44 protein-coding genes and 1 tRNA gene (2 of these 45 only partly in view) are annotated in these 57671 nt (G+C 71.6%); 23 read left to right on the plus strand and 22 right to left on the minus strand.

The window, feature by feature from the left end:
• The 4 genes from ACERZO_RS21300 to ACERZO_RS21315 all read right to left on the minus strand — a co-directional run.
• Positions 1–1363, minus strand: partial view of an outer membrane protein assembly factor BamB family protein gene (locus ACERZO_RS21300; protein WP_372666482.1) — the 5' portion only. Its footprint begins 224 nt before the window's first position; the window shows 1363 of its 1587 coding nt (coding positions 1–1363); it begins with the start codon at positions 1361–1363; the stop codon falls past the left edge of the window.
• Positions 1364–1433: 70 nt separating this feature from the next.
• Positions 1434–2207, minus strand: coding sequence for an SDR family oxidoreductase (locus tag ACERZO_RS21305; protein WP_372666483.1), 774 nt, complete (start codon positions 2205–2207; stop codon positions 1434–1436).
• 16 nt (positions 2208–2223) lie between these two features.
• Positions 2224–3798 (minus strand): 4-hydroxyphenylacetate 3-hydroxylase family protein, encoded by a 1575-nt coding sequence (locus tag ACERZO_RS21310; RefSeq protein ID WP_372666484.1) that lies wholly within the window; start codon positions 3796–3798, stop codon positions 2224–2226.
• A 65-nt stretch (positions 3799–3863) separates the two neighbouring features.
• A complete protein-coding gene (locus ACERZO_RS21315) occupies positions 3864–5375 on the minus strand; it encodes a multicopper oxidase family protein (protein WP_372666485.1) in 1512 nt (503 codons plus the stop codon).
• Positions 5376–5613: 238 nt separating this feature from the next.
• On the opposite strand from ACERZO_RS21315, the gene ACERZO_RS21320 reads away from it, so the two are divergent.
• Together ACERZO_RS21320 and ACERZO_RS21325 are read left to right on the plus strand one after the other, a co-directional pair.
• Complete coding sequence (locus ACERZO_RS21320; protein WP_372666486.1) at positions 5614–6345, plus strand: DUF2306 domain-containing protein; 732 nt, start codon at positions 5614–5616, stop codon at positions 6343–6345.
• A gap of 29 nt (positions 6346–6374) precedes the next feature.
• Positions 6375–7895 (plus strand): methyltransferase domain-containing protein, encoded by a 1521-nt coding sequence (locus ACERZO_RS21325; RefSeq protein WP_372666487.1) that lies wholly within the window; start codon positions 6375–6377, stop codon positions 7893–7895.
• 412 nt (positions 7896–8307) lie between these two features.
• On the opposite strand, the gene ACERZO_RS21330 is transcribed toward ACERZO_RS21325, so the two are convergent.
• The 4 genes from ACERZO_RS21330 to ACERZO_RS21345 all read right to left on the minus strand — a co-directional run bounded on the left by ACERZO_RS21330 (position 8308) and on the right by ACERZO_RS21345 (position 14263).
• Positions 8308–9492 (minus strand): epoxide hydrolase family protein, encoded by a 1185-nt coding sequence (locus ACERZO_RS21330; RefSeq protein ID WP_372666488.1) that lies wholly within the window; start codon positions 9490–9492, stop codon positions 8308–8310.
• Between the two features lie 6 nt (positions 9493–9498).
• A complete protein-coding gene (locus tag ACERZO_RS21335) occupies positions 9499–10893 on the minus strand; it encodes an FAD-dependent oxidoreductase (protein WP_372666489.1) in 1395 nt (464 codons plus the stop codon).
• Positions 10894–10967: 74 nt separating this feature from the next.
• Entirely contained in the window at positions 10968–12482 is a 1515-nt protein-coding gene (locus ACERZO_RS21340; RefSeq protein ID WP_372666490.1) for an FAD-binding oxidoreductase, read from the minus strand.
• 179 nt (positions 12483–12661) lie between these two features.
• Positions 12662–14263 (minus strand): MFS transporter, encoded by a 1602-nt coding sequence (locus ACERZO_RS21345; protein ID WP_372666491.1) that lies wholly within the window; start codon positions 14261–14263, stop codon positions 12662–12664.
• A gap of 482 nt (positions 14264–14745) precedes the next feature.
• Between ACERZO_RS21345 and ACERZO_RS21350 the strand changes: the two genes are divergently transcribed.
• Entirely contained in the window at positions 14746–15108 is a 363-nt protein-coding gene (locus ACERZO_RS21350) for a YciI family protein (protein ID WP_372666492.1), read from the plus strand.
• A 54-nt stretch (positions 15109–15162) separates the two neighbouring features.
• Here ACERZO_RS21350 and ACERZO_RS21355 read toward each other — a convergent pair whose 3' ends face one another.
• Both ACERZO_RS21355 and ACERZO_RS21360 read right to left on the minus strand, forming a co-directional pair.
• On the minus strand, positions 15163–16524 hold the full coding sequence (locus ACERZO_RS21355) for an FAD-binding protein (RefSeq protein ID WP_372666493.1): 1362 nt from the start codon (positions 16522–16524) through the stop codon (positions 15163–15165).
• Between the two features lie 16 nt (positions 16525–16540).
• A complete protein-coding gene (locus ACERZO_RS21360) occupies positions 16541–17782 on the minus strand; it encodes an acyl-CoA dehydrogenase family protein (RefSeq protein ID WP_372666494.1) in 1242 nt (413 codons plus the stop codon).
• Positions 17783–17958: 176 nt separating this feature from the next.
• Between ACERZO_RS21360 and ACERZO_RS21365 the strand changes: the two genes are divergently transcribed.
• Positions 17959–19305, plus strand: coding sequence for a condensation domain-containing protein (locus tag ACERZO_RS21365; protein WP_372666495.1), 1347 nt, complete (start codon positions 17959–17961; stop codon positions 19303–19305).
• A gap of 66 nt (positions 19306–19371) precedes the next feature.
• On the opposite strand, the gene ACERZO_RS21370 is transcribed toward ACERZO_RS21365, so the two are convergent.
• The 4 genes from ACERZO_RS21370 to ACERZO_RS21385 form a co-directional block, all read right to left on the minus strand.
• Positions 19372–20697, minus strand: coding sequence for an extracellular solute-binding protein (locus ACERZO_RS21370; RefSeq protein ID WP_372666496.1), 1326 nt, complete (start codon positions 20695–20697; stop codon positions 19372–19374).
• A gap of 13 nt (positions 20698–20710) precedes the next feature.
• Complete coding sequence (locus tag ACERZO_RS21375; protein ID WP_372666497.1) at positions 20711–21727, minus strand: alcohol dehydrogenase catalytic domain-containing protein; 1017 nt, start codon at positions 21725–21727, stop codon at positions 20711–20713.
• A 14-nt stretch (positions 21728–21741) separates the two neighbouring features.
• Positions 21742–22977 (minus strand): cytochrome P450 family protein, encoded by a 1236-nt coding sequence (locus ACERZO_RS21380; protein ID WP_372666498.1) that lies wholly within the window; start codon positions 22975–22977, stop codon positions 21742–21744.
• A 93-nt stretch (positions 22978–23070) separates the two neighbouring features.
• Positions 23071–24252 carry an acyl-CoA dehydrogenase family protein gene (locus tag ACERZO_RS21385; RefSeq protein WP_372666499.1) on the minus strand — a complete coding sequence of 394 codons (1182 nt, stop codon included), beginning with the start codon at positions 24250–24252 and terminating at the stop codon, positions 23071–23073.
• A 245-nt stretch (positions 24253–24497) separates the two neighbouring features.
• On the opposite strand from ACERZO_RS21385, the gene ACERZO_RS21390 reads away from it, so the two are divergent.
• From ACERZO_RS21390 to ACERZO_RS21445, 12 genes are all read left to right on the plus strand, one after another.
• Complete coding sequence (locus ACERZO_RS21390; RefSeq protein ID WP_372666500.1) at positions 24498–26252, plus strand: amino acid adenylation domain-containing protein; 1755 nt, start codon at positions 24498–24500, stop codon at positions 26250–26252.
• A gap of 25 nt (positions 26253–26277) precedes the next feature.
• Positions 26278–26490, plus strand: a complete 213-nt coding sequence (locus tag ACERZO_RS21395) for an MbtH family protein (RefSeq protein WP_372666501.1) — start codon at positions 26278–26280, stop codon at positions 26488–26490.
• 27 nt (positions 26491–26517) lie between these two features.
• Entirely contained in the window at positions 26518–27594 is a 1077-nt protein-coding gene (gene hppD, locus ACERZO_RS21400; protein WP_372666502.1) for a 4-hydroxyphenylpyruvate dioxygenase, read from the plus strand.
• Entirely contained in the window at positions 27591–28433 is an 843-nt protein-coding gene (locus ACERZO_RS21405) for a hypothetical protein (protein WP_372666503.1), read from the plus strand. The genes hppD and ACERZO_RS21405 overlap by 4 nt, the downstream gene beginning before the upstream one ends.
• A gap of 94 nt (positions 28434–28527) precedes the next feature.
• On the plus strand, positions 28528–29832 hold the full coding sequence (locus tag ACERZO_RS21410; RefSeq protein WP_372666504.1) for a PQQ-dependent sugar dehydrogenase: 1305 nt from the start codon (positions 28528–28530) through the stop codon (positions 29830–29832).
• Positions 29833–29999: 167 nt separating this feature from the next.
• Entirely contained in the window at positions 30000–31508 is a 1509-nt protein-coding gene (locus ACERZO_RS21415) for an AMP-binding protein (RefSeq protein WP_372666505.1), read from the plus strand.
• 1 nt (position 31509) lies between these two features.
• Positions 31510–31794, plus strand: coding sequence for an acyl carrier protein (locus ACERZO_RS21420; RefSeq protein WP_372666506.1), 285 nt, complete (start codon positions 31510–31512; stop codon positions 31792–31794).
• Between the two features lie 4 nt (positions 31795–31798).
• Positions 31799–32170 carry an ectoine synthase gene (locus ACERZO_RS21425; RefSeq protein WP_086671488.1) on the plus strand — a complete coding sequence of 124 codons (372 nt, stop codon included), beginning with the start codon at positions 31799–31801 and terminating at the stop codon, positions 32168–32170.
• A 15-nt stretch (positions 32171–32185) separates the two neighbouring features.
• Positions 32186–33331: an acyl-CoA dehydrogenase family protein gene (locus ACERZO_RS21430; RefSeq protein ID WP_372666507.1), complete on the plus strand. Its 1146-nt coding sequence runs from the start codon at positions 32186–32188 to the stop codon at positions 33329–33331.
• Positions 33332–33359: 28 nt separating this feature from the next.
• On the plus strand, positions 33360–34067 hold the full coding sequence (locus ACERZO_RS21435) for a transglutaminase-like domain-containing protein (protein WP_372666508.1): 708 nt from the start codon (positions 33360–33362) through the stop codon (positions 34065–34067).
• 86 nt (positions 34068–34153) lie between these two features.
• On the plus strand, positions 34154–35458 hold the full coding sequence (locus ACERZO_RS21440; RefSeq protein WP_372666509.1) for an MFS transporter: 1305 nt from the start codon (positions 34154–34156) through the stop codon (positions 35456–35458).
• Positions 35459–35466: 8 nt separating this feature from the next.
• Complete coding sequence (locus ACERZO_RS21445; RefSeq protein ID WP_372666510.1) at positions 35467–36714, plus strand: ATP-grasp domain-containing protein; 1248 nt, start codon at positions 35467–35469, stop codon at positions 36712–36714.
• Between the two features lie 204 nt (positions 36715–36918).
• On the opposite strand, the gene ACERZO_RS21450 is transcribed toward ACERZO_RS21445, so the two are convergent.
• The 3 genes from ACERZO_RS21450 to ACERZO_RS21460 are packed head-to-tail and all read right to left on the minus strand — an operon-like array spanning position 36919 to position 40027.
• A complete protein-coding gene (locus ACERZO_RS21450) occupies positions 36919–37428 on the minus strand; it encodes a hypothetical protein (protein ID WP_372666511.1) in 510 nt (169 codons plus the stop codon).
• The gene (locus ACERZO_RS21455; RefSeq protein WP_372666512.1) at positions 37425–38657 is read right to left on the minus strand and encodes an ATP-binding protein; all 1233 of its coding nucleotides are present in this window, start codon (positions 38655–38657) and stop codon (positions 37425–37427) included. The genes ACERZO_RS21450 and ACERZO_RS21455 overlap by 4 nt, the downstream gene beginning before the upstream one ends.
• Positions 38654–40027 carry a TrpB-like pyridoxal phosphate-dependent enzyme gene (locus tag ACERZO_RS21460; protein ID WP_372666513.1) on the minus strand — a complete coding sequence of 458 codons (1374 nt, stop codon included), beginning with the start codon at positions 40025–40027 and terminating at the stop codon, positions 38654–38656. The genes ACERZO_RS21455 and ACERZO_RS21460 overlap by 4 nt, the downstream gene beginning before the upstream one ends.
• Before the next feature lie 180 nt (positions 40028–40207).
• Between ACERZO_RS21460 and ACERZO_RS21465 the strand changes: the two genes are divergently transcribed.
• Positions 40208–40999, plus strand: coding sequence for an alpha/beta fold hydrolase (locus ACERZO_RS21465; RefSeq protein ID WP_372666514.1), 792 nt, complete (start codon positions 40208–40210; stop codon positions 40997–40999).
• A gap of 100 nt (positions 41000–41099) precedes the next feature.
• Here ACERZO_RS21465 and ACERZO_RS21470 read toward each other — a convergent pair whose 3' ends face one another.
• From ACERZO_RS21470 to ACERZO_RS21485, 4 genes are all read right to left on the minus strand, one after another.
• Complete coding sequence (locus ACERZO_RS21470; RefSeq protein ID WP_372666515.1) at positions 41100–41294, minus strand: hypothetical protein; 195 nt, start codon at positions 41292–41294, stop codon at positions 41100–41102.
• Between the two features lie 309 nt (positions 41295–41603).
• Positions 41604–41680, minus strand: a tRNA-Arg gene (locus ACERZO_RS21475).
• Between the two features lie 989 nt (positions 41681–42669).
• Positions 42670–43044, minus strand: a complete 375-nt coding sequence (locus ACERZO_RS21480; RefSeq protein ID WP_372666516.1) for a peptidase inhibitor family I36 protein — start codon at positions 43042–43044, stop codon at positions 42670–42672.
• Positions 43045–43217: 173 nt separating this feature from the next.
• Positions 43218–44267: a LacI family DNA-binding transcriptional regulator gene (locus ACERZO_RS21485; protein ID WP_372666517.1), complete on the minus strand. Its 1050-nt coding sequence runs from the start codon at positions 44265–44267 to the stop codon at positions 43218–43220.
• 52 nt (positions 44268–44319) lie between these two features.
• On the opposite strand from ACERZO_RS21485, the gene ACERZO_RS21490 reads away from it, so the two are divergent.
• A complete protein-coding gene (locus tag ACERZO_RS21490; RefSeq protein WP_372666518.1) occupies positions 44320–45486 on the plus strand; it encodes an MFS transporter in 1167 nt (388 codons plus the stop codon).
• Positions 45487–45682: 196 nt separating this feature from the next.
• The gene (locus tag ACERZO_RS21495; RefSeq protein WP_372667199.1) at positions 45683–46834 is read left to right on the plus strand and encodes a sensor histidine kinase; all 1152 of its coding nucleotides are present in this window, start codon (positions 45683–45685) and stop codon (positions 46832–46834) included.
• On the opposite strand, the gene ACERZO_RS21500 is transcribed toward ACERZO_RS21495, so the two are convergent.
• Entirely contained in the window at positions 46808–47446 is a 639-nt protein-coding gene (locus ACERZO_RS21500; protein WP_372666519.1) for a phosphoglycerate mutase family protein, read from the minus strand. The two genes, ACERZO_RS21495 and ACERZO_RS21500, sit on opposite strands and share 27 nt — an antisense overlap.
• A gap of 56 nt (positions 47447–47502) precedes the next feature.
• On the opposite strand from ACERZO_RS21500, the gene ACERZO_RS21505 reads away from it, so the two are divergent.
• The 4 genes from ACERZO_RS21505 to ACERZO_RS21520 form a co-directional block, all read left to right on the plus strand.
• The gene (locus tag ACERZO_RS21505) at positions 47503–49521 is read left to right on the plus strand and encodes a cytochrome c oxidase assembly protein (RefSeq protein ID WP_372666520.1); all 2019 of its coding nucleotides are present in this window, start codon (positions 47503–47505) and stop codon (positions 49519–49521) included.
• Positions 49522–49638: 117 nt separating this feature from the next.
• Positions 49639–51315 carry an energy-dependent translational throttle protein EttA gene (ettA, locus tag ACERZO_RS21510; protein ID WP_372666521.1) on the plus strand — a complete coding sequence of 559 codons (1677 nt, stop codon included), beginning with the start codon at positions 49639–49641 and terminating at the stop codon, positions 51313–51315.
• A 16-nt stretch (positions 51316–51331) separates the two neighbouring features.
• Positions 51332–53827 carry a hypothetical protein gene (locus ACERZO_RS21515; protein WP_372666522.1) on the plus strand — a complete coding sequence of 832 codons (2496 nt, stop codon included), beginning with the start codon at positions 51332–51334 and terminating at the stop codon, positions 53825–53827.
• A gap of 479 nt (positions 53828–54306) precedes the next feature.
• A protein-coding gene (locus ACERZO_RS21520; protein ID WP_372666523.1) for an NAD-glutamate dehydrogenase crosses the window boundary here: on the plus strand, positions 54307–57671 show its 5' portion. The gene runs 1621 nt beyond the window's last position; the window shows 3365 of its 4986 coding nt (coding positions 1–3365); its start codon is at positions 54307–54309; the stop codon falls past the right edge of the window.

Here is a 57671-nt window from a genome sequence, read left to right on the forward strand (position 1 = left end):
ACGCCATCTGCGGCAGCGGCTGGGTCCACTTGACCCGGCCGGTCGCGACGTCGACCGCCAGCAGGCCGCCCTTGCCCGAAGCCAGGTCCGGCCACGCCTGCAGCGGCTCGATCGCGCTCAGGTGCGTCGCCAAGTCGACCCAGGGGACGAACAGCGTGCCGTCGGACACCGCCATCGGCGTCTCCACCCCGCCGAACGTGCCGGGGTAGACCTCGGTGACCTCGACCGGCAGCGGACCGGTGTCGTTGAGGTGCTTGCCGACCGGCAGCGACCACAGCGGCTTGCCGTCCGACGCCCGGTAAGCGTGCACCGAACCCATCTTGCCCGCGGCGATGACCACCTCGGTCAGCTTGCCCTGCAGCCGCACCTTCGTGATCACCGGCGAGTCCTGCAGGTCGTAGTCGCGCACGTCGTGCGGCAGGACCTGCTGGTACCACAGGAGCTTCCCGGTGTGGGCGTCCAAAGTGACCAGTGAGTTGGTGTACAGGTTCGGGCCCGGCCGGCTGCTGCCGTTGGGGTACTCGGGCGTGCCCGGGTACGGCGCCGGGTTGCCGACGGTCAGGAAGATCCGGCCCTCGTCGTCGATCGCGGGCGGGTACCAGAGGCCGCCGCCGCTGTTGATCTCCGGGTGGCCCCAGAGGTCGCCGTCCTTGACCGTGTTGAACTCCCACTGCACCGCGCCGGTGCGGACGTTCAGCGCGTACACGATGCCCATCGAGCCGGGCACGTACTCGGTCCAGGTCGACGGCGCCGTGCTGACCACGACCGTGTCGCCGTAGACCTGCGGGGCGACGTCGACGCCGCCTTTGCCGGCCTCGATCAGCTCGCGCGTCCAGACCGTCTTGCCGGTGCGGGCGTCGAGGGCGAAGACGCCGGTGAACGTCGTCGCGACGATCAGGCCCTTGCCGTAGGCGACGCCGTTGGGGCCGACGTTCGGGTCGTTGAACGCCCGCTTCCACAGCTCGCGCCCGGTCTTCGAGTCCAGCGCGTAGACGTTGGAGTTGAGGTCGGCGAAGTAGGTCACCCCGTCGACGACGATCGGGTTGCTCGCCATCAGCCCGGCGAAGGTCGGCGTGCCCGAAAGCGGGTAGCGCCACTTGACCTTCAGGTCGCCCACGTTGCGCGAGTTGATCGCGGTGCGCGTAGTCGCCCGGGTGTTGGCCAGGTCGTAGTTGTGCCCCAGCCACGGCTGGCTCGGCCGGCCTCCCCAGGCGGCCAGGCTTTCCGAGGAGAGCCGGTCCGCGGCCGCCGTCGGCTCGGTGCCGGCGATCCCGGACACCACCGCGAGCGCGACGAGGGCGAGCCCGGTGCGCAGGCGTCTGCGCCGGATCTTGCGGACCGGCCGGATGTCGGTGTCGGACACCGTTGCCTCCTTACGTCCGCGCCCGGCCGCTTTCGGCGGACCGGGCGCGGTTCGTGCGTTGTTCGGGAACTCAGTGGTGGAACTCGCCGCCGTTGACGTCGAGGTTCTGGCCGGTGATGGCGCTCGCGAGGTCGGACAGCAGGAACAGCACGGCGTTCGCGACCTCGTCGGGCAGCGCGAGCCGGCGCAGGTCGAGGTTGGCGGCGACCTCGTCGTAGACCTGCTGCGCGGGGACCCCGCGCTGCTCGGCCAGGTACGCGAAGCCGCCCTTCAGCGCGTCCGCCCAGATGTAGCCGGGCGTGACGGTGTTGACCCGGACACCCTGCGGGCCCAGCTCGGAGGACAGGCTCTGCGCCAGGGAAACCAGCGCGGCCTTGGCCATCTTGTAGACGCCGAACGGCGGCTTCGAGTGCCGGATGACGACCGAGCTGATCATCACGATGGCGCCCTTGTTCTCCGCCAGCGACGGCGCGAACAGCCGGCTCAGCCGCAGCGCCGCGAAGACGTTGGTCTCGAAGCCGGGCCGGATGTCGGCGACGTCTACGCTGGTCAGCGGCGTCATCGGCGGCACCGCGAACGCGTTGTTGACCAGCGCGTCGACCCGGCCGAACGTCTCGAGCGCGGTGTCGGCCAGGTGCTGCGCCGAGGCTTCGTCGGTGATGTCGGTCGGCACGACGAGCGCCTTGCGGCCCAGGCCTTCGACCTCGCGGGCGACCTCGGCGAGCCGCTCTTCGTTGCGCGCGGCCAGGACGACGTCCGCGCCGTTGGCCGCGCTGCGGACCGCGAGCGACCGGCCGAGACCGGGACCCACGCCGGACACGACGACGACTTTGTTCTCCAGCACCTGGGGCTCCTTTAAGTCAGGCGGCGAACGGCTTCGGCCGGCGCAGCTCGTCGAAGGACGACAGGTCCGGGACCGTCCAGCCGTCCAGGTCGTACTCGTTCATGCACTCGTCCACAAAGGACTTGTAGTCGTCGACCTCGCCGCCGGCGAGCTGCGAGAACAGCAGCTCCACGCGGGTGTTCTCGTGGTTGCCGGCGTAGTTGCGCTCGTAGAGCTCGTGCCGGCCGCCGAACTCGGTGCCGACCGCGTCCCACAGCAGCTTCATCAGCTTGGTCCGGTCGACCGCCTCGACGCCGTCCGAGCCGCGCAGGTACTTGTCGAGGTAGGGCCGGACGTCGGGGTTGGCGAAGTCGTCCGCGCCGGAGTTGACGTAGATCAGCCCGCTCGCCACGTCCTGCAGGATGATCTCCCGGATGCGCGGGTAGCCCAGCTGCATGAACCAGCGGTAGGCCAGCCCGTACTGCGGGTTCGGCATGACCGCGCCGTTCTTCCACGCCACCGGGTTGCGCGCGGACGCGTCCGACAGCGCCCAGAACAGGTTGCGCCAGGCCAGCACCTCGCCGGCCCGCGCCTGCACCCCGCGGAAGTCCTTGGTGCCGGTGATCTCCAGCGCCTTGAGCAGCAGCCCGGCGATGAACTCGAGCTTGACCGCCAGCCGCGTGCAGCCGTGGAAGGTGAACCGCTCGATGAACCCCGACTGCCCGGCGAACAGCCGGACCTTCCCGATGTCGCCGTAGACGAAGATGTTCTCCCAGGGGATCAGCACCTTGTCCAGCACCAGGATCGTGTCGTTCTCGTCCAGCCGCGAGGACAGCGGGTAGTCGAACGGGCGGCCCATCGTGGCCGCCGTCTGCGTGTAGGACGGGCGGCAGATGAGCTTCATGCCCGGCGCGTCCATCGGCACGGTCGCGACGAGCGCGAACTCCTTGCGCTTGATCGGCAGGCCGTAGTGGGCGATGAAGTTGTAGTGCGTCAGCGCCGAACCGGTCGCGACGACCTTCGCGCCGCTGACGATCACGCCCGAGTCGGTCTCGCGCTCGACGTGCACGAAGACGTCGGACACCTCGTCCGGCGGCCGGCTCCGGTCGACCGGCGGGTGCACGATCGCGTGGTTCCAGAAGAGCACCTTCTCCTGCGACTCCCGGTACCAGCGGCGGGCGTTGGGCGCGAACTCCCCGTAGAAGTCCGCGTTCGCGCCCAGCGTGCCGAGGAAGGACGCCTTGTAGTCCGGGCTGCGGCCCATCCAGCCGTAGCTCATCCGAGCCCACGCGGCGATCGCCTTCTGGTCCCCGACGAGGTCCTCGGCCGTCTTCGGGGTGGTGAAGAACCGGTGCGTGTACCCGGTTCCGCCGCCGTCGACCGGCTTGGTGAGGACGTCCTGGTGCTTCGGGTCGTGCAGCGCGTCGTACAGCCGCGCGGTCATCCGGATCGGGTTGTGGAACGCCGGGTGTGCCACCGGATCCTTGATCCGTTCGCCGTAGAGGTAGATCTCCCGGCCGTCGCGCAGGCTCTCCACGTACTCGGCACCGGTCAGCGGACGGGTGGCGGCCTGGTTCGCGGAACCCGTCTCGGTGCCCTGCTGATCGACCATCGCGGCTGGACCCTCTTCTCGTGGCGGAGTCGGAATGCGTTGCGCGACGGGGACTTCCGGGACCGTCAGGCGACGATCTCGAACTGCCCCATCATCCCGCTGGTGGAGTGCTCGAGGAAATGGCAGTGGTACAGGTACTTCCCGAGGAAGTCGGTGAAGGTGGCCTGGACGGTGACCGACTTGCCCGACCCGAGGAACACGGTGTCCTTGCGGCCGGCGTCCTGCGGCAGCAGCGGCGCGCCCTCGCGTTCGAGGACCCGGAACTGCACCAGGTGGCAGTGGAAGGTGTGGTCGATCGGGTGCGCGGTGTCGCCGTTGACGATCTTCCAGATCTCGGTGCTGCCCCGCTTCACCTGGAAGTCGATCCGGTTCGGGTCGAACGGCTTGCCGTTGATCAGGCCCAGCGGGACGCCGGTGAGGTCGAAGCTCATCACCATTTCGCGGGTGACGCTCGCCTTCGTCAACGCCGGCAGCGCGCGCAGCTTGTCGGGCACGCGGCTGAAGTCGGGGGCGGTGCGCACGACGTCGAAGCGCAGCACCGGGCCCGCGGTCGCGTCCGAGAGCACCAGCTGCGTGCCGACCTTGTAGCGCGAGAAGTCCACGACGAACTCGGTGCGCTCGGCCGAAGCCAGCGACAGCTCGGTTTCCGCCACCGGCGCCGGCAGCAGCCCGCCGTCCGAGGCGATCCGGAGCAGCTGCGCGCCGCCGAGGTTGAGCTGCAGCATCCGCTCGTTGGCGCCGTTCAGCAGCCGGAAGCGGTACTTGCGCGCGGCCACCTGGAAGTACGGCTGGACCTTGCCGTTGGCCAGGATCGTGCTGCGCGGGATGTCGAAGACGAACGCGCCCTTTTCGTCGAAGTGCGCGTCGCGCAGCATGATCGGCACGTCGAACTCGCCCGAGGGCAGCCCGAGCGACGCCTCGGCGGGGTCGTCGATGAGGTAGAACCCGTGCAGGCCGCGGTAGACGTGGTCGGACTCGAGGCCCATCACGTGGTCGTGGTACCAGAGCGTCGCGCCCTGCTGGTCGTTCGGGTACTCGTAGGTGTAGGCCTGCCCGGGCGCGATGACGTCCATCGGGTAGCCGTCGCTCGCGACCGGCGTGTGCCCGCCGTGCAGGTGCACGTTGGTGTCGTCGGCGAGCCGGTTGGTGACGGTGACCCTGGTCGTCCGGCCGGTGCGCGCGCGGATCGTCGGGCCGAGGAAGGTGCCGCCGTAGGTGAGCGCCGGCGTGCGCAGGCCCGGGAAGATCTCGACGTCCGAAGGCTGGACGCTGAGGCGGTAGTAGTCGGCGGCGCCGTCGCGCAGGTACGGGCGCAGCTGCGACGGCACCGGCATCGGTACCGAGAACGGCGTGACCGGCGGCGCGACCGCGGCCAGCGACTCGGCCGACGGGCCGCTGACGTCCAGCCCGCCCATCGGCATGCCGTCCATCTTGTGCTGGGTGAGCGGGCGCACCGCGTCGGTCACCGCCGGTGCCGCGGCGGTGCCGCCCGGGGTTCCCTTGGGCAGCAACAGCCCGCCGACCGCGCCACCGACGGTCAGGCCGCCCAGCGCGAGCATGCGTCTTCTGTTCAGCATTCGTGTTTCTCCCCAGTGGCGTGCGGACGTCGAGGTCTCGGCCTGCCCGATCCTCGCACCGGTGCGCCCGGGGTACTTCTCGCGCCGTGCGCAGTGGAATCCCCTGGCACGGCGGAACATCGCACGGCGGGAGGTGCCCGCCGCGGCGCGCCGGTGTGACGCTCCTCGGGTACTTCGCGCCCGGCGGTCGCTCCGCCGATCCACAGTGGATCTTCAAGTAGGAAGGCAGGAATCCGTCGTGACGCAGAACCTGGCCGGCGATTCCGTCCGGAAACTCCCGACCCGCGGCAAGTCCGCGCTCTCGTGGCGCCGGACCGTGCTCAACCCGTGGGTCCTCGCGACGCTGGCCCTGGTCGTGTTCAACGCGCTCTACGCGTTGCCGCGCTACCTCAGCTTCGACCCGGCGCAGTCGCGGATCCCGCCGGACCCGGGCTTCGCGCTGCACTTCCCGACCGTCGCGCTGCACGCGATCTTCGGCAACATCGCGATGATCACGTTGCTGCTGCAGGTGATGCCGGCGCTGCGCGGGCGCAACCGCAAGGTGCACAAGATCAGCGGCTACGTCTACCTCTACGGTGGCGTGCTGCCGAGCGCCCTGCTCGGCCTGGTGCTGCTGCCGTTCTCGGCCGCCCCGACCGGCGCCGTCGGCCTGTTCGCCATGTCCGTCGGCTGGATCGCGGTGACGCTCGTCGGGTTCCGCAAGCAGAGCAAGCACCGCTACGCCGAACACCGCCGCTGGATGTACTACAGCTTCGCGCTCGCGCTCGGCACGTCGTGGGGCCGGGTGCTGGGGCTGGTGCTGCCGCTGTTCGGCGTCCAGATCGGGGTGCAGATCGACATCATGGTGTTCCTCGAGCTGTCGTCGTGGCTGTGGGTGCTCAACGTGCTCGTCGCGCAGTGGGCGTGGGAGCGCGGTTCGCGCAAGAAGGCGCGGCGCGGGCAGCCGGAGACGCTGCGCGCCGCGGCCTGACCTTCCCGCCCCTCGGTGAAAGGACGCACATGACCAACCCCGACGTCCCGGCGGCGCTCGCCGGGTTCGCGGCCGCGGCCCCGGACCGGCTCGACGCCGAGTTCGCGGACCTGACCGCGCGCGTGTGGCACGACGGTGCCCTCGCCGCCGACCTCGTGCCGGAGTTCGTCGACCTGCTCGCCGTGGCCGACGACGCCCGCGCGGGCCGGCTCGCGGTGCTGCTCGGGCTGCTGGCCGAGGAGCACGGGCTCGGCACCGAGGTCTTCACGCAGGTCGCGAAGGGCCTGGACACCTACCTGGACGTCCTGGACCGCCACGCCGACGGCGAGCCGGTGGCACTCGGCCTGCTGTACCTGGTGGCGCACTTCCCGGCCGACTCGGAGCGGATCCTCGCGGCCGTCGCGCACCGGAACCTGACGGCCGAGGACCGCAGCCGGCTCGAGCGCTGCCTCCAGGCGTACGACCGCGAAAACCTGGTGCTGGGCCGGGTCTGGCCGTCGCCGGCCGAGTGGGCGCTGACCGACGCCGAGCGCGAGTTCGACCGCCGCTGGGTCGCCGAACTGCCCGACGCGCAGGCGAAGGCGACCTGGGACGGCGACACGAAGATGGTGCTGGGCTACGCCGGCGCGCACGCGTACTGGGCGCAGCTGGCCGGCACACCGGTGGTCGCGGCGGACACGAACCCGCTGCGCGCCGCCGTCCCGGTCGAGGCGTCGGACGACGGCTTGGCGGGGATCACGCGGCACGCGCCGGTGCTGCGCTGCCCGGTGTGCCACGGACCGTTGTCGGCGCAGCCGGCGGGCGCGCACTGCCCGGTGTGCCCGGGAACGTACCCGCTGGCGCGGGGCGCGCTGGACTTCACGGCGGACCCGACCCGCCCGGTCGCGGCCGACGACCCGGACGACGTCCTGAGCAACGCGGCGGCGATGAACAGCATCGGCCTCTACTACGAAGAGGTGCTGCGGCCGGGCTTCCTGCGCCTGATGGGCACGAACTGGGGCGGCCAGGTCACGCCGGCGGACGAGGACGAGTACTTGGCGGCCCGGTTGAGCGGCGTGTCGGGCACGGTCCTCGACCTCGCGGCGGGCGCGGGCCGCTGGACGGCGGTGCTGGCCGAGCTCCTGGGCCCGGACCGCCTGGTGGCGCTGGACCTGAACCCGACGATGCTGAGCTGGCTGCGCGGCAGGTTGCCGGAGGTGTGCGCGGTCCAGGCTTCGGCGCTCGACCTGCCGTTCGCGGACGCGTCCTTCGGCGGGGTCAACTGCTGGAACGCGCTGCAGGCGATGCCGGACCCCGCGCAGGCGATCGCCGAGGTGGGGCGGGTTTTGAAGCCGGGCGGGACGTTCACGCTGCTGACGTTCGGGTCGGCTTCGGACCCGGTGCTGGCGTACTACCAGTCGACGTTCCGCGGCCCGGGGTTCCCCGATGGCGGGATGCCGTTGTTCAGCAGGGCTTTGGTGCGGTCTTGGGTGGAGGCGGCGGGTCTGGTGGTCCGCGACGAGTCGGGGCCGGGGTCGTTCATCTTCGTGACGGCGGAGAAGCCGGCTTAGGTTCGGAGTTCGTGAGGCCCCCTGCCGCTTCTGCGGCAGGGGGCCTTTCGGCGTTTCGGGCATGTCGTCTGGCGCCAGGACGAGTCGTTGATGACCGTCGAAGCTCGGCATTCTGCCGAAGCGTCTCTTCGGTCCGGCGTTCCGCGGGCGGGGCCGGGAGCAGCTGTCCCAAAGCCCTTCCGGCACCCCGAAGCTGTCATGGTGACTACGGCCGGCAACACCGCGTCAAGGCGGGAAAGATGCCTTGACCCGGCGTTGCCGGCCGTGTTCTGGCTTCGGATCGGGGTGCGGGGGAGTCTGGGTTCTCGTCGGTGCCCGTTCTCGGGGGCCTCTCGCCTTTGCGCGCGCACTCGAACCCGGACACGCGAAAGGGGCCTTCCCGCCTGCGGCGGGAAGGCCCCTCACTCCGGACTCAGCCCAACGTGCGGGCGAACGCCCGCAGGTCGTCCACCAGCAACTCCGGCTGCTCCATCGTCGCGAAGTGACCGCCCCGGTCGAACTCCGTCCACCGGCTCAACGTCGGGAGGATCGACTCCGCGAACCGCCGCACCGGGCGCACCGCGTCCGCCGGGAAGTACGCCACCCCCACCGGGGCCGCCAGGTCCCACGGCCCGCCCCACGTCTTCGCGAAGTCCAGCCGGTTGGACTCGTAGTACAGCTGGGCGCTCGACCCCGCCGTCGCCGTCAGCCAGTAGATCGAGACGATCGTCAGCAGCAGGTCGCGGTCCACCGCGTCCTCGGGGACGTTGTCCGAGTCCGTCCACTCCTTGAACTTCTCGACGATCCACGCCAGCTGCCCGACCGGCGAGTCGGTCAGCGCGTACGACAGCGTCTGCGGCCGGGTCGACTGGATGTGCCGCCAGCCCGCCTTGTCCTGCTCGAAGTGGGCCGCGAACTCCAGCCGCGCGCGCTCGGCATGGTCGAGGCCGGCGAACGCCGCCGGGTCGTCCGGCGGGAACGTCACGAACATGTTGACGTGCACGCCCGCCACGTGCGCCGGGTCCGCGAGACCCAGGTGCAGCGAGATCGGCATGCCCCAGTCGCCGCCCTGGGCGATGTAGCGGTGGTAGCCCAGCGCGCGCATCAGCTTCGCCCACGCGCGCGAAATCCGCGGGACGTCCCAGCCGATCGCGCCCGTCGGGCCCGAGAAGCCGTAGCCCGGCACCGACGGGATGACGACGTGGAACGCGTCCGCCGGGTCGCCGCCGTACGCCGCCGGGTTCGTCAGCGGGCCCACGACGTCGAGGAACTCGGCCACCGAGCCCGGCCAGCCGTGCGTGATGATCAGCGGACGCGCGTTGGGCTCCGGCGAGCGGGCGTGCAGGAAGTGCACGTTGACGCCGTCGATCGTCGTCATGAACTGCGGGATGTCGTTGAGCCGCTGCTCGGCCAGGCGCCAGTCGAACTCGTGGCGCCAGTACTTCGTCAGCTCCTTCAGGTAGCCGACCGGGACACCGCGGTCCCAGCCGACGCCCGGCAGCTCCGACGGCCAGCGCGTGTCGTCGATCCGCCGGTGCAGGTCGTCGAGCGCGTCCTGCGGGATGTCGATCTTGAACGGTCTGATCTCGGCCACTGGTTCCCCATCCTTGTCTGGCATCGTCGGTCAGGCCGCGAGGTCGCGGGCCTGGGGGGCCGGCGGCTCGGCCGCGGGCGGGAGGGCGGCGGGCGGTCGCCGCCGGTGCCGGAGCACCCGGAGCGCGTACTTCGGCTTCAGGAGCGACTGCGGCGGGTCGATCAGCCCGGCCACGCGGATGAACGCGTTGGTGAGCACCGGGTCCTCGACCGCCGCTTCCTGCAGCCGTGCGACGTACCGGTTGACGAAGTCCGTCATCAGCCCCTTGCGGCCTTCGGCGCCGGCGTACCCCATGTCGCCGCCCGCCGACACCGACCACGCGCCCGCGATCTTCTTCGCGATCTCCTTGAAGAACGGCCGCGCGGCCGGCACCGGATCGCGCCGCAAGTGCTGCTGCAGCACCAGCGACTCGAGCGCGGCGACCGTCATGCCCTGGGCGTAGATCGGGTTGAAGCTGCACACCGCGTCGCCCATGACGAGCAGCCCGGCGGGGAACCGGCGCAGCTTCTCGTAGTGCTTCCAGATGCTCGCCGGGTACCGGAACGTCACCGGGTCGTCCAGCGGCACGCCGGTCGAGATCGCGTCGTGGATGTCCGGGATGGGCAACGACTTCACGTACGCGGTGAAGCCGTCCGGGTCGGTCGGCGGGTGGTCGCCCAGGACGCCGGTGAGCGACAGTTCGACGCGCCCGTCGTCGCCGGGCATCCGGTGGAAGAACGCGCCGCGCGGGGTTTCCGGCGTCGCCGCCGGGATGATCGCGAGGTCGGTGCCGAACGGGTCGGCCGGCAGCCGGTAGTGCCGGGTGGTGTAGGCGAGGTCGATCTTGACGCGCTCCTCGACCGGCTTGTCGTAGCCGAGCTCGGCCAGCCACAGCGGCGTGCGCGAGCCCTTGCCGGTGGTGTCGACGACGAGGCCGGCGTGGAACACCGTCGGCCCGTCGCCGCCGTGCGCCTGCACGCGCGCGCCGGTGATCCGGCTGCCGTCCTCGGTGGACTCGAGCCCGAGGATGTCGTGGCGGTCCAGGAAGACGACGTTCGGGATGGCCTGCACGCGCCTGCGCACGTGGTACTCCAGCAGCGGCCGGATCGCGGGCACGCAGTCCAATCCGGACGGTGCCGGCTTCATCCGGCGCCCGTTGAAGATCCAGTGGACGTCGGAGCTGAAGTCCCCGCACTTCACCCCGGCCTCGGACAGCTCGTCCTTGAGGCCGGGGAAGTGCCCCTCGAGGATCTGCTGCCCGCGGGCCACCAGGCCGTGCGCGTGCCTGCCGTGGGGCACCCCGCGGCGGTAGGTGGTCTCGCCGGTCAGCTTGTCGCGGTCGACGAGGACCACTTCGGCGTAGGTCTCGGAGAGCACGCGGGCGGCCAGGAGGCCGGCCATGCTCGCACCGAGGACGACTGCGCGGTCACCCGCGGGTGCGGCCATCGCGGTCACCTCCCGCGGCAACGTAGCTGGACATCGTTCGTCCCTTTCTCCGGTGGGTGGGGAGACGGCGCCGGTCAGCCCGGGAGCCGGATCGAGAGCGCGTGCCGGAACACGTCGCGGGGGTCGTACCGGCGCTTGACGTCCTGCAGGCGCGGGTAGTTGTCCTTGTAGTACAAGGTGGACCACGGCACGCCGGAGGTGTTCTGCGCCGGGTCGGCCAGGTCGACGTCGGGGTAGCTGATGTACGAGCCGTCGTTCACCTCGCCGGGCACCGGGACACCGCCGGACTCGGCGTAGACGTCCTGGTAGTACGCCTGCACCCAGGCCAGGTTCGCCTCGTCCTCTTCGGGCGAGAGCCACATGCCGGTGCTGATCGACGCCTTGAGGATCGAGTCGCGCTGCGGGATCGCGGTCGCGTCCGGGGCGACGGCGTTGACCTGCCCGCCGAACCCGGTGACCACCAGGCAGCCGCCCGCGGTGCCGCCCTCGACCGTCAGGTGCCGGTGGATCGCGTCGAGCTGGTGCTCGGTGAACCCCTTGCGCAGGTAGCCGGCCTTGTTCTTGTAGCGCCCGTTGGGGTCGTTCGGCCAGCTGTAGGACGGCATCCAGGTGCTGAACCACGGCAGCACGGCGACGTCGTTCACCACCGGCTCGACGTCGACGCCCTCGGTCAGCGCGGCGAACCACGCGGCCAGCAGCTGCTCGGAGTCGGGCACGTCCTCGTCCAGCACCGCGGTGACGGTGAAGATGCCGCCGTCCCGGTGCGTGATGATGAGGTTGCTCCACAGCGACTCGTACGGCGAGCCGGGGTCGCTGTTGCGCTCGTACCAGGCGCAGTAGTTGCGCAGCACCCGCTTGAACGACTCGGGCGTGAACGCCGGCCACGGCCACACCACGGCCTGGCGGCGCATCGCGCGCGGCGCCTTCGGCAGCAGCTCGGCCGGGTCGTCCGAGTCCGCGCCGGGCGAGCGCAGCCAGAACCGCGTCACGACGCCGAAGTTGCCGCCCCCGCCGCCGGTGTGCGCCCACCAGAGGTCGCGGTGCGGGTCGTCCTCCTCGCGCGTGGCGACGACGGCGGAGGCCTTGCCGTCCTCGTCCACGACGACGACCTCGACCGCGTAGAGGTGGTCCACGACCAGGCCGTCGCGCCGCGAGAGGTGGCCGTAGCCGCCGCCGGAGATGTGCCCGCCGACGCCGACCTCGAAGCACGTGCCCGCCGGGATCGTGACGCCCCAGCCGCTGTAGAGGACGCGGTAGACGTGCCCGAGCGTCGCGCCGCCCTCGACGGCGAACGCGCGGCGGGACTCGTCGTAGTAGACGGCGTTGAGGCGAGACAGGTCGAGCAGCACCTGCACGTCGGGTGAGGAGGTGAAGTCCTCGAAGCAGTGCCCGCCGCTGCGCACCGCGAGGCGCTTGCCGGCGTCGACGGCCTCCTGCACGGCCGCGACGACCTGCTCGGTCGAGCCGACCAGGCGGACGTAGTCCGGTTTGCCGACGAAGCGGTGGTTGTAGCTCTCCACCAGGTTTTCGTAGCGCGGGTCGGCCGGGGTGACGGTGACCGGCCCGAAGGCCGGGGGCTGCTCGGTCATCTCGTTCCTCCATAGCGGACGTACGGGTATGACCGTCACATGCGGGCCCCCTCCCCGGCGTCTTCCGCGTTGCCGATCGTGGCGGGTTCCACAGTGGACGGTCCGGGTACGACGACGGCCGGTGCCGTGCTCACTGGGGGAGCGCGGCACCGGCCGTGGTCGGTCGTGCGGGGTGGTGGTCAGCCGGCGGGGGTCGCCGCCGGTTCTTCGGTGGCTTCCTCGGCGGGCGCCTCCTCGGCCGGGCCGGCCGGAGCCGCCCCGGTCGGCGGGACGTGCCGCAGCAGCCGCGCGGCGAGCACCGCGACGGCGGCCAGCAGGACCGCGCTGACGATCGCCACGACGTGCAGGCCGCTGGTGAACGCCTCGCGGGCCGAGCTCAGCAGCTGGTCACCCGTCTGGGCGGGCAGCGTGGCGGCGGAGTCCACCGCGCCGGCGAGGCTGTCCTTGGCCACGCTCGCGGCCGGCTCCGGCGTCCCCGCCGGAACGCTGACCAGCCCGCGGTAGACCGCGGCACCGATGCTGCCGAGCACCGCGATGCCCAGCGCGAAGCCGAACTGGCCGCTCGTCTCGTTGAGACCCGCGGCCGAACCCGCCTTCTCCGGCGGCGCGGAGGCGAAGATCAGGTTCATGCCCAGCGTCACCAGCGGGCCGGCGCCGAGGAAGATCAGCGCGAAGCCGGTCGCCAGCGTCCCCGGGCCCGCCGTCGCGTCCACCTGGGTCAGCACCAGCAGGCCGACGACCGAGATCGCCAGGCCGATGCCGATCAGGTACGCCGGCCGGAACCGGCGGCCGAGGATCGGCGACACGAGGAAGCTGATCGTGTTCGCGGCCACCGCGGGCAGCATCCACAGGCCCGCCTTCAGCGGCGTCAGGCCGTTGACCAGCTGCAGGTCCTGCGTGATGAACAGCATGATCGCGCCCATCAGCATGGTGCCGAACAGCATGCTGCCCAGCGCCGTGCTGAACGCCTTGCTGGCGAACAGCTTCAGGTCCAGCAGCGGGTGCTCGAGCCGGCCCTGGCGCCGCCCGAAGACGTAGCCGAACGCGAGCCCGACGACGACCGAGAGCACCGGCACGACGCTCCAGCCCTCGGCGGCGAGCTGCTTGAGGCCGTAGATCACCGGCAGCACGGTCACCAGGATGAGCGCGACGCTCGGCAGGTCCAGCTTGCCGGCGTCCGGGTTCTTGAACTCCGGGAGCAGGACCGGGCCGAGCACGAGCAGCAGCACCATGGCCGGGACGCCCAGCAGGAACACCGAGCCCCACCAGAAGTGCTCCAGCATCAGGCCGCCGACGAGCGGGCCGATCACCGCGCCCACCGAGAAGCACATCGCCCAGATGCCGATCGCCATGCCCATCTGCTTGGGGTTGCGGAACATCGTGGTGATGAGCGACATCGTCGACGGCGCCAGCGTCGCGCCCGCGATGCCGAGCAGCGCGCGGGCCGCGATGAGCATCTCGGGGCTCGTCGAGTACGCCGAGAGCACCGAGGCGACGGCGAACGCGGCCGCGCCGATGAGGAGCAGCTTGCGGCGGCCGATGCGGTCGCCGAGCGTCCCCATCGTCACCAGGAAGCCGGCGAGCAGGAAGCCGTAGATGTCGGTGACCCACAGCTGTTGCGTGGTGCTCGCGCCCAGGCTGGCGGTCAGGTGCGGGAGGGCGAGCAGCATCACGTAGACGTCGATGGACACCAGCAGGGTGGGCAGGGCGAGCACGGCCAGCCCGATCCATTCCCGCCGGCCGGCACGGACGTCGGCCCCTGGCTGCGTAGTGTCGTTCATGGGTTGGTCCTTCCTATTGCGTATGAAGCCGTCTTGGCGCCCGTGGGCCGCCGCTCACCGGGGAGTCGGAGCCGCCCGCGCGATCCGGACACCGCTGGTTCCTCGGAATTCGGTCATGTCCACCATGGTTACGGAAAGTAGTGATCGTTGCATCTTCCGTATTGCTCTGTTAGGACCAGTGGCCCGGCGCGCTCCAAGACCTCGCGGTGGTCGGGTTTCCGCTGATAAAAGCCACTTTTTCGACGATTTCCGAGGGGGCCTGGACGAGCTTCACCGGGGCCGGGACGGTCGGCGAGGCGTAGTCGGTCGCCTGCACACCGTGCTAGCTTCGCCGCCGAAGAGGTTCCGCCGGACCACTGTCGGTCAGGCGGCCGGTGAGCCGAACGAGTGAATCCCACCGCGCTCTTCCCGTCGGACGTCCGGGGCCAGCGGCCCGCTCCGACCCATCCGAGAAAAGGCACACCCGACCGGGGAGTAGAACAATGGCGAAGTACCTGCTGATCATGCACATGAACCCGACGCTGTGGGCGGGCCTGACCGACGACCAGAAGAACGAGGTCTACGAAGGGCACGGCAAGTTCCACCAGCTGATCTCCGAGTCCGGCGAGATGATCGAGACGAAGGCGCTGGCCGACCCCGACGCGACGAAGACCGTGCGCGTCCGCGAGGGTGCCACCGACGTCGCGTCCGGCCCGTTCGTCGAGTCCGAGGCGTTCCTCTGCGGCTACTACGTCGTGGACGTCGAGAGCGAGGAGCGCGCGGTCGAGCTCGCCGGGCAGATCCCGGACGCGAAGCACACCGCGATCGAGGTCCGCAAGGTCATCCACGAAGCCGGTCCCGCCTGATCGAGCGGAGAAAGCCGGGGCCGGTTCCTCTTCGGAGGGGCCGGCCCCGGCTTTTCACGTGCGGTTGCTCGAATTGCGGGCGATGTCCTGCCGGAACAGACCGTCCGGGTCCAGCCGGTCGCGCACCCGGTCCACCGCGGCGATCGTGTCCGGCGCCAGGATGCCCTGCGGCTGCTCGGGGGTCTCGACCAGCGTCGGCGTCGTCAAGCCGGTGTCCCACGGCGTCAGCGCTTCGCGGGCCGTGGCCAGCGTGTCCACTATGGACTGGATGGTGACGTCGCCGAACGGCACGCCGGCGGCGACGTAGGCGAACCCGGCCGGCAGGTGCGAGAGCGCGCCGCCCGCCGGGTCCGGCCGGCCGAACGCGCCGCCGAGCTGACGCAGCTCCGTCGTCACCAGCGGCGAACCACGGCGTTCGCCGATGATCCGGGTGAACCGGCGGCCGCCTTCGTCGTCGAGGTCGCCGAGCAGCAGGTGGTCGCCGTGCACCGGCGCGGGGTCGGCCGGGTCCATGTGCGTGGCGGGCACGTCTTCCGGGCCGCCCTCGTGCCAGGTGTCGAACACCGGCTCGGCGATCGCGCGCAGCGGGCCGAGCAGGTCCCCGGCTTGCGCGCGGGCGAGCGGCAGGTCGCCGGCCGACGGGCTCAGCACCACGCCGTCGATGCCCAGCACCGGCCCGGCGCGCAGGGCTTCCGGGATCTGCGGCAGGTCCGGGAGGTTCATGACGCGCAACGCCGTCGTGACGGTGTCCGGCGCGTCCGCGGTCCACTCCCGCCACTGCTTGAAGAGCCGGTCGGCGTGCGCCGCCGGCCAGAACGCGGCGCCGGTGACCACCTTCGCCGCGGGGAACAGGTCCACCTCGACGGCCGTCACGACGCCGAGGCCGCCCCCGCCGCCGCGGACCGCCCAGAACGCCTCCGGGTCGGTTTCCGCGTCGAGCCGCCGGTGTTCGCCGTCCGCGGTGACGAGTTCGACCGCGCGGACGCTGTTGGCCGCCAGCCCCGTGTGGCGGCCGTAGAAGCTCAGCCCGCCGCGCAGCAGGTAGCCGACCGCGCCGACACCGGGCGACGAACCATGCGGTGCGGCCAGTCCGTGCGGTGCGGTCACCGCGACGACGTCGCCCCACGGCGTCCCGGCCGGGATCCGGACGCGCCGGGCTTCGAGGTCGAGTTCGACCGGGCCGTCCGGCAGGGTCCGCAGCAGCAGGGCGCCGGGCATCGGGCCGGCCGTCGCCGAGGCGTGCCCGGTGGCCATGACCCGGACGGCGAGCCCCGCCCGCCGCGCGTGCGCCAGTGCGGCCCGGACGTCGTCGACGGTCCGGACCTCGGCGGCCGCCGCCGGTTCGACCGGCGCGATCAGGTTGAACACCCGCGTGGCGCGCTCGTAGGCGGCGTCGCCGGGCTGGCTGACGAGCATCGGGGGACTCCTCGGGTCAGGCGGCTTCGCCGAAGTGGGCCTGGGCCAGACTCCGGGTGGTCACCGTGGCGAGCAGCACGCCGATGCCCGCGTGGCTCTGCAACGTCGACAGGTCGCGCCACACCCGCTCGATCCGCTCACCCTGGCGCACCGCGCTGGAACCCGCCGTGGGGAACAGGTTCCGCTCGACCGCGTGCCAGCTGAGCCGGATCACCTCGCGGCAGATCGTGGCCAGCCGCAGGTCGTTCTCCTGGCTGAACGCCGAGGGGCCCGCGGCGCAGATCTCCTGCCAGGTCCGCGTCGCCTGCTGCACCGCGGCTTCGGCGGTCGCGATCATGCCGGCCGCCTCGCCGTACCAGAACTGGTAGTCCGGGTGCTCGTGGCGCGGGACGACCGGCGGGAACAGCGTCAGCCGCGAGCGCATGAGCTCCTCGTACGCGTCGAGCGCGCCCTGCGCGATCCCGACCGCCAGGCAGGCGACCTCCAGCAGCATGAAGCTCAGCTGGCCGCCGCCGTACTCGCCGTTGCCGTGCAACGCGTAGCCGGGCGTGCCCTTGGTGACGTCGATCTCGCTCATGTGCGTGCCCGGCAGCGTCAGGTGCGCCGGGACGCGGGCGTGGTCGATGACGATGCTGTGCGAGCCGCTGCCCTTGAGGCCGAGCTGCCCGCCCCAGTTGTCCAGCCGCCGCCACTGCTCGCGCGGGACGACGAACAGCATCGGGACCTTCTCGCCGTCCTCGCCGTCGATCAGCGTGTGGCCGATGAAGTGCGTGGCGTACGGCGAACCCGAGCAGTAGTGCCAGGTTCCGTCGATGATCCAGTCACCGTCCGGTGTGGACTCCGCGGTCCCGCTCGGCACGATGGTGGCGGGGGCGATGAAGTTCCCCTCCTTGAACAGCTCCGCCTGCGCGCGCTCGCCGAAGAGCGTCGCCGCCTGCAGTGCGTGCGTCGCGCCGAGGCAGAACATCCACGCCGTCGACGGGCAGCCGCGGGCCAGCGCCGTGGTGACCCGTAGGAACGTGTCGATGCCGAACTCGTAGCCGCCGTAGCGGCGCGGGGTGAGCAGGCGGTAGAACCCCGCCTTCTCGAACTCGCGATGGGTGTCCTCGGCGTAGAAGGTCCGCTGCTCGGTTTCCGCCTGGCGGGCGACCAGCGTCGGCCCGATCGCCTCGGCCCGCGCGATCACCTCCGCCGGCGTCAGGCCCGGCTCGGGCGGCAGCGGAAAATCTGCCCCGGTAACGTCCTTGACCGTCGTCATCGCCAAGAGGCTCCTTGTCCTGGTCGGTTCGTCACCACGCGGTCGAGCGTCACACGGCGGCCGCCTCCGGTGCATCTCACCGAGTGCGGGCCCGGTTCCGCACGGCGCGAGACTCGCCGCGGCACGGGTTTTCGTTACCGTTTCCCCGAATCCGCCCACGCGAGGAGGCTGCCCACGTGAGTACTTCCGACGGCCCGGTGGCGCGGGCGCCGCTGTCGGCGAACCAGGAGTTCCTCTGCGGCTTCGACCTCGGGGACGCCGACGGGCCCTTCGGCCCCCGGTTCCACATCGTGCACGGCTGGCGCCTGCGCGGCGAGGTCGACGTCGAAGCCCTGCGGGGCGCGCTCGTCGACGTCGTCGAGCGGCACGAGGCCCTGCGGACGCTGATCGTGCGCGACGAACCCGAGCGCTACCAGAAGATCCTGCCCGCGGGGCAGCCGCACCTCGAGGTGCGCGAGCTCGGCTCGGCCGACGGCGATCGCGACCGCCGCGTCGAAGAGCTGATCATCGAGGTGGAGTCCGGCGAGATCCACCCGGACCCGCCGCTGGTGCGCGCGGTGCTCGGCCGGTTCGACGACAAGGACTCGGTGCTGGTGCTGATCGTCCACCACACCGCGGCCGACGGCTGGTCGGTCCGGCTCGTCATCCGCGACCTCGCGACGCGGTACGCGGCCCGCCGCGGCTTCGACGTCGGCGAGCTGCCGGATCCCCGCCAGTACCGCGAGTTCGCCGAGTGGCAGGCCGAAAACGTGTCCGGGACGGAACTGGACCGCTCCCGCGAGTTCTGGCGCAAGACCCTCGACGGCGCGCGCGTCTATTCGGTGCCGACGGACCTGCCGAAGTCGGCGGGAATCCCGGAGTCCAGCGGCGTCTACCGTTTCCAGATCGCCGCGGAGCTGGTGAAGCCGGCGCTCGAGCTGGCGTCGGCGATGCGCTCGACGCCGTTCATGGTGCTGCTGGCCGCGTTCGAGGTGCTGGTGCACCGCACGACGGGCGAAACCGACGTCACGGTCCCGACGTTCACCCCGGGCCGCGGGCACGAGCAGTTCCAGCTGACGGTCGGGCCGTTCTTCAACTACCTGCCGCTGCGCACGGACCTGGCGGGCGCGGCGACGTTCCGCGAGGTCGCCACCCGCGTCCGGCGTTCGTGCCTGCAGGCGTACTCGCACGACATCCCGTTCGGCCAGGTCGCGGCCCAGGCCCCGGACCTGATGACCCGCACGCTGGAGGACCGCCGCGCGGCGGTGGTGTTCCAGGTCTTCCCGTTCCCCTTCCTGCTCGACGGCGAGCTGGTCGGTGACCTCGAGTTCTCCGAGGTCCGCCGCCGGCTGCTGTCCCAGCCGGTCGGCTCGGACGTGCCCAACGGTGCACTGTGGACGCTCAACCTGGACCCGTCGGGCGACATCGTGGCGGGGATCCAGTACAACACGAACCTGTTCGAGGAAGCTTCGGTCGCGGCGATGGTCGAGCAGTTCGTCCAGGTGCTGGGGGACACGGTCACCCGGCCGGACGCGCCGCTGTAGGTCACTACATTTCTCCGCGCGCGAGAAGGGGCCTCCCGGCACCGGGAGGCCCCTTCTTCGTGGGTGTCAGCCGACGTGGATCGGACCTCGCTCGACCTCGCCGCGGCAGTAGGCGTTGTAGTGGTCCAGCCGCGCCTGCGCCTGGGCCGTCGCCTCGGTGAACCGCGTCTTGACGTCCACATCGGACAGCAGCACGTCGTGCATCGCCGCCGCCGAGATCTCCTGGATGTGCGCCAGCTCGCCGACCAGCGCCCCACGCGCCGCCGGGGAACCCGTCGTCGTCGCGATCTGGTCCAACGCCACCAGGAAGTCCGGGTTTTCCTCGTACCAGCCCTCGGCGGCGAGCCGCTGCACCGTCGGCGTCGTGATCGGGACGAAGTTGGTCGCCTTGTGCCGGTCGGCCGCGTGCTCCGGGCGGCAGAGGAACTGCATGAACGCCAACGCTCCGTCGCGGGTGTGCTCGTCGAGCCCGTCGGTCAGCCAGAGCGCGTCGCCGCCGATGACGTTGCCCGCGCGGGGGACGTCCTGGTTGTACGGCATCCGCGCCGCCCGCACGGTGAACCCGCCGTCGCGGCCCGCCTGGACCATCCGGTCGACCTCGACCGACGACGTCAGCGTCAGCGCCGCCTTCCCCTCGGCGAACGTCCGGAAGTTGCCGTCCCAGTCGACGGCGTCGCCGTTGTGCAGGTACCAGTAGTGACCGGCCCGGTGCAGCTTGCGCCACCACTCGGCGTAGGCCAGCGCCTCCGGCGAGGCCAGGTCGACCTTCTGGGCCCGGCCGCGGCGGCCGTTTTCGTGGTCGACCAGGAACCCGCCCTGCTGCGCGATCGACTGCTGGAACATCCAGCCGTGGTTCGGCCACGTGATGCTGTGCGACGGCCCGTCGCCCCGCAGTCGCCCGACCGCCTCGCACGCGGCTTCGACCTCGGCCCACGTCCGCGGGATCTCGTGGACCCCGGCCCGCGCCAGCAGCGTGGTGTTGGCGTACAGCAGCGTCGTCGACGTCAGCAGCGGCTGCGCGGCCACCGCGCCGTGGTAGCGGTAGTAGCCCCGCACACCGGGGACGATGTCGCCGAGCACCACCCGCTCGCCGAGGATCTCCGCACGGCCGCCGATCGCCCGCTCCACCGACGTGAACAGCGGGCGCCCGTCGGCCGTGCGGGTGTCCTTGGCCTCCTGGGCGGAGGTGTAGAAGTACTGCGCGATCGTCGGCGCCCGCCCGTCGAGCGCGGCCCGGTGGATCTCGCCGGGCAGGTCGAGGTACCCGAACCCCTCGACCTCCACCCGGTACTCCGGGTGCGCCTCGCCGAACTGCGCCGCCAGCTCCCGCATCTGCCCCAGGTACTCGGGCATGATCGGGTAGATCGGCACCCACAAGCTGATCACGGTCACGGCCTGGCCCCCTCTAGTAGTTCACGACGGCGCGGAACCGCACGTCGCCCTTGCCGACGCGGGCCACCGCTTCGGCGACCTGCCCGGCGTCGAACTCCTCGATGATCGGGGTGACGCGGCCGTCGGCGGCGAACTGCAGGGCCTCGGCCAGCTGGTCGAGCCCGTTGTGCGTCGCGCCGATGATGCTCTGCCGCTGCGCCCAGACCGGGTTCGCCGGCCCGATTTCGAACGTGCCCTCGGGGTCGATCGTGGCCAGCACGAGCCGCCCGTTGACGCGCAGCCCGGCGAGCGCGTCGGTGGCCGCGCGGTACGACGTCCCGGTCACCAGCACGACGTCCGCACCGCCGATTCCGTTCAGCTCGGCGCCGTCGGCCACGATGTGCTCGGTGCCCAGCTCCCGGATCAGGTCGTGCTTCTCCGGCGACCGCGTGATGGCGATCGTCTCGAACCCGCACGTGTTCGCGAACTGCAGGGCCAGGTGCCCGAGCCCGCCGACGCCGAGCACGGCCACCCGCTCGCCCGGCTTGGGGTCGGCCGCGCGCAGCGCGCTCCACGACGTGTAGCCGGCGCACAGCATCGGTGCCGCGGCCTGGTAGCTCAGGCCGTCGGGCAGCAGGACCGTGCTTTCGGCCGGCACCGCGACGTACTGCGCGTGTCCACCTTGGACGGTCAGCCCGCTCATCCGCGGCGCGGCGCAGTTCATCCCGGACTGGCCGGTCAGCGGCAGGTTCAGCTTGCAGTAGTCACATTGCCCGCAGGTGCCCTGCACCCACGTCGTCCCGACGCGGTCGCCCGCCTTGCGGATCGTGACGCCCGCGCCGGCCTCGACGACTTCACCCGCCGCCTCGTGCCCGACGATCACCGGGTCGAACGCCGGGAACGGGAACGTGCCGTCGGTCAGGAAGACGTCGTTGTGGCACACCCCGCACGCGCGCACCCGGACCAGGACCTCGCCCGGGCCGGCCGACGGTGTCGCGACGTCCGTCAGCTCCCAGCGGGCACCGGCCGCCGGGACCACTGCTGCCTTCATCGCACGCTCCCTTTTCACGCGCCGGCCGGGCCGGGCGTCTTCAGGTGCACCGGCAGCGAGCCGATGCCGTTCATGATGAACGTGACCTGCGGCGTGAGCTCCGCCGCCGGCACGGCCAGGGACAGGTCGGGGAACCGCTCGAACAGCGCCGCCAGCGCGGTTTCCGCTTCCAGCAGCGCGAGCGGGCGGCCGATGCAGCGGTAGATGCCCTGCCCGAAGGAGAGGTTTTCCTTGTCCGGGCGGGCGATGTCGAAGACGTCGGCGTTCTCGTGCAGCTGCGGGTCGCGGCCGATGGCGGCGAAGTGCATGAGGACCGGGTCACCCTTGGCGATCGTGACGCCGCCGAGCTCGACGTCCTCGACCGCGAACCGGAACGGCAGGTGCGCGACCGGTGCCTGCACCCGCAGCGTCTCGTCGAGGACGTCGCTCCAGCTGCGTTGCCCGGACTTCACCAGCGCGAGCTGCTCGGGGTGGGTGAGCAGCAGCAGGACGGCGTTGGCGATCAGGTTCTTCACCGGCTCGGTGCCGGTGGCGAGCATGATGTGCAGGGTGCCGACCATCTCGTCGTCGGTCAGCCCGGCGCCGGAGTCGCTGGCGCGCACGAGGTCCGACGTCAGGTCGTCGGCCGGCTCGCGCCGCTTCGACTCGACGAAGTCCAGCATCTCCTGGTGCCAGCGCTCGAAGTTGGCGGCGGCCTCTTCGGGGCTGGTGGTCGTGTCGGCGTTGATCTCGCCGCCGCGCAGGAAGTCGCGGCGGAACTCCTCGGGGATGCCGAACAGGTCGCAGATGACCGACGCGGGCAGCGGGTGCGCGAAGCGGTCCTTGAGGTCGACGGCCTCGCCCGGCGGCAGCGCGGCGAGCTCGTCCAGGAGCTTGGCCGCGACGCTTTCGACGTTGGGGCGCAACGCTTCCACGCGGCGCGGGGTGAACGCCTGCGCGCACGGCTTGCGCAGCCGCGTGTGGTCGCTGCCGTGCGAGGTGGTCAGGTTGTCCATGAGGACCCAGCCGATCAGCGGGAAGTCCTCGCCGATGCGGCCTTCCACGAAGTCGACCCAGTGCTTGCGCGGGTCCTTCGAGAAGCGGTGGTCGCCGAGCACCTGCCGGGCCTCGGCGTAGCCGGTGATGGACCAGGCGTAGACGCCGCCCGGCAGTTCGATCTTCGCCACCGGGCCGTGCGCGCGGATCCGCGCGGCCTCGCCGTGGATGTCGGTCCCGGCCGGGTCCAGGGCGACGGGGCAACGCTCTTCCATGGGACATCTCCAACGATCACGGGACAAGGCAGGTCGTGAGTGTGAAACAGGGTTGGAACCCTGTTTCACACTCACGACCGGGGGGAGCGGGGCTCAGAGGTAGTTCGTGTTCGGCTCGAGACCGCAGGCGATGCGGCCGTAGAGCTCCAGGTTGGTGTTGGGGTGCATGATCGCGTGCAGGTTGATCGTCTGGACGTCCCGCTCGATGCGCTGGATCGGGACGTCGGTGTGCACCGACGAGCCGCCGCTGGCGGTGTTCAGGATGTCGACGGCCTCCTTGGCCCGCTGGCAGACCGCGCCCATGTCGAGGCGCACCCGGGCCCGCTCCTCCAGGGTCCACTCCTCGTCGGCGACGCTCTTGGTGTCGAGCATGCCCGCCGCGCGGTGCACGTGGAAGTCCGCCTCGTCGATCTTGATGGTCGCCTCGGCCACCTGGAAGTGGGTGATCGGCGCGTCCTTCTGGCTTTCGTAGGCGGTGTAGGTGATCTTGCGGCCGGGGAGGCGCTCGAAGAACGCGTCCTTGGCCGCCTTCGCCAGGCCGGCCGGCACCGCGGCGACCGTGGTGCACGCGGTCGGCATGAACGGCGCCTTGTACAGCGGCGAGTCCGCGTTCGCGACCGACAGGTGCTGCCCCTGCAGGACCGGGACCATCGGCAGCACGCGCGCCGAGGGCACGAAGACGTCCTTGGCGATCGTGCTGACGCTGCCGGTGCCGCGCAGGCCCGCGGTGTGCCAGTCGTCGATCACCTGCAGCTCGTCGATCGGCACCAGCACCATGATCGGCTCGAACTCGCCGTTCGGGTGGGCGATGACCGCGGCGTTCGTGTTCCACTTGCTCTGCGTGGAGCCGGTGTTGAAGCCCCACTTGCCGTTGAGGATGATGCCGCCCTCGGTCGGGACGCCGACCGCGGTCGGGCTGAGGATGCCGCTGATCCGCACGTCCGGGTCGGCGAAGACCTCGTCCTGCACCTCGTCCGGGAACAGCCCGGTCATCCAGGTGCTGATCGCCCACACCGCGGTGACCCACGCGGTGGAGCCGTCGCCGCGGGCCAGCTCGCCGAGCACGTCGACGACGGTCGTCATGTCGGCCTCGTACCCGCCGTAGCGGCGCGGGACCCGGAGCTTGAGCAGCCCGGAGTACGTCAGCGCCTCGATGGTGTCGTCGTGCAGGCGCCGGTTCTCCTCGGTCCAGATCGCGTGCTTCTTCAGCAGCGGCACCAGTTCCGATGCGCGGCGAACCAGTTCGCTCCTCGACGGGGCATCGGCGATGGTCATCAGGGTCCTCCTCGGGAAAGGCCACGGGACAAGGCCGTTCGTGACCGTCGATCCGTGCCCCCGAACCGTCGCACCGCGCCCCGGGCGGCGGCATCTCACGCAGTGCTGTCCCGCCGGTGGGGCGGTGTCCGAGCGCAATGCGGGAGACGCCGTCCGTGACCGGGCCGGGCGACGCTGGTCCGGTGTCCGCGGCCGGGGGAAACGTCTGGTGGACGGCCGGGAATTCGAAGCGATTGGAGCTGGTGATGGTCTCCGCTTCCCTCCAGGAGGTTTTTGCCGTCCAGGTGGCGCGCACGCCGGACGCGACCGCGGTGAGCGGGGGTGGCGTCCGCCTGACCTACCGCGAGCTCGACGAGCGCGCCAACCGGCTGGCGCACCGGCTGATCGGCCTCGGCGTGACGCCGGACGCGCCGGTGGCCGTCCAGTTGCGACGGTCGGCGGACCTGGTGGTGGCCACGCTGGCGATCCTGAAGGCGGGCGGCTGCTACGTCCCCCTGCACGACGCGTACCCCCCGGAGCGCAAGCAGTGGATCGTCGACAGCTTCGGCTCCCCGGTCCTGCTGGCCGACAGCGCGAGCAAGGGTGACGGCCTGGCCGCGACGACGACGACGCTGCTGCTGGACAGCGCCGAGGAAGCCGCCGAACTGGCCGCGCTCCCGGCCACCGACCCCGGCCTGACTGCCGATCCCGGCCAGCTGGCGTACGTGATCCACACGTCCGGGTCCACCGGCGAGCCCAAGGGCGTCGCGGTCACCCACCGGGACGCGCTCGGCCTGGCGCTCGACCCGGCGTGGGAGGGCGGCCGCCACGAGCGCGTGCTGATGGTCGCGCCCTACGCGTTCAACGTCTCCACCTACGAGCTGTGGGTCCCGCTGCTGCACGGCGGCGAGATCGTGCTGGCCCCGCCCGGGAACCTCGACGTCGAGTCGCTGCGCGCCCTGCTCGCCGAGCACCGGATCACCGGCGTGCACCTGACCGCGGGCCTGTTCCGCGTCCTGGCCGAGGAGGCGCCGGAGGCACTTGCCGGCGTGCGCGAGGTGCTCACCGGCGGCGACGTCATCGCCCCGGCCGCGGTCCGCCGCGCCCTCGAGGCGAACCCGGACCTGGTGGTGCGCGGCATGTACGGCTCCACCGAGACCACGCTCTTCGCCACGCACGAGCCGATGACCGCGCCGTTCGACGGCGGCGACGCGATCCCGATCGGCGGCCCGCTGGCCGGCGTCCGCACCCACGTCCTCGACGAGAACCTGGCCCCGGTGGCGCCCGGCGGCACCGGCGAGCTGTACCTGGCCGGCCGCGGCGTCGCCCGCGGCTACCACGGCAAGCCCGACCAGACCGCCGACCGGTTCGTCGCCGACCCGTTCGGCGCGCCGGGGTCGCGGATGTACCGCACCGGCGACCTCGTTTCGGTCGGCGCGGACGACCGGCTCGTGTTCGTCGGGCGCGTCTCGGGCCAGGTGAAGATCCGCGGGTTCCGCGTGTCCCTGGGCGAGGTCGAAGCCGTGCTGGCCAAGCACGACGGGCTCGCGCACGTCGCCGTCATCGCCCGCGAAGGCGACGCGGGCGACCAGCGGCTGGCCGCGTACCTGGTGCCGAGCGACGGCGACGTCGACCTGCCCTCGCTCAAGGCCCACGCGGCCCGGCTGCTGCCGGACTTCATGGTGCCCGCGTGGTTCATCGTCCTCGACGCGCTCCCGCTGACGCCCAACGGGAAGATCGACCGCGCGGCCCTGCCCGAGCCGGAGGCCGGCCCGGCGGTCGAGTACGTCGCGCCGCGCAACCCGCGCCAGGAGACGCTCTGCGCGATCTTCGCCGAGGTGCTCACCACGGACCGGGTCGGCATCGAGGACAGCTTCTTCGACCTCGGCGGCCAGTCGCTGCTGGCCATGAAGCTGATCAGCCGCATCCGCGCGGCGCTGGACGCCGACCTGTCGATCAGCGACCTGTTCGACGAGCCGACGCCTGCCGGGCTCGACGCCCTGCTCGACGAGCAGGCCTGAGCCCGCCGAGGGAAGGAGACCGCCGATGACGAACCCCTTCGACGACCCGCGGAGCAGCCTCTCCGTGCTGGTCAACGCCGAGGGCCAGCACAGCCTCTGGCCCGCGGCCGCCGCGGTGCCCGCCGGGTGGACCGCGGTGCACGGGCCGGCCGGGCGGGAGGCGTGCCTCGAGTACGTGCGCACCCACTGGACCGACCTGCGCCCGCGCGGCCTGGCCGCCCGCCTCGACGCGCACTGAGCCCGGAACGACTACGGAGAAGGACACATGACGTCAACAGACAGCTCGGTCTTCGACGAGGTCCTGGTCGACCACATCGAGGTGGCCGTGGTCGACCTCGGGTCGGCGACGCGGTGGCTGACGGAGGGCTACGGGTTCGTCGTCGCCGCCGAGTCGGCCGGACCGGCGGAGACCCGCTCGGTCGAGCTCGTGCGCAACGACATCCGGTTCGTGCTCACCGAAGCCCAGGTGGACGACCACGCGACGGCGGCCTACATCGAGCGCCACGGCGACGGCGTCTCGGACATCGCCCTGCGCGTCAAGGACGCGGCTGCCGCGTACGAAGAGGCCGTCCGGCGCGGCGCGCGGTCCGTCGCCCCACCGTCCACTCAGGACGGGACGGTGACCGCCAAGATCATCGGCTTCGGCGATGTCACGCACACGTTCGTGCAGCCCCTCGGCGCCGCGGCGGAGCGGGTGCTGCCCGGCCAGCGCCGCGTCGCGAACGAGGCCGCCGACCCCGGCGCCGGCCTGCTGACGGTCGACCACTTCGCGGTCGTCGTCGAGCCCGGCCGGATCGACGACAACGTCGAGTTCTACCGGACCACCCTGGACTTCGAGCTGATCTTCGACGACCGGATCGTCGTCGGCGACCAGGCCGTGGTCACCAAGGTCGTGCAGAGCCGCTCGGGTGCCGTCACGCTCACGCTGATCGAGCCGGACTCCTCGCAGTCGGCCGGGCACATCGACGAGTTCCTCAAGGACCACGGCGGACCGGGCGTCCAGCACATCGCTTTCACCGCCGACAGCATCACCGAGACGGTGAGCACGCTGGGCGCCCGCGGCGTCGAATTCCTCGACACGCCGGACACCTACTACCAGCTGCTGCGCGAGCGCGTCGAGCTGTCGCGGTATTCGGTGGACGAGGTGCAGGCCCTGAACATCCTCGTCGACGAGGACCACGACGGGCAGCTGCTGCAGATCTTCACGCGCTCGGTGCACCCGCGCAACACGCTGTTCCTCGAGGTGATCGAGCGGCTCGGCTCGCGCTCGTTCGGCTCGGGCAACATCAAGGCGCTGTACGAGGCCGTCGAGCTGCAGCGGGGCCGGGGAGACGCGTCGTGAGCGCCGGGTTCAGCAACGGCAGCTCGCTGCCGGAGTTCCGGGAAGCGGCCGAGCGGCTGCGGGTGCCCGGGATGGGCACCGAGGTGATCGCCCCGCTGCTGTCGCACCTGGTCCACCTGGTCCGGCCCGAGCGCGTGCTCGAGGTCGGGATGGGTTACACGACGCCGTTCATCGCCAAGGCACTGGCCGAAGTGGACGAACTCGTCGAGGCCGAGGCCAAGGCGCTCGTCGGCAAGAACGCGCCGTACCTCGACAGCGGCCGCGAGTTCGACGAGGACTGGATCACCGCCGAGCCGGCCCTGCTGATCCCCGGCTACTACCGCGAGCCGCGCAAGTCGCGGTTCATCGCGGTGGACGACCTGTCCGACGAGTACTCCTCGGCGGCGAAGTGCCAGGACCTGCTCACCGAGCTGGGCCTGGGCGGCAGCGTCACGGTCGTCAACGCGAAGATGCGGCAGTGCCGCGACGCGCTGCCGGCCGACTTCCTGCCCATCGACTTCGCCTGGGTCGACGCGTGGGACTGCCTGTACTTCTTCGAAAACTGCCTCGACCTGATCAACCCGGACGGCGGCATCCTGGCGATGCACTACCTGCGGACCTACCCCGAAGGGGAGGCCATCCTGGAGTACATCGCGGACACCCAGCGGATCCGGCCCGGCGAGTTCGAGGTGCTCAGCCTGCTGGAAAGCCAGAAGGTGCGGCAGAACTCCATCACCGTGCTGCGCCGGACCAAGGGACCGAAGAAGGAGTACTCCGACGTCGGCCAGCGGGCCAAGCTGACGGGCGCGCTCCGCGAGGACGCCGTCCGTCTTGCGGAGGCGGACCACCAGCGCACGTGAAAAGACGTGCGCCCGGCACCTCCCGGCTAGCGTCGCCGAACGGAAGCGGCTGAGTGCTGCTCAGCCGGCGGTCGACCAGCCGGGAGGTTTCGCCGTGCCCCAGAACCAGCCCCACCCCGAGGCGGTGGAAGTCGCCACCGGGCTGCAGTTCCCGACCAGCCTCGCCTTCGACGACGCGGGCGGCGTCTTCGTCGCCGAATCCGGCCTCGCCTTCGGCGGCGCGGCCCCCGGCGGGAAGGTCTGGCGGCTCGCCGGCGGCGACCGCACGCTCGTCGCCGACGAACTGGCCGCGCCGGTCACCGGCCTGTGCTGGTTCGAGGGCGACCTGTTCGTCTCCGAAGGCGGGGCCGGCCGGATCACCCGCGTCGACGCGGGCGGGCGCAAGCACGTCGTCGTCGACGGCATGCCCGGCCCCGGCAACTACCACACGAACATGGCCGTGGTCGGCGCCGACCGGAAGCTCTACTTCAGCCAGGGCGCGATGTCGAACCTCGGCGTGATCGGCCTGGACGCCTACGAGCTCGGCTGGCTGCGCCGGCTGCCGCACGCGTTCGACCTGCCCGGCCTGGACATCGAGCTGACCGGGTTCAACGCGACCACCCGCGACCCGTTCTCCGACGAGCCCGGCGCGACGATCGACACCGGCGCGTTCGGCCCGTTCGGCACGCAGACCACCGCGGGCCAGAAGATCGCGGCGCAGCTGCCGTGCACCGCCGCCGTGCTGCGGTGCGAACTGGACGGTTCCGGCATGGAGCTCGTCGCCTGGGGGCTGCGCAACGCGTTCGGCCTCGGTTTCCTGCCCGACGGCCGGCTGATCGCGCTCGACCAGGGCGCCGACGACCGGGGGAGCCGCCCGATCGGCAACGCCCCCGACCTGCTCTTCGACGTCCGGCAAGGTCAGTGGTACGGCTGGCCGGACTTCGTCGGCGACCGCCCGGTGACCGACCCGGCGTTCGCGCCCGAACGCGGCGCGCAGCCGGAGTTCCTGCTGGCCAACCACGAAGACCTGCCCGTGCCCGAACGCGCGCTGCTGGAGTTCGAGCCGCACGTGTCGGCCACCCGCTTCGCCGTCGTGCCCGGCGGGGCGCTGGCCGGGCAGCTCGTCGTGACGCTGTTCGGCGACGAAGCCCCGATGTGCCTGCCCGCCGGTGGGCCGCCGGTCGGGCGCAGCCTCGTGGTCGTCGACCCGGCGGACTGGTCGCTGCGGGAGCTGCCCGGCGCCCCGGCGCTGGCCCGGCCCATCGACGTCGGGTTCGCCCCCGGCGACGACGCGCTGTACCTGCTCGACTTCGGGAAGTTCGAGATGTCGGAGGACGGCGTCCGGGCGACCCAGGGGACCGGGCGGCTGTGGCGGTGGGAGTCCTGGTCGGACCGTCCACACCGGACACCGATCGGCTGATCGGGAGCCGCACTGCGCGAGAAGCCAGTCACTCCGGCGCGAAGCTACGGTGGAGTCCACGCGGAGCCCGGCCCGGGCCCCGCCGGAGTCCGAAGTGGACTCCCCGTGGGGGAGCTGGGGTGACTGGCCGGCGCGCTGCCGCGCGCCCGGCCGGGGTTGGAGACATTGTGCCGTACTCGCGTTCGCTGCTCGGCTGCCTGGCCGACTTCGCCCGCACCCGGCCGGAGTCGACCGCACTGGTGCTGGGCGACGTCCGGGTGTCCTACGCCGATCTCGCCGCCATGACCATGTCGGCCTACGAGAGCCTGTCGGCGCTGCAGCTGCCGGCCGAGGCCCGCGTCGCGGTGCACGCCGCGAAGACCCCGCGCACGGTCGCGCTCATCGTGGCCTGCCTGCTCGCGCGCCGCCCGTTCATGCTGCCGTCGGTCGAGCTCGGCGCGACGGCGCTGGAAGAGCTGCTGGAGAAGGCCGACTGCACCGACGTCCTGACCGCCGAGCCCGGCGCGGGCGTCGGCGGCCGGCGGATCCACAAGATCGACACCACCGCGGTCGCGCCGGACGGCGACCTGGCCGGCCTCGACGGCATCACCGGCCCCGACGTCAGCCCGGACGCCACCTCGTTCATCTTCACGACCTCGGGGTCGACCGGCCTGCCCAAGGTGGTGCCGCTCAGCTTCCAGGCCGTCGAGCGCTTCACCGAGTGGGCGGTCACGAAGTTCCGGCTGCGGCCCGGCACGGTGGTGCTGAACTACGCGCCGTTCAACTTCGACCTCTGCCTGCTCGACATCCGCGCCACCTTCAAGGCCGGCGGCACGACGGTCCTGGTCGAGCCGGACAAGGCGACCAACGGCAAGCACCTCGCCGAGGTGATCCGCACCGAGCGCGTCGAGGTCGTTCAGTCGGTCCCGATGCTCTACCGGCTGCTCGCCGACGTCCCCGAGGTGCAGCCGTTCGAGTCGGTCAAGCACGTGATCGTCACCGGCGACAAGATGCCCGCGAAGCTGCTGCCCGAGCTGCCGCGGCTGTTCCCGAACGCGCGCTTCCACAACATCTACGGCGCCACCGAGACCAACGACAGCTTCATCCACGAGATCACCGGCTTCGAGGGCGAGGGCCCGCTGCCGATCGGCCGGCCGCTGCCCGGCGTCGACGCGCTCGTGCTCGACGCCGCCGGCGAAGTCGTCGACGGCCCGGCCACCGGCGAGCTGCTCGTGTCGACGCCGTTCCAGACGGCCGGGTACGCGGTCGGCGGCGGCGCGGACAAGTTCGTCGAACGCGAGGGCGGCCGCGTCTACTTCCGCTCCGGCGACCTCGTCGAGCGCGACGCCGACGGCGTGTTCACGCTCGTCGGGCGCACCGACTCCCAGGTCAAGGTCCGCGGCGTGCGGGTGAACCTCGAAGAGATCGAGCAGGTCCTGCTCGGCCACGAGCGGATCGCCGGCGCGGCCGTGGTGGCGGTGCCCGACGACGTCGCGGGGCTCGTCATCCACGCGGTCGTCCGCCGCGACACGACCGAGCCGCTCGGCGTGCTCGCGCTGCGCCAGTTCTGCCGCGAGCGCCTGGCGCGGGCGGCGCTGCCCACCACGATCCGCGTCGTCGACGACCCCCTGCCGACGACCTCGACGGGCAAGACCGACCGCAAAGCCGTCATCCGAGACCTGTTGAACGGGAGCTGACATGGGTTATTCCGAGCAGATCAAGCAGTACGTCCTCGACGAGTTCCTGCCGGGCGTCGGCCCGGAGGAGCTCGAAGCCGACTACGACCTGCGCGCCAACGGCGTCATCGACAGCCTCGGCCTGCTGCGCGTGGTCACCTGGCTCGAGGCCACGTTCGAGATCCCGATGGAGGAGGTCGAGATCGTCGAGCAGGACTTCACCTCCATCACCTCGATCTCCCGGTTCGTCGAGCTGCACTCGGCGTCGGGCTCGTCCGATGTGGACTACCTGGGAAAGGCGGCCTGACACAGTGATCATCCGCAAGCTTTCGGAAGTCGAAGGCGTCGAGTGGGGCAACGGCCTGAGCCACCGCTTCCTGACGCTGCGGGACGGCATGGGCTACACGGTCACGCACACGATCGTCCGCGCCGGCACCGATTCCGCGCTGGAGTACAAGAACCACCTCGAGGCGTGCTACTGCATCGCCGGCAGCGGCAAGGTCATCGACTCCGCGGGGGACGAGCACGTCATCGAGGTCGGCACGATCTACGCCCTCGACAAGCACGACCCGCACCACCTGATCGCCTCGCCGCACGAGGACATGGTGCTGGTCTGCATGTTCACGCCCGCCCTCATCGGCGACGAGTCGCACAACCTCGACGACGAATTCTCCAACTACTGAGCCGGAGCTCCCCCGATGCAGCAGTGGACCGACAAGCAGCAGGAGCTGCGGGACGGCTACACCGAGGCCTTCCGAGCCTGGGGCGCCGACCACCTCCGGCGCGACCGCGAAGCCGAGTTCGCCGGCGAGCTGTGGCCGGAGATCGGCGCGACGGGCCTGTTCGGCCTGCCGTTCGGCACCGAGTACGGCGGCGGCGGGCACGACCTGCCGACCACCATGCACGTGCTGGAGGGCCTCGGCCGCCACTGCCGCGACGGGGGGCTCGGGTTTTCGATCTCGACGCAGCTGGTCAGCACCGGCGTGCCGGTCCACCGGTTCGGGTCGGAGGAGCTGAAGCACCGGCTGCTGCCGAAGGTGATCGACGGCTCGGTGATCTGCGCCCACGCGATCACCGAGCCGCACGGCGGCTCCGACGCGGCCGCCATGCAGACCACGGCCGAGCGCGCCGATGACGACCACTACGTCCTCAACGGCCGGAAGTTCTTCATCACCAACGGTCCCGTCGCCGACGTCGTCCTGGTGTACGCCCGGACGTCGCCGGGCACCGGTCCGCTCGGCATCAGCGTGTTCGCGGTCGAGAAGGGCACGCCCGGTTTCGAGGCCGGGCCGCCGATCGACAAGATGGGCCTGCGCACGTCACCGCTGGGGAACCTGACGTTCACCGACTGCGTGGTGCCCGCGGCGAACATGGTCGGCCGCCGGGGCAAGGGCTTCCTGCTGCTCGACTACGTCATGAAGTGGGAGGTGCTGCTGTCGTTCGCGATCAGCCTGGGCGCGATGGAGCACCGCCTCGAGCAGAGCGTCGAATACGCGAAGACCCGCAAGCAGTTCGGGGCGCCGATCGCGTCCTGCCAGCTGATCGCGGAAAAGATCGTGCAGATGAAGATGGACCTGGAGACCACCCGCAACTGGTTCTACGACACCGCGAAGCGGTTCGAGGCCGGCGAAGACGTGATGGTGGACGTGGCCATGGCGAAGGTGCTGGCCAGCGAGGCCAACGTCCGGTCGGCCACGAACGCCGTGCAGATCTTCGGCGGCCGGGGCTACCTCAGCGAGTTCGGCATCGAGAAGGAACTGCGCGACGCCACCGGCGGCACGATCTACTCCGGCACGTCGGAGGTCCAGCGGGACAAGGTCGCCAGAATGCTCGGAGTGCGCTGACAGGCGCCGGAACCGGAAGAAGGACGACATGGCGGCCGAGACGCCTCCGCAAGACCTGCTCGGGGTCACCCCGTTCCTCGACTACGACCACCCGGTCGTGCAGGAGTTCGTCGGGCGGGCGCTCGACGGGACCGAGCAGACCCTGACCGACAAGGCGGTTTCGCTGTACTACGCGGTCCGCGACAAGCTGCACTACGAGGTCTACGGCGCGGCGCTGAGCCGCGACGGCCTCAAGGCCAGCTCGATCATCACCCGCGGCCGCGGGTTCTGCGTCCACAAGTCCATTGTGTACGCCGCGGTGTGCCGCGCGGCGGGCGTGCCGAGCCGGATCGCGCTCACCGACGTCCGCAACCACCTCGCGTCGCCGCGGCTGCGCGAGCTGGTCGGCGGGGACGTGTTCCGCTTCCACGCGCTGAATTCCGTGTACCTGGAAGGCAAGTGGGTCCGCGCGACGCCGGTGTTCACCAAGCTGCTGTGCCGGCTGTACGGCATCACGCCGCTGGAGTTCGACGGCTCGGCCGACAGCATGTCGCACCCGTACGACAGCAAGGGCCGCCGGTACATGGAGTTCCTCCACGACTACGGCGACTTCGACGACTTCCCGTACGAGCTCGTGGTCGAGGGCATCCGCTCGGCGCACCCGGCGCTGTTCGCCAGCCGCTACGAGACGGCGGGCGGCTCGCTCGTCGCCGAGGCGGCCGACGAGACCGGCGAGTCCGGGCTGAGGGCCGCGTAACCGAGCACAGCGGGAGATGCGGTTCGCCGTCCTGCGGGAGGACGGTGGACCGCGGCTCCTGGGGGGAGTCCTGGAAAGGGGCGGTGATGGTGGATCTGGCGCCCGGCTTCGTCCGGAGCCGGTGGCAGCGGTCGGTGCTGGGCCGGTTCCCGGGGCTGGGCAAGCTCACGGTGAGCAGCCTGCTCTCGGAGACCGCCGACGAGTTCGCCTCCGTCGCCCTGATCTGGATCGTGCTGGTGGAAACCGGTTCCCCGGGACTCGCCGGGCTCGCGGTGCTGTTCCGCCGCTTCCCGGAGATCGTCTCGGGGCCCCTGCTCGGCGCGTGGTTCGACCGCTGGTCGCCGGTGAAGCTCACCGCGATCGGGTTCGCCGTCCGCGGCATCGCGATCGGCGGCATCGCGCTGCTGTCGGTGGTCGGCACGTTCAGCGTGCCGGTGGTGCTGGGCCTGTGCCTGGTCATGGGCATCACGAACCCGTTGGCCAAGGTCGGCACCCGCGTCATCACGCCGATGCTCATCCCGCGCCGCGAGCTGCAGGTGGCCAACGGCGTGCTGACCATCGGCGACCAGTTCCCGTACCTGGTCGGCCCGGTCCTCGGCGGTTCGCTGGCGGGCTTCATCGGCATCTGGTCGCTGTTCATCCCGGCGATCATGTGCCTGGCCGCGACGGCGCTGGTGCTCGGCGTGCGGGTCAACCCTTCCTTGGCGGTCACCCCGATGTCGTCGTCCTCGCCGTCGCCGAAGAAGAACAGCTTCGTCGCCGGGTTCGGCCCGCTCATCACCGTGCCGGTGGTCCGCGCGATGATGATCCTGACGGTCATCTACTTCCTGTCCTACGGCCCGCTGCTGACCGCGATCCCGGTGTTCTCCGAGCAGAACCTCGGCGCCGGCGGCGCGGGCTACGGCGCGATGTGGTCGGCGATGGGCGTGGGAGCGTTGCTCGGCCTGGTGATGGTGCCGCGGCTGGCGAGGTTCCGCCCGGCGGTGGTCAACGCGGTGGGCGCGACGGTGTGGGGCATCATCCTGCTGCCCCTGGTGTTCGTGCACGCGTTGCCGCTGGCGCTGGTGATCATGTTCGTCGGCGGGTTCGTCTGGGCGCCGTACGCGTCGACGGAGATCAGCGTCATCCAGAACGCGGTGACGTCCGAGCAGTACGGCGCGGTGTTCGGCGCCCGCCGGTCGGTGATCGTCGCGTCGTCCCCGACGGGCGCCGCTCTGGGTGGTCTGCTGCTGGAGCACTTCAGCGGATCCCAGGTGGTCGCGCTGTCGGGTCTGGCGTGCGTGCTCGGCGGCGCGTTGTGCCTGTGCCTGCCGTCGGTCCGCGCGGAAAAGCCGGTGCCCGCACCGCACGTCGAGCCCGAACCCGAACCGGTCCGAGTTTCCCAGGAGTGACCAGCGAAATGGCGCCACGCATCCTGCTCATCGGCGGCAACCCGAAGCACTTCCACGCGGCGAAAGCGGCCGGGTGCGAGGTCGTGTACGTCCAGAACCCGGACGAGTTCAAGCCGGAGTACGGCCCGCTGGTGGTGGGCGCGCTCCTGGCGGACTACACGGACTGGGCGACGTTCGCCCCGCTCGTCGAGGCGGCGCACCGGGCGTGGGGGTTCACGACCGTGGTGTCGCTGACGGAGCCGGGCCTCGACCCGGCCGGCCGCGTCCGTGATCTGCTCGGTCTCGGCGGCCCGTCGTACGAGGTGAGCCACCGGTTCACGGACAAGGCGGTGATGCGCCGCCGCTTGGCGGAGGTCGCTCACCCGGACGTCCCGGCGATCGGTGCGGCGGTGCTCGAGGGCCGCGAAAGCTTGACGGCGTTCGGAGCCCGTTACGGCTACCCGTTCATCGTGAAGCCGGGAGCGGGCACGGCGAGTTTCGGCGTCCACCGCGTGGACAGCGCGGATCAGGTCGACTCGGTGTTTTCGGCGATTTCCCGCGATCGCGATGTCTCGGACCACCCGTTCCTGGGCCAGTACGACCTCGACGAGTACGTACTGGAGGAGTACATCGACGGGACGCTGTACAGCGCGGAAGCGTTTTCGTTCGCGGGGAACCACCGGGTGCTGGCGATCACGGAGGCGGTGACGCTGCCGGGAACGGTGGTCCACGCGGGCCACGCGGTCCCGGCCCGGCTGTCGCCCGAGGAGGTGGCGGCGGTGGAGCGGATGATCCCGGCGTTCCTGGAGGCGATGGGGTATTCGGACGGCCCGAGCCACACGGAGTTCAAGTTCAGCCCACGCGGCCCGGTGGTGATCGAGTCCCAGAACCGCATCGGCGGAGCGCTGATCAACGAGATGGTCTTCGCGGTCCACGGGGTCGACATGCACGAGCTGACGATGAAGTGGCCCCACGGTTCGGTGACACCGCTGGTGGCCGCCCCGCCGGCAATAGGCGCGGCGGCGAGCTGGCTGGCGGTGGCGGAGCCGGGCGAGATCGTGGAGATAGCGGGCGTGGACGGAGTTTCGGCAGACCCGGCAACGTTGGCGATCGACTTGGGCGGAGCAGCCCCGGGCGACGTGGTCCGTTCGTTGGACGGATCGTGGGACGGTCTGGGCCACGTAGCGGTGACGGCAGCCGACACGACGACGGCGATCGAGTTCAGCCAGGCGAAGGTGGCGGACATCAAGGTCCGCACCCGGCCGGTGGCGGAGTAGGGATTCAGTGGCGGGTGAAGGCCCCGGTGCCGGTCGGCGCACCGGGGCTTTCGCATGCCGGGGTGGATAATCGGCCGCCGGCCCGCGTGAGGTTGCCTTGCGTCCGAACCCTGCCCGGCCCGCGCGACCGCTCGAATCCCCTCCCGCACAAGCGAAACGGGCCCGCCCCCGGCTGGGGACGGGCCCGTTCTCACGCGCGCGGGGTCACGGCACTCCGACCACACCCGTGCAGTAGTCCTCGATGTACGCGCGCTTTGCCGCTTCGCCGCGGTCCGTGCGCAGGAAGCGGGCCCAGGCCCGGCGCTCGTGGGCCGTTGTGTCCAGTTCCACCACGTTCTGCGTGGCGCGGAATGCTCCCGGCTTGGCCGGGTAGCGCTTGAACTCGTCGCCGTCCAGGAAGAAGATTCCCGTCCACAGCTCGTCCTTGCGCCACAATCCCACGATCAGGTAATAGCCGCCGTCGTGGTGGAGCTGTGCGTAGCCGAGCTCGTTCTCGAACTCCAGCTCGCCCGACTCCGCCTGGTCGCGCAGGTACTGGCGCGCCTGCTCGCTGATCGCCGGCGTGGCCTCTTCGCCCTCTTCGCGGACGTCGTACCACTTCAGGTACGCGCCGGGCAGCCGCAGGTCCTCGCCCGGATAGATCCGCTTCGCGACGTGCACCCACTCCTCCGGGATGTCCGCCAGCTCGCTCAGTTCCGTGATCGCTTTCGTCACTTGGCTACCGCCTCACCTGTGTAGAGCCCGTTCAGTTCGTACTCGCGCAGCTGCTTGTAGTCCGCCTCGACCTGCTCCGGGTCGTCCGCCTCGAGGTAGACGTAGCCCACCGACGTCGCCAGGTCGACCGTCCGCCGCACGGGGCCGCCGGGCGGGGTCGTCAGCACCAGGTCGACGAACGACGGCAGCGCGCGCACCGCCGCGAACCCGGCCTCGTCCGGCACCACGCCGTTGCCCGGGCTGATCAACGTCACGTAGCGCAGGAACGACCGCGGCCGGTACGTCGGCAGCCGCCGCTGCGTGACCTCTTCGGGGCGGGCCACCGCCAGCGCCAGGCACTCGACCTGGTTGGTGCCGATGCACCGCGAGATCACCGCGGGCTGGTGCGACCCGCCCATCCGCGCGCCGGACTCCACCAGCACCGGGCCGGTCGGGGTGAGCATCACCTCGGTGTGCCCGGCGCCGTTGCGGATCTCGAGCGCGTCCAGGACGTCCAGCGTGTAGCCGACCAGGTCCGCCACGCGCGGCTCCTCCAGCGGCACCGGCTGCTCGTAGTCGTACATCCAGTGGCCGCCGTCGAGGGCCCGCTTGTGGTAGCGCCACACCTCGACGACGTGGTGCACGCCGTCCCGGCTGACGGTGTTGACGAAGTACTCGTCCCCGTGCAGGTATTCCTGCGCCAGCACGGTTTCGTTGCGCGACCCGTACCGGGTGGTGCCGGCGAGGATCGCGGCGTGCCCGGTGCGCACCTCGTCGGCCGACCCGCAGATCCGGACGTTGTCGGTGCCCGCGCTCGCCAGCGGCTTCAGCACGACCGGCCAGTTGCCCAGCGCTTCCGCCCAGGCGACGACCTCGTCGGCGGACGGCGACGAGAACGACGCGGCCGTGGTGACGCCCGCTTCCCGCACCGCGGCCACCATCTCGTACTTGTCGCGCCGCGCCCGCGGCCGGCTCATCCCGTTGCCGGGGGTGCCGAGCGCCGCCGACAGCTCGTCGGCCAGCAGCACCCCCGACTCGGTTCCGGCCAGCACGAACCCGACGTCGAGACGCCGCAACGCTTCCGCGGTCTCGCCGACGTCCCCCTGATGCCGGACGTCGGCTTCCACCGACCCGCGCAGGTGCACGTCCGGTGCCTCGGACCGGACGCGCACCGTCTCCAGCCCATGCGCGGCCAGCGCCGCGGGCAGGTGCGCGGCGATCCCGTCCGCGTCGACGACCGCCACCCTCACGACGAGGCTCCGCCCAGCTGCGGGATCGACGCCGCCGCGAGGTCGAGCTGCTCTTCGTTGACGACGTCGTCTTCCAGCGTGCCGGCGAAGTACTTGTCGTAGGCGACGAGGTCGAAGTGGCCGTGCCCGGACAGTCCGAAGAGGATGGTCCGGCTGACGCCTTCGGCGCGGCACTTCAGGGCTTCGTCGATCGCGCCGCGGATCGCGTGCGTCGACTCCGGCGCCGGCAGGATCCCTTCGGTGCGGGCGAACTGCACGCCCGCCTCGAAGCACCCGGTCTGCCCGACGGCGACCGGCTCGATCAGCTTGTCTTCGACCGCGCGGCTGACCAGCGGGCCGATGCCGTGCGCGCGCAGGCCGCCGGCGTGCACGGGCGGCGGCATGAACTCGTGGCCGAGGGTGTGCATCCGGAACAGCGGCCCGAGCCTGCCGGTGTCCGCGTAGTCGTAGGCGATGGTGCCGCGGGTCAGCGTGGGGCAGGCGGCCGGCTCGACGGCCAGCACCCGCACCGCGGGCCCGCCGCGCAGCTGCGCGCCGATGAAGGGGAACGTGAGCCCGGCGAGGTTGCTGCCGCCGCCGGAGCAGCCGACGATGACGTCCGGGTAGTCCCCGGCCAGTTCCATCTGCAGCAGGGCTTCCTGCCCGATGACGGTCTGGTGCAGCAGCACGTGGTTCGCCGCGCTGCCGAGCACGTAACCCAGCGACGGGTCGGTGGCCGCCGTCTCCAGCGCCTCCGAGGTGGCGATGCCGAGGCTGCCGGGGGAGTCGGGGTACTTGGCCAGGATTTCCCGGCCCACCGCGGTTTCCGGGCTCGGGCTGGGGACGCACGTCGCGCCGTAGGACTCCATCAGCGCCCGGCGGTAGGGCTTCTGCTGGAAGCTCACCTTGACCATGAACACCTTGGCGGTCAGCCCGAAGAGCGCGGCCGACAGCGCCGTCGCGCTGCCCCACTGCCCGGCGCCGGTCTCGGTGATCAGGCCGGTCTTGCCCGCCTGCTTGTTGTAGTACGCCTGCGGGATCCCGGTGTTCGGCTTGTGGCTGCCGGACGGCGCGACTCCCTCGTACTTGTAGTAGATCTTGGCCGGCGTGCCGAGGGCTTGTTCGAGCCGGCGCGCGCGGTAGAGGGGGCTGGGCCGCCACTGGGCGTAGAGCTGCCGCACCGGTTCCGGGATCTCGATGTCCCGCTCGGTGCTCAGCTCCTGGTCGATGATGGGCTCCGGCATCGTCGCGCCCATTTCGTCGCGAGTCAGCGGTGCCCCCGTCGCCGGGTTGAGCGCGGGCGCCAGCGGGGCGCCGGGCAGGTCGGCGGCAATGTTGTACCAGGTGCTCGGAATCTGGGACTCGTCGAGCTGGAACTTGCTTCTCTCCATCGCGGAGCCTCTCGTCGTTGTGCAGTACCGGATCCGACGCACGGCGGTGCCCGCCGGCACGCCCCGATGCTGCCGTCCCCGCCCGCCCGGGCACATCTCCCGGAGTGCGCGCTCTGGGCCACTCGCACCCGCGGTGCGCTAATTTCGTTTCGCAGCCACGAAAACGCGAGGGGAGCTCCCGTGGGACACGTAACGTCGGCCGACGGCACCGTCATCGAGTTCGACAAGGTCGGCTCCGGCCCGCCGCTGGTGCTGGTCGGCGGCACGTTCCAGTACCGCGCGTTCGACCCGCGCACACAGGAGCTGACCGACCTGCTCGGCCGCGACTTCACGGTGTACCACTACGACCGCCGCGGCCGCGGCGGCAGCACCGACACCCCGCCGTACGCGGTCGAGCGCGAGCTGGAGGACCTGGCCGCCCTGATCGCCGACGCCGGCGGTTCGGCCCACCTGTTTGGCATGTCCGCCGGCACGGTGCTCGCCCTCGACGCCGCCGTCCGCCCCGGCAGCGGCGTGACGAAGCTGGCGACGTACGAGCCGCCGTTCATCACCGACGACACCCGCCCCCGGCCGTCCCCGGCGTTCCTGCCGAAGCTGACGGCGCTGATCGAGGACGGCCGCCGCGACGACGCTGTCGAGCTGTACCTGGCGGAGTCCTTCGGCGCCCCGCCGGAGCGGATCGCCGAGATGAAGGCATCGCCGCTGTGGCCGGGGTTCCTGGGCGTCGCGCCGACGCTGGTCTACGACAGCATCCTCCTGGGCGACGGTTCCCTGCCCGAAGGGCGCTGGGCGGCCCTGACCCAGCCGGTCCTGGTCCTCGACGGCGGCGCGAGCCCGGAGTCGTTCGGCAACGCCGCCCAGGCGCTGACCGACGCCCTGCCCCACGCGCGGCGCCGCACGCTGCCCGACCAGGAGCACGCGGTCGCGCCGGACGTCCTCACCGCCGCGCTCCGGGAGTTCTACCTCGGCTGACCGCCCGGAGTTCCCACCCGGGGGCCTCGGCAAAGCCACGAGCCGGGCACCGGCGGCGGAGTGGCCCGGCCGCGCGACTTCGCCGGAACCCCGGGACTCCTCACGCGGCGTCCGATGTGGAGGCCGGCCCGTCCGGAGCGGGCTCCGGTGCCGGTGCGCGCGCGGCGCGTTCGGCCAGGTACCCCAGCTTCGTCAGGTGCCGCCGGACGAGCCCCGCGCGCCGGGCTTCGTCGAGGGTGGTTCGGGTGACGCGGTTGGTGCGCCGCCTGCGGTGCCGTCCTTCTTGGTGATCCATGGGTGCCTCCTTCAGTGGGCACGAAGTTCGCTCGATCGGGTGACGTTTCGGGCGCACGGCCGGCGCGATCGCTGGGCGTGACCGAACGCGTGCGGAAAGCCTCAGGTAACAAGGTTGTCTCGGGATGGGCTCGGTCAGAACCGTTGGGCCACCTGGCCGCTCTCACGATGCGACTTCCGGAGTCCGCCTGCACGGGATGACTGTCCAAAGTGGGGACAGGCCGACGGCGCTGGAGAAGGGCCCCGATGTGGGGCCGGTCACGATGGCCAGGGGGGCGTCGTGCGCAGCCGCGCACGACGTCTTCCCTGGTGGCGCCCCCGGCAGGACTCGAACCTGCGACCTAGAGATTAGAAGGCTCTTGCTCTATCCAGCTGAGCTACGAGGGCCCGCGCCGACGGCTGCTGCCGGTAACCCGGCACTGGCAGCTTAGTCGTCGCCATCCTCTCGATCGTTCGACACCGGCGAATCGTTTCAGGTCTCGTTCGACGGAATTCGGAAGTTCGGGAAAAGCGTGGTGTAGACCTCCTTGAGTGTCGGGTGCGGTGCTGAGGGTGACCGGACGGGCTTCCGGACGAGCCTCGAACCTGTAATCTGGCGATCAGAAGGCTCTTGCTGTGTCCAGCCCGACCACGCTCGCCCGCACGTCCCTGCGGCCGGGCAGGCAGCGCCGCGAGCGTCCGCACGCCGCTGCTTACCCGCCGCGGCGGGCGGCGCGGTGGTCGCCCTTGACCTGCATGAATGCCTACTTTCTGGACTCGTCGACTGATTCGCGGTGGTGTGGCGGGCCGTGCCTTGACGAGCCGGCGATGTGCGCGGTCTCGGCAAGGTCGCACGGCCGCTGATGCGGTTCGTTGGGGTGAGGTGTCGTTGGTGCGGGACTGAGGCAGCCTCGTAGGGCTTGGCTGAGGTGTCGCCGGGTCGGCCGGCCGAAGGGGACTGGAAATCCGGCTGGGTGGCCTCAGGGCCGCGCTGGGCCCTCGCTGGGCGGCTCTCGCGCGGACCGCCCGTCGAGGCCGGGGAGGTTCTGAGCCGCCCGGCTGGGCCGGCGTCGAGACCCCGGTGGGAAGCCCGTGGGCGCGCCCCGCCGCTGGGGCGCGCCCACGGGGTGGGGCCGCTTCGGGGGAGCGGCCCCGGTCGGGTCCGGCCGCCGCCGCGAGCCGGCTCCCCCCTTGGAGCGGACGGCGGTGCGGGCCCGGGTCAGTGGTGGGCTATCTGGTGTGGGCCTGGGGCAGGGGGCTGCGGAGAGGTAGGCCCGGGGCGGTGGGCTGCGGAGACGTGGCCCCTGGCCGGTGGGCCGAGGAGACGTGGGCTCCGCCGGTCGGCGCCGGTTGAGCAGGCCCGGGTCAGCGGGCTACCTGGTGTGCCCGGTCAACCGTCACTCCCAGAGCTGGATCCCGCGGACCAGGAACGGCGCGTCCGGCACGTAAGTGCCGCCGCCCGGGTAGGTGACGAAATCCGCCTCCGTCGAGCATTCCTCGCTCTGGTACACCGTGACGTCGCGCGTCAGCAGATTCGCGAACGACGCCCCCACGAATCCTTCGGGTAGCGGAATGCATTCCCCGGGATTCGCCGTGCGCAAGTCGACTCGTGAGATCTCGCCGCCGTAGTCGTTCGCCGACCACAGGCAGAACTCGCCCTTCTGACACCCCGGATCGGACGCGGCCTGAGCGGTTCCGACGCTGGTCAGGAGACCCAGCGCGGCCAGGATCAGCAGGTGCGGCAACCGGGCGCGGAAACGGCGTGAAGACATCGTGGATTCCCCTCTGGATTCGCGGCTTCCGGGCCGCGGTGAACTGGTGATTCCAGATTGGCGGGCGGTGGAAGATTTGTCAGCCCGCGATTTCGGATCTGTGGACAGGTCACCGGGCGGGGACCGGTTGTCCACAGATCCGCGAACGGTCTTGCGGGCGGACGAACGCGGTGCTACGCGGGGCCCGTGCTGCCGCGCACGACCAGCGAGACCGGCACCTCGGAAGCGGGAGGCACCGAGCCGCCGCCCAGCAGCCGCAGCACCAGCTCCCCGGCGATCCGGCCCTTCGCCGCGAGGTCCTGCCGGACCGTCGTCAGCGGCGGGGACGACCACGACGCCGGCGGGCTGTCGTCGAACCCGGTCACCGAAAGCTCCTCCGGCACGCGGATCCCCAGCTGCGCCGCCGCCGCGAGCACCGCCAGCGCGAGCTGGTCGGACATGCACAGCACCGCGGTCGGCCGCGGCGTCGCCCCCAGCAGCGCGAACGCCCCGGGCAACGCACTCTCCACGCTCAGCCCGGCCGCCTCGCGAACGACGACCGAAGCCGAGCCCAGTTCGCCCAGGTAGCCGGCCAGCCGCTCGCGCGTGTCGCGGAACGAAGCAGCAGCAGCGGCCCCGACGGACAAAGTGCCCCCACCGGGCATGACCCGGCTGCACGCCGCGAAGATCCCGAACCGCTGGTGGCCCAGCGAAACCAGGTGCCGCGCCGCCAGCGCCGCCCCCGCCCGGTCCTCGCAGCCGATCCGCGCCGCGCCGGGCAGCAGCGGCTGGTCGATCACCACCAGCGGCAACCCCCGCGCGCGCACCGAATCCAGCGCCGGCGTGCCGTCGGCCAGCGAATACGCCACCGCGATGTCGGCCTGCGCGGTCAGCACCCGGTCGGCGGGCGGCCCGCCGGCCGGTCCTCCCGGCAGGAGCAGCAACGCGTGCGGGTCGACCACCCGGGCCAGCGCGTCCAGCGTCAGGGACAGCGCGGGATCGGAGAACGCCGCCGACAACGACGTGTCCAGCAGCACCGCGACCGCCCCGGTCCGGCTGGTGGCGAGGCTGCGCGCGGTCGGGTCCGGGCCGGCGTAACCCAGCGAAGCAGCCGCCCGCAGGACCTGCTCACGCAACTGGGAAGACAGCTGGTCGGGCCGGTTGTAGGCATTCGACACCGTGGCCCGCGAGACACCCACGGCCGACGCGACGTCGTCGAGCGTGGGACGGCGGCGCCGGGTCATCCGCGCAGTGTAGCCATGGACTTTCTGAAGCGCTTCAGTCACCCTGGGAGCCATGCGGGATCGGATCGCGGTGTTCGTCGTCTTCGCGCTCAACGGCCTCGCGCTGGGGTCCTGGGCGTCGCGCACACCCGCGCTCGCGTCCCAGGTGCACGCCTCGCCCGGCGTCTTCGGCCTGGCGCTGCTCGGCGCCAGCGTCGGGATGCTCGCCGCCGCCTCGGTGTCCGGCCGGATCATCGAACGCGCCGGCGCGCGCGTGGTCGTCGCCGGCAGCACCGCGAGCGCGGCCGGCTCGATGGTGCTGGTCGGGTTCGCGCCGACCGTGCCGCTGCTGGCCGGCGCCCTGCTCCTGATCGGCGCGAGCGTCGGGATGCTCGACGTCGCGATGAACGTCGCCGCGGTCGCCGTCGAACGCCGGCTGGGCCGCGCGATCATGCCGGAGTTCCACGCGGGGTTCAGCTTCGGTGCCCTCGCCGGGGCGCTGGCCGCGGGGCTCGCCGCCGGCCACGGCTGGTCCCCGGCGCGCCACCTGACCGTGGCGGCCGTCGTCGCCGTCGTGGTCCTGCTCCTCGTCGTCCGCACGGTCCCCGGCAGCCGTCCCGAACACCACGAAGCACCCACACCGAGCCGGGCGCCGTTCCGCCGTCCGGTGCTGTGGCTGCTCGCCGCGGTCGCGTTGTGCTCGGCGATCGCCGAAGGTGCGTCGTCGGATTGGTCCGCGCTGCTCATGACGGTCGAACGCGGTGTCGGCCAAGGCGCCGCGGCACTCGCTTTCGCCGGCTTCCAGCTGGTCATGGCCCTGACGAGGCTCGCCGGCACGTACGCGCAACGCCGCTTCGGCCCGACCCGCTGCCTGGCCGCGGGGTCGGTGCTGGCCGCGGCCGGGCTGCTCGCCGCGGCCGCGATCCCGGTCGCCGCGGTCGGTTACGTCGGCTTCGCGCTCGCCGGCGCGGGCCTGGCCGCCTCGTTCCCGATGGCGCTGAGCTTGGCCGGCGAGGCCGGAAAACAAGGCGGTGGCGAACGCGAGATCGGCTTCGTCACGGCCATCGCCTACACCGGCTTCCTCGGCGGGCCGCCGATCGTCGGCGGCATCGCGCAGGTGTCGGACTACGGCGTGGCGTTCGGGTTCGTCGCGCTGGTCGCCGCGCTGATCCTGCCCGCCGCCCTCGGCGCCCGGCGGGCGCGCAAGCGGGAAGAAGCCGCAGTGACCGTCGAATCGTGACGTAAGGCCGGGAGCCGGGCGCGAAGGGCGTACGTCTCTTCCCGTACGGCCCCTACCGCCGTAGCCCCGTTGACAGTGCGGAACCAGGCGGGGCAAGCTGAGCGCGTCGTAAGCTGAAATGAATGAGCCGACGTTACGAGTTCAGGTGGGCTGGTCAGGGTAGGGGCCTTGACCCGGGGAGGACGTCGTGAGGGTTGTGCTGCTCGGCGGCGCGGGGGCGCTCGCCGGCGGAGCCGGGCTCCCGCTCGTGCAGGGGGCGGTGCCGAGGCTCGTGCTCGTGCCGGTCGCGTTCCGGCTCGCGTTGTTCCTGCAGGCGATCTGGGCCGGCGGCCCCCTGGGCGCGCCGGTGCTCGGCCTGGCCATCGCGCTGTACCTCGTGCCGAACCTGGCCGAGGTGGCCTGGGTCTTCCACCGCAGCACGGGCATCCGGCCCGTGCTCGTCGCCGACACCGCGTACACGCTCGTGACGAGCTTCGCGGCGGCGGTGTTCGCTCCGGCTCTGCTTCCCCTGACCTGGCCGAACATCATGGGCACGGTCATGGTCTGGACGCTGCTGCGCGGCGCCCCCGCCGGGGCCGTCGCGATCACCGGCGCCGTGCTCCTGCGCTACGGCATGGCCGTGGTGTCCGGGACGGCGGCGCCCGCGACGTGGATCGTGCTCGCCCTGGTCGCGGCCGCCGCGACGGCGCTGGCGATCGTCATGCTGGTCGCCGGCTCGATGCGGTTCGCGCACCGGCTGGGGGAGCAGCGCGGCCGGGCCGCCGAACGCGAGCGGCACCGGCGCGACGTCCACGACACCGTCCTGCAGGTGATGGAGTCGCTCGCGCTGCCGGCGCCCCGCGACGCCCTCGACCCGGTCGGCAGCCTCGACCAGGTCCGCAGCATCGCCCGCGCGCACGCGTTGCGCCTGAGACTCAGCCTCGACGGCGACGCGCCCGCCGAGCCGGGCGGCCTCGAGCATCGCCTCGGCGCGCTCGCGGTCGAGATGACGGCGGAAGGCCTGCGCGTCGACCTCGTCCCGCTCGCGAAGCCATCCGACGTCCCCGAGAGCGTCGTCAACTCCTTGCACGACGCTGCCCGCGAAGCGCTGCGAAACACCTTGAAGCACGCGAAAACGTCGAAAGCCGTCATGTGCCTCGAAGAGCACGACGGTGTCGTCACGGTCTCCGTGCGCGACCACGGAACGGGTTTCGACGTCGGCGCGCGCCGCGGTGGCTTCGGCATCGAGAACTCGATCCACGCCCGGCTGGCCGAGATCGGCGGCACCGCGCGGATCGACTCGGCGCCCGGCCAGGGCACCCGCGTCGTGCTGACCGCGCCGCTAGAGCTGAGTTTCCCCGTCGGGTGAGTCGCGCCACTGCGCGAACGGGCGGTCGAGCGACCACTTGCCGTCGGACTCGGAAAGGACGCGGTATTCGCAGGTCCCCGGGTTGGACAGCGACTCGAACAGCTCGATGCTCCAGCCGAACAGCCGGCGGCACAGCAGCCGCAGCGTGAGCCCGTGCGAGACGATCAGGACCGTCTCGGGGTGACTTTCGTCGCGCAGGCGCAGGTCCGAGAGGAACGCGGCGACGCGGTCGTCGACGTCCGCACCCGACTCGCCGAACGGCAGCCGGTAGAAGAAGTGCCCGAACTCGTTGCGCCGCGCCTTCTGGACCTCCTGCTCGGCCGGGTCCTGCAGGTTGCCCCAGTCCTGCTCGCGCAGCCGGGGCTCCTGGAGCAGCCGCTCGCAGGACGCCCGGATGTCCAACAGCCGCAACGTCTCCCGCGTCCGCAGGTACGGGCTGACGTAGACGGCGGGCCGCTCGCCGTCGAGCAGCCGGGCGATCTCCGGACCCGCGGCAAGCGCTTCCCGCTCGCCCTTCGCCGTCAGCGGCAGGGCGTGGTCGGGGATCCGCGTGTAGGCGAGCTCGTCGACGTTGCCGAGCGACTCGGCGTGCCGCAGCAGGATCATTCGCACGCTCCCATCCTGCCCGTCACACGGGTCTGACCGGGGCTGGGCATACCCTCAGTGGCGTGTCCGCGACGAAATCCGACGTCCCCACCCAGCGCCGGGCCAGTGTGCTGCCCCTGCTCGCGGTCGGCGTGCTGCTGGCCGCCGTCGTCGCGATCGGGCTGATCGCGCTCACCGGCGGCGCCGGGTACGTCATCGCCGGCCTGCCGGATCCGGGGCTGGTCACCAAGTACGGCATCACGGTCATGCGCGTGCTCTCGGAAGCCGCGTCGGTGATCTGCGTCGGCTCGCTGCTGCTGGCCGCGTTCCTGGTGCCGCCGCAGAAGTCCGGCACGCTCGGCCCGGAGGGCTACGGCGCCCTGCGCGCGGCGGGGATCGCCGCCTGGGTGTGGGTCGGCGCGGCCCTGCTCTCGGTCGCGTTCACCGCCGCCGACACCGCCGGGAAGCCGTTCGGCGACGTCCTGGACCCGCAGACGCTGCTCGACCTCGTCGGCGCCATCGAACAGCCCAAGGCCTGGCTGTGGACGGCGCTGATCGCCGTCCTCGTCGCTCTCGGCTGCCGGCTCGCGCTGTCCTGGGGCTGGACGGCCGTGCTGTTCTTCCTGGCCGTCGGCGGGCTGATCCCGGTGGCGGTCACCGGCCACTCCGCCAGCGGCGGCTCGCATGACGTCGCCACCAACAGCCTGCTGTTCCACCTGGTCGCCGCGTCCCTCTGGGTCGGCGGCCTGGTCGCCCTGCTGGCCCTCGGGTACCGGCGCGGCAACCACCTGAGCCTGGCCGCGCAGCGGTTCTCGCGCCTGGCGCTGGTGTGCTGGATCGTGATGGCGATCTCCGGCGTGATCAACGCGCTCGTCCGGATCGGCCTCAACGACCTCTTCACCACCGACTACGGCCTCCTGGTCGTCGCCAAGACGGTCGCGCTGCTGCTGCTCGGCGTCTTCGGCCACCAGCAGCGGCAGAAGGGCGTGGCGGACCTCGTCGACGGCAAGGGCGGCGCGCAGCTGCTGCGGCTGGCCGCGGTCGAGATCCTGATCATGTTCGTCACGATCGGGATCGCGTCCGGGCTGGCCAGGACGCCGCCACCGGCGGACGCGATCACCCAGCCGTCCACCACCGAGCTGCTGATCGGCTACAACCTCGACGGCCCGCCGACGGTGTGGCGCCTGCTCTTCGACACCCGCTTCGACCTGGTCTACGGCACGCTCGCGCTCGTCCTCGGCGGCCTGTACCTGGCCGGCGTGCGGCGGCTGCTGCGCCGCGGCGACACCTGGCCGGTGGGCCGCACGGTCTCCTGGATCGTCGGCTGCGTGGTGCTGCTGATCGCGACGTCGTCGGGCATCGGCCGCTACGCGCCCGCGATGTTCAGCGTGCACATGGGCAACCACATGCTGCTGTCGATGGTGGCGCCGGTCCTGTTCGTGCTCGGCGGGCCGGTGACGCTCGCGCTGCGCGCCCTGCCCGCGGCCGGCAAGGACGCCCCGCCGGGGTCGCGCGAGTGGCTCGTCGCGGCGGTGCACTCGCCGGTGTCGCGGTTCCTCACGCACCCGGTCGTCGCGCTGCTGCTGTTCGTCGGCTCGTTCTACGCGCTGTACTTCTCCGGCCTGTTCGACACCGCGCTGAACTACCACTGGGCGCACCTGGCGATGAACGCGCACTTCCTGCTCGCCGGCTACGTCTTCTACTGGCCCGTGATCGGCGTCGACCCGGCGCCGCGGCGGATCCCGTACCTCGGCCGGCTCGGCATGATGTTCGCCGCGATGCCGTTCCACGCCTTCTTCGGCGTGATCCTGATGAGCAAGCAGACCGTCGTCGGGCAGGCGTTCTACAGCCAGCTGCACCTGCCGTGGGTGACCGACCTGCTGTCCGACCAGCGGCTCGGCGGCGGCATCGCGTGGGCGTCCGGCGAGCTCCCGGTGCTGCTCGTGCTGATCGCGCTGCTGGTGCAGTGGTCGCGCCAGGACGAGCGCGAGGCGAAGCGGCGTGACCGGCGCGAAGCGGTGACCGGAGACGAAGAGCTGAACGCCTACAACGCGATGCTGAAGAACCTCGCGGAGGGGAAGCGACCCTCGGGTTCCAGTTGAGGTTGAGGGCTCGGCCGGGTGCGGAAAACAGCGCTTCCGGTGATCCGGGACTGACTTTCGGTAGTCCGACGGTGACCGGCGTCAGGTCGCGATCAGGTGCGCTCTACGATCGTCGGTATGGCCGAGTTCATCTACACCATGAAGAAGGTGCGCAAGACCGTCGGGGACAAGGTCATCCTCGACGACGTCAGCACCGCGTTCTACCCCGGCGCCAAGATCGGCGTGGTCGGGCCGAACGGTGCCGGTAAGTCCACCGTTCTCAAGATCATGGCGGGGATCGAGCAGGCCAGCAACGGCGAGGCGTTCCTCCAGCCCGGTGCGAGCGTCGGCATCCTCATGCAGGAGCCGGAGCTCAACGAGGAGAAGACGGTCCGGCAGAACGTCGAGGAGGGGCTCGGCGAGATCAAGACCAAGCTCGACCGCTACAACGAGATCGCCGAGCTGATGGCGACCGACTACAGCGACGAGCTCATGGAGGAGATGGGCAAGCTCCAGGAGGACCTGGACCACGCCGACGCCTGGGAGCTCGACTCGACCGTCGAGCAGGCCATGGACGCGCTGCGCTGCCCGCCGGCCGACGAAGGCGTCTCGCACCTCTCCGGGGGTGAGCGCCGCCGCGTCGCGCTGTGCAAGCTGCTGCTGTCGGCGCCCGACCTGCTGCTGCTCGACGAGCCCACCAACCACCTGGACGCCGAGAGTGTCCTGTGGCTGGAGCAGTTCCTGGCCCGCTACGCCGGCGCTGTCCTCGCCGTCACCCACGACCGGTATTTCCTCGACAACGTGGCCCAGTGGATCATGGAGCTGGACCGCGGCCGCGTCGTCGGCTACGAGGGCAACTACTCGACGTACCTGGAGAAGAAGCGCGAGCGCCTCGAGGTCCAGGGCAAGAAGGACGCGAAGCTCGCGAAGCGCCTGAAGACCGAGCTCGAGTGGGTCCGGTCCAACGCCAAGGCGCGCCAGACGAAGTCCCGGTCGCGGCTCGACCGCTACGAGGAGATGGCGGCGGAGGCGGACAAGCACCGCAAGCTCGACTTCGAAGAGATCCAGATCCCGCCGGGCCCGCGGCTGGGCAACGTCGTGGTCGAGGTCGAGAAGCTGCAGAAGGGCTTCGACGGCCGCGTGCTCATCGACGGGCTGTCGTTCAACCTCCCCCGCAACGGCATCGTCGGCGTGATCGGCCCGAACGGCGTCGGCAAGACGACGCTGTTCAAGACCATCGTCGGGCTCGAGGAGCCGGACGACGGCGTGGTCAAGATCGGCGAGACGGTCAAACTGTCCTATGTGGACCAGAACCGCGGCGGGATCGACCCGAAGAAGACCGTCTGGCAGGTCGTCTCCGACGAGCTGGACTACATCCACGTCGGCCAGACCGAAATGCCGTCGCGGGCGTACGTCAGCGCGTTCGGCTTCAAGGGCCCGGACCAGCAGAAGCCGGCGGGCGTGCTCTCCGGTGGTGAGCGCAACCGGCTCAACCTGGCGCTGACGCTCAAGCAGGGCGGGAACCTGATCTTGCTCGACGAGCCGACGAACGACCTGGACGTCGAGACGCTGGGCTCGCTGGAGAACGCGCTGGAGCAGTTCCCCGGCTGCGCCGTCGTGATCTCCCACGACCGGTGGTTCCTCGACCGGGTCGCCACGCACATCCTCGCCTGGGAAGGCACGGACGAAGACCCGGCCAAGTGGTTCTGGTTCGAGGGCAACTTCGAGGGGTACGAGAAGAACAAGGTCGAGCGCCTCGGCGCCGAGGCGGCGCGGCCGCACCGTGTCACCCATCGCAAGCTGACCCGCGACTGAGGGGGCGGGTTTCCCCGTGGAAGCCAGCGAACAGCACCGGACGGGCCCGTCCTCCCGCGGGGAGGGCGGGCGCTCCGTCCATGCCGGGGAAACCCTCTCCGCAGTCGGCCGGCTGATCGAACGCGCGGACGCGCTGCACCTGCGCGCGCCCGAACTCGCGCTGGTCCTCGGTGAGCGCGCGGCCGCGCTCTCGGAGGCCGCCGGCGCCGACGAACAGTGGATCCGGGCCGAGAGCCTGGTCGTCTCCGCGCGTGTCCGGCTCGGGATGCGGCCGAGCACGGTCGGGCGCGCGGTCGCGGCCCTGCGCGCGGCCGAGCACGCCGGCTACGGCGACATCGCCGCCCGGCTGCGCATCGACCTCGCCGTGTGCGCGCGCAGCCTGGGCGTGCCGCTGACCGGGCTCGCCGCATTGCGGCCGGTGCTCACCGACCCGGTCGTCTCGCCGGTGCACCGCGCCGCCGCGTTGACGCACCTGGTCGGCTGCCTCGGGTTGCTGGGGCGGAAGGCCGAGCTGGACCGCGTGCTCGTCGAGGCGGACAAGCTCGTCCTCGGCGACGAGTCCCTGGGCGCGGACACCCAGCTGCTGGTCCGCGCGTTGCTGCGCGTCGGCACGGCGGCGCACCGGCGCCGGCACGGCGATCTGACAGCGGCGGCCGACGCCGCCCGGACGGGTTTGGGCTTCCTGGAGAAGCTGGACAACCCGGCCGACGACGGCGGCCTCGTCCGGATCCGGCTGGTGCTGCTGCTGGTCAGCACGCTGCTCGACCGCGGCGACACGGAAATGGCGTACGAGATCGCCGAGCCGGTGCTGGCCGAGCCGGTGCGCGCGGCGGGCGTCGCGCCGATGGGCTGGCTGCGGCTGGCCGTCGCGACGCGCATCCACCTGCCCGCGGGCTCCGGGGAAGCGGCCACCGAACTGGTCCGCGAAGCCGTGGCGAGCACCGACCGGCACGGGCTGTCCGCGGTGACCGCGCGGTTGTGGCTGGAGCTGGCGCAGCTGGAGGAGCGGTTCGGGCAGGCCGAGGAGGCCATCGCGTGCCTGTACCGCTCGCGGGCGGCCGAACAGCTGCACGCGCGGTCGCGGCGGCAGGCGTGCAACGTGCTGGCCGGCGAGTTCGGCACGGGCGAGCCGGCGTCGATCGACCTCGACGAGGTGCTGAAGGCGGTGCCGTCGCGGCCGGTTCCGGTCGTGGCCGCCGAACCGGCGGCCGAGCCCGTCGCCCCGGTCGCGCCCGCGCCGAAGGCTCCGGCCTGGTCGTTCGGCCGTGAGGAGACGCCGGAGCCGCAACCGGCGCCCGCGTGGTCGTTCGAGCGGCCGCGGGTGACCGCCGACGCCGCCGAGACGTCGGTGATGCCGGCGGTGCGGGACGAGCCCACCGAGCCGCGCGTGCGCCCGGAGCCGGTGGTCGTGGAACGGCGGCGGCCCGAGCCGGCCGAGGCCCGGCCGACGGGACGCCGGCGCGAGCCGGAGCCGATCGAGGTGCGGCCGGCGGAAGCCGAGCCGGTACGCCCGGAACCGGAGCCCATCGAGGTCCGGACGGCGCCCGCCCGTCGGCCCGCGCTGGAGCCCATCGAGGTGAAGATCGCGCCCGTCGAGCCGGAGCGCCGGGCCGAACCCGCCGAACCCGCACGCCGGCGTGAGCCGACCGAGGTGCGGTCGGCTTCCGTCGACCCGCCGTGGCGGCGTGAGTCGCCCGGCCAGGCGCGGCCGCTTCCGCCGGAACCCGCCGAAGCGCAGCCGTCCGGACGCCGTCGCGCGCCGGAGGCCCCCGCCGAGCCGATCGAGGTCCGGACCGCGCCGGCGCCCGAGCCGCCGCCGCAGGAAAGCGAGAAGCCCAAGTTCTCCTGGGCCGCCGTCGCGCAAGAGCGGCTGCGGGAGACCGCCGCCGAGCGTGAATCGGCGCCCACGCGGATCACGCCCGCCTTGCCGCTGGCGCCCGAGCCCGCCGCCGAACGGGAGCCGCGGCGCGAACCGCAGCCGTCGACGCGGCACGACTCCGAGCACGGTTCCGAGGCCGCCCGGTCGGTGCTGGACCGCCTCGGCATCTCGTCGTCGGGCGGGGCGGGTGGCGGGCGACGCCGGGCGGAGGACGCCGAAACCCGCGCGGAGGAACCGCCCCCGCGGCCCGAGCCGGAACTGGCCCCGCCGCCGCGGCCGGAGGACCAGCCGCCGTCGGTGCCGGACTACCGCGACGAAGCCGAGCCCTGGCTGCCGCGGCTGCGGATGCCGCCGTCGCTGGAGCCGATGGAGGACTTCGGCCACTGGACCCCGGCGACGGCACCGTTCCCGGAGAGCTACGCGCGCGCGATCGCGGAGGACGAGCCCCCGCCGGACGCGGGCCTCGCCGACCTCCTCGCCCGCGCGCTGGCGGAGCACCAGGCGGGCACCGCGAGCGCCGCCGCGCTCGTCAAGCAGCTGGGTTCGCAGGACACCGGCCGCCGCAACGGGCACGGCCGCAACGGCCACGGCGCCGAGGTCTCGGACTCCCGCCGCCACGGCTCGGGCGACTGACCCCGAACCGCGCCGCCGCGGTCTTGAATGACTCATTCAGGGCACCGGAGGTCCTGAACGACTCATTCAAGACGTCGCCGAAGGTCGGTCTGATCGGCCTCCGGTCGCCGAGACACCCCTATTCGTCGCCGACTCGCCACCGGGCCGCGCGAGTGGTGTCCGTCGCACCCCGAAGGTCGCCGACCGGCCGCCGGGCTTCGCCGAACGGCACCCGCCCGGCCCGACTGAACCGATCACGTTGGCTCCGCAGCAGGTAACGCCCGTCGAGCCCGGCTGGTCAGCGCCGCGGACGCCGCCGGAAGGCAACCCGTCAGTAGCTTGACCGATCACGCGAATCCGCTGGCCGGGAAGGGTTTTCCGGATCTGGGGAACCCCCGGGTCTTCATGCGTTCCCCGACCGCGGCGCATTAGTGTGGGGTGGTCCGGTTCACCGCCGAACCGGACCGGTACCACCCACGCACACTGGAGAGTTGCCTCGAATGAGCTCGACCGGAGTCTCGTCCCCACCCGGAACCGGAGCCGCCACCGAACCGGAGTTCGACCGGCGTTCCCCGGCCAGCCCGGAACAGATCAGGGACGACCTGATCGACGCCGCGGCCGGCCTGGCACCGGAGATCGGGGAGCTCATCCGGCTCTACTACCGGCACATCCCGGCCGAGGAGATCGTCGGCGACGAGCCCGTCAACCTCGTCGGCGCGGTGCGCTCGCACCTGCAGCTCGCCAAGTCCCGGATGCCCGGCCGCCCGGCCGTGCGGCTGCTCAACCCGACCGTCGCCGAAGACGGGTGGGCGCGCGAAGCCACCGTCGTGCAGGTCGTCACCGACGACATGCCCTACCTGGTCGACTCGATCGCCGCCGAGTTCGCCCGTGACGGCGTGCAGGTGCAGCGGATCGTCCACCCGATCGTCGTCGTCAGCCGCGACCTGACCGGCGAGCTCCAGGAAGTCCACCCCGACGCCGACCCGGCCGAGCCGCCCGCGAACTCGGCCGCCGAGTCGTGGATGTACATCGAGATCGACTTCGTCACCGACCCGAACCGGGCCCGCGAACTCGACAACCGCCTCTCCAGCGTCCTCGGGGACGTCCGCGAGGTCGTCGAGGACGCCGAGAAGATGGCCCAGACGGCCTGCCAGCTGGCGAGCGAACTGGAAACCGACCCACCGAAGCTGCCCGAGGCCGAGGTCGCCGAGGGCGCCCGCCTGCTGCGCTGGCTGGCCGACGGGCACTTCACCTTCCTCGGCTACCGCCGCTACGAGCTGATCGAAAACCCGCACCCGGACGCCGGCGACCCGGCCCTGCGCGCGGTTCTTGCGTCGGGCCTCGGGGTCCTGCGCCAGGACAGCCTGGCCGCCCGTGGCCTCACCGTCGGGCCGGACACCGCGGCCACCGCGCTCGCGCCGTCGCTGCTGGTGCTGACCCAGGCGAGCGCGCCCTCGACCGTGCACCGGCCGGTCTACCCGTACTACGTCGGCGTGAAGACCTTCGACGCCGAAGGCAAGGTCACCGGCGAACACCGCTTCCTCGGCATGTTCACCACGACCGCGCTGCACGAGAACGTCCTCGACATCCCGGTGGTCTGCAACCGCGTCCGCGAGGTCATCCACCGCGCCGGGTTCCCGATGGAGTCCTTCTCCGGCCAGCGGATGCTCGAGGTGCTGCAGAACTGGCCGCGCGCCGACCTGTTCTCCGCCGACACCGATTCGCTGTACTCGACGACGACCGGCGCGATCACGCTGTCGGATCGCCGCCGGCTGCGGCTGTTCCTGCGCCGCGACCCGTACGGCCGCTTCTACTCCTGCCTCGTCTACCTCCCGCAGGACCGCTACACGACGCGGTCCCGGCTGGCGATGCAGGAAGTCCTGCTCGAGGAGCTCGAGGGCACCCAGCTCGAATACAGCGCGCGGATCGGCGAGACGGTCCTCGCTCAGGTGCACTTCATGGTCCACACCGATCCCGCGCGCCGGCTCGAGCCGGACACGGCGAAGATCCAGGACCGGCTGAACGACGCCGTCCGCAGCTGGGACGACCGGATGGTCGAGGCGGTCCTCGACGAGCGCCGCGAGCAGTCCGACGGCGGCGTGGCCGTCGGCGTCCTCGGCGAGGAGTCGGCGACCGAGCAGGGCCAGCGCTTCGCGAGCGTCTTCCCGGAGGGCTACAAGGAGGACTTCTCGGCCCGCGAGGCGCTGGCCGACCTCCGCGCCCTCGACTCGCTGACCGACGAGGGCGACCTCGCGCTGTCGTTCTACCGGCCGTCCGACGCCGAACCGGGCGAACGCCGCTTCAAGCTGTACCTGCGCGGCGAGGGCGTCACGCTGTCGAAGGTGCTGCCGGTGCTGCAGGCCATGGGCGTCGAGGTGGTCGACGAACGGCCGTACGAGCTGCACCGCGAAGACGGCGGCGCCTGCTGGATCTACGACTTCGGCCTGCGCGTCGCCCAGAAGGTGCTCGACGAGACCGACGACCACGCGGTCGACCAGCTGCGCGGCCGGTTCCAGGACGCCTTCGAGGCCGCCTGGCGCGGGGACGCCGAGGTGGACGGGCTCAACGCCCTGGTGCTGCGCGCCGGGCTCACCTGGCGGCAGGTGGCCGTGCTGCGCGCGTACTCGCGGTACCTGCGCCAGGCCGGCAGCGCGTTCTCCCAGGACTACATCCAGAACACGCTGGTGAACCACACCCAGGTCGCCACGAAGCTGCTGCGGCTGTTCGAGGCCCGCTTCGACCCCCAGCTCGGCGACGCCGACCGCGAGGCGGCCACCGAAGCGCTCGCCGGTGAGCTGAGCGCGATGATCGACGAGGTCACCAGCCTCGACGAGGACCGCATCCTGCGCCGGCTGATGGCCGTCATCCGGGCGACGCTGCGGACGAACTACCACGTCCGCGACCGCGACGGGAATCCCCGCCAGTACCTGGCGATCAAGCTCGACCCGGCCGGCGTGCCCGACCTGCCGGAGCCGCGGCCGCGGTTCGAGATCTTCGTGTACTCGCCGCGCGTCGAAGGCGTGCACCTGCGCTTCGGCGAGGTCGCGCGCGGTGGCCTGCGCTGGTCGGACCGGCGCGAGGACTTCCGCACCGAGATCCTCGGCCTGGTCAAGGCGCAGGCGGTGAAGAACGCGGTGATCGTGCCGGTCGGCGCGAAGGGCGGCTTCGTCGTGAAGAGCCCGCCCGCCGCGACCGGCGACGCGAGCATCGACCGCGATGCCCAGCTGAACGAGGGCATCGCCTGCTACCGCATGTTCATCTCCGGCCTGCTCGACCTGACCGACAACCGGATCGAGGGCAAGACCGTGCCCGCGCCGGGCGTCGTCCGGCACGACGCCGACGACTCGTACCTGGTCGTCGCGGCCGACAAGGGCACCGCGAAGTTCTCCGACATCGCGAACGAGGTCTCGGCGCAGTACGGCTTCTGGCTCGGCGACGCGTTCGCCTCCGGCGGCTCGGTCGGCTACGACCACAAGGCCATGGGCATCACCGCGAAGGGTGCCTGGGAGAGCGTCAAGCGGCACTTCCGCGAGCTGGGCAAGGACACCCAGACCGAGGACTTCACCGTCGTCGGCATCGGCGACATGATGGGCGACGTCTTCGGCAACGGCATGCTGCTCTCGGAGCACATCCGGCTCGTCGCGGCGTTCAACCACATGCACGTGTTCCTGGACCCGCACCCGGACGCGGCGGCGTCGTACGCCGAGCGCCGCCGGCTGTTCGACCTGCCGCGCAGCTCGTGGGACGACTACGACCGCTCGCTGATCAGCGAAGGCGGCGGGATCTACCCGCGCACGGCGAAGTCGATCCCGATCAGCCCGCAGGTCCGCGCGTCGCTCGGGCTCGAAGAAGGCGTCACCGCGCT

It is taken from the genome of Amycolatopsis kentuckyensis (genome assembly GCF_041679295.1).
In the GTDB taxonomy this organism is placed as follows: domain Bacteria; phylum Actinomycetota; class Actinomycetes; order Mycobacteriales; family Pseudonocardiaceae; genus Amycolatopsis; species Amycolatopsis kentuckyensis_A.

Bases quoted from the DNA above. Each gene is read 5' to 3' on its own strand.
- ACERZO_RS21310 (WP_372666484.1), bottom strand. From the start codon at position 3,798: ATGGTCGATCAGCAGGGCACCGAGACGGGTTCCGCGAACCAGGCCGCC.
- ACERZO_RS21315 (WP_372666485.1), bottom strand. From the start codon at position 5,375: ATGCTGAACAGAAGACGCATGCTCGCGCTGGGCGGCCTGACCGTCGGT.
- ACERZO_RS21325 (WP_372666487.1), top strand. From the start codon at position 6,375: ATGACCAACCCCGACGTCCCGGCGGCGCTCGCCGGGTTCGCGGCCGCG.
- ACERZO_RS21330 (WP_372666488.1), bottom strand. From the start codon at position 9,492: ATGCCAGACAAGGATGGGGAACCAGTGGCCGAGATCAGACCGTTCAAG.
- ACERZO_RS21335 (WP_372666489.1), bottom strand. From the start codon at position 10,893: ATGGCCGCACCCGCGGGTGACCGCGCAGTCGTCCTCGGTGCGAGCATG.
- ACERZO_RS21340 (WP_372666490.1), bottom strand. From the start codon at position 12,482: ATGACCGAGCAGCCCCCGGCCTTCGGGCCGGTCACCGTCACCCCGGCC.
- ACERZO_RS21345 (WP_372666491.1), bottom strand. From the start codon at position 14,263: ATGAACGACACTACGCAGCCAGGGGCCGACGTCCGTGCCGGCCGGCGG.
- ACERZO_RS21350 (WP_372666492.1), top strand. From the start codon at position 14,746: ATGGCGAAGTACCTGCTGATCATGCACATGAACCCGACGCTGTGGGCG.
- ACERZO_RS21355 (WP_372666493.1), bottom strand. From the start codon at position 16,524: ATGCTCGTCAGCCAGCCCGGCGACGCCGCCTACGAGCGCGCCACGCGG.
- ACERZO_RS21360 (WP_372666494.1), bottom strand. From the start codon at position 17,782: ATGACGACGGTCAAGGACGTTACCGGGGCAGATTTTCCGCTGCCGCCC.
- ACERZO_RS21375 (WP_372666497.1), bottom strand. From the start codon at position 21,727: ATGAAGGCAGCAGTGGTCCCGGCGGCCGGTGCCCGCTGGGAGCTGACG.
- ACERZO_RS21380 (WP_372666498.1), bottom strand. From the start codon at position 22,977: ATGGAAGAGCGTTGCCCCGTCGCCCTGGACCCGGCCGGGACCGACATC.
- ACERZO_RS21385 (WP_372666499.1), bottom strand. From the start codon at position 24,252: ATGACCATCGCCGATGCCCCGTCGAGGAGCGAACTGGTTCGCCGCGCA.
- ACERZO_RS21390 (WP_372666500.1), top strand. From the start codon at position 24,498: ATGGTCTCCGCTTCCCTCCAGGAGGTTTTTGCCGTCCAGGTGGCGCGC.
- ACERZO_RS21395 (WP_372666501.1), top strand. From the start codon at position 26,278: ATGACGAACCCCTTCGACGACCCGCGGAGCAGCCTCTCCGTGCTGGTC.
- hppD (WP_372666502.1), top strand. From the start codon at position 26,518: ATGACGTCAACAGACAGCTCGGTCTTCGACGAGGTCCTGGTCGACCAC.
- ACERZO_RS21420 (WP_372666506.1), top strand. From the start codon at position 31,510: ATGGGTTATTCCGAGCAGATCAAGCAGTACGTCCTCGACGAGTTCCTG.
- ACERZO_RS21430 (WP_372666507.1), top strand. From the start codon at position 32,186: ATGCAGCAGTGGACCGACAAGCAGCAGGAGCTGCGGGACGGCTACACC.
- ACERZO_RS21435 (WP_372666508.1), top strand. From the start codon at position 33,360: ATGGCGGCCGAGACGCCTCCGCAAGACCTGCTCGGGGTCACCCCGTTC.
- ACERZO_RS21440 (WP_372666509.1), top strand. From the start codon at position 34,154: ATGGTGGATCTGGCGCCCGGCTTCGTCCGGAGCCGGTGGCAGCGGTCG.
- ACERZO_RS21445 (WP_372666510.1), top strand. From the start codon at position 35,467: ATGGCGCCACGCATCCTGCTCATCGGCGGCAACCCGAAGCACTTCCAC.
- ACERZO_RS21460 (WP_372666513.1), bottom strand. From the start codon at position 40,027: ATGGAGAGAAGCAAGTTCCAGCTCGACGAGTCCCAGATTCCGAGCACC.
- ACERZO_RS21470 (WP_372666515.1), bottom strand. From the start codon at position 41,294: ATGGATCACCAAGAAGGACGGCACCGCAGGCGGCGCACCAACCGCGTC.
- ACERZO_RS21480 (WP_372666516.1), bottom strand. From the start codon at position 43,044: ATGTCTTCACGCCGTTTCCGCGCCCGGTTGCCGCACCTGCTGATCCTG.
- ACERZO_RS21485 (WP_372666517.1), bottom strand. From the start codon at position 44,267: ATGACCCGGCGCCGCCGTCCCACGCTCGACGACGTCGCGTCGGCCGTG.
- ACERZO_RS21490 (WP_372666518.1), top strand. From the start codon at position 44,320: ATGCGGGATCGGATCGCGGTGTTCGTCGTCTTCGCGCTCAACGGCCTC.
- ettA (WP_372666521.1), top strand. From the start codon at position 49,639: ATGGCCGAGTTCATCTACACCATGAAGAAGGTGCGCAAGACCGTCGGG.